This window comes from Neisseria wadsworthii 9715 (genome assembly GCF_000227765.1).
Taxonomy (GTDB): Bacteria; Pseudomonadota; Gammaproteobacteria; order Burkholderiales; family Neisseriaceae; genus Neisseria; species Neisseria wadsworthii.
On the sequence record NZ_JH165159.1, the window covers coordinates 2298478 to 2356148 of the forward strand.

Annotated in this window: 55 protein-coding genes, 5 tRNA genes and 1 riboswitch (1 of these 61 running past the window's edge); of the genes, 17 read left to right on the top strand and 43 right to left on the bottom strand. The window is 47.5% G+C overall.

Annotated features, from left to right (window positions below):
- Nucleotides 1-65 precede the first annotated feature (65 nt).
- The 9 genes from HMPREF9370_RS10660 to HMPREF9370_RS10700 all read right to left on the bottom strand — a co-directional run bounded on the left by HMPREF9370_RS10660 (nt 66) and on the right by HMPREF9370_RS10700 (nt 7116).
- A tRNA-Thr gene (locus tag HMPREF9370_RS10660) sits at nt 66-140 on the bottom strand.
- 10 nt (nt 141-150) lie between these two features.
- Nucleotides 151-224, bottom strand: a tRNA-Gly gene (locus tag HMPREF9370_RS10665).
- Nucleotides 225-263: 39 nt separating this feature from the next.
- A tRNA-Tyr gene (locus tag HMPREF9370_RS10670) sits at nt 264-347 on the bottom strand.
- Nucleotides 348-458: 111 nt separating this feature from the next.
- Nucleotides 459-710 carry a YfhL family 4Fe-4S dicluster ferredoxin gene (locus HMPREF9370_RS10675; RefSeq protein ID WP_009117524.1) on the bottom strand — a complete coding sequence of 84 codons (252 nt, stop codon included), beginning with the start codon at nt 708-710 and terminating at the stop codon, nt 459-461.
- A 180-nt stretch (nt 711-890) separates the two neighbouring features.
- Complete coding sequence (gene rsmD / locus HMPREF9370_RS10680) at nt 891-1463, bottom strand: 16S rRNA (guanine(966)-N(2))-methyltransferase RsmD (protein ID WP_009117525.1); 573 nt, start codon at nt 1461-1463, stop codon at nt 891-893.
- A gap of 163 nt (nt 1464-1626) precedes the next feature.
- Nucleotides 1627-3921 carry a type I DNA topoisomerase gene (topA, locus tag HMPREF9370_RS10685; RefSeq protein WP_009117526.1) on the bottom strand — a complete coding sequence of 765 codons (2295 nt, stop codon included), beginning with the start codon at nt 3919-3921 and terminating at the stop codon, nt 1627-1629.
- Nucleotides 3922-4040: 119 nt separating this feature from the next.
- Nucleotides 4041-4496, bottom strand: coding sequence for a DUF494 family protein (locus tag HMPREF9370_RS10690; protein WP_009117527.1), 456 nt, complete (start codon nt 4494-4496; stop codon nt 4041-4043).
- A gap of 21 nt (nt 4497-4517) precedes the next feature.
- Nucleotides 4518-5699, bottom strand: coding sequence for a DNA-processing protein DprA (dprA, locus tag HMPREF9370_RS10695; RefSeq protein WP_009117528.1), 1182 nt, complete (start codon nt 5697-5699; stop codon nt 4518-4520).
- A gap of 301 nt (nt 5700-6000) precedes the next feature.
- Nucleotides 6001-7116 carry a hypothetical protein gene (locus HMPREF9370_RS10700; RefSeq protein ID WP_009117529.1) on the bottom strand — a complete coding sequence of 372 codons (1116 nt, stop codon included), beginning with the start codon at nt 7114-7116 and terminating at the stop codon, nt 6001-6003.
- A 175-nt stretch (nt 7117-7291) separates the two neighbouring features.
- On the opposite strand from HMPREF9370_RS10700, the gene def reads away from it, so the two are divergent.
- From def to HMPREF9370_RS10730, 6 genes are read left to right on the top strand one after another with little or no spacing between them, the layout of a single operon-like run.
- A complete protein-coding gene (gene def, locus HMPREF9370_RS10705) occupies nt 7292-7795 on the top strand; it encodes a peptide deformylase (RefSeq protein ID WP_009117530.1) in 504 nt (167 codons plus the stop codon).
- Nucleotides 7796-7818: 23 nt separating this feature from the next.
- Nucleotides 7819-8742, top strand: a complete 924-nt coding sequence (gene fmt / locus HMPREF9370_RS10710) for a methionyl-tRNA formyltransferase (RefSeq protein WP_009117531.1) — start codon at nt 7819-7821, stop codon at nt 8740-8742.
- A complete protein-coding gene (gene rsmB / locus HMPREF9370_RS10715) occupies nt 8739-10001 on the top strand; it encodes a 16S rRNA (cytosine(967)-C(5))-methyltransferase RsmB (protein WP_009117532.1) in 1263 nt (420 codons plus the stop codon). Before fmt ends, rsmB begins: the two co-directional genes overlap by 4 nt.
- On the top strand, nt 9967-10566 hold the full coding sequence (locus HMPREF9370_RS10720) for a DUF4390 domain-containing protein (protein WP_040667200.1): 600 nt from the start codon (nt 9967-9969) through the stop codon (nt 10564-10566). The genes rsmB and HMPREF9370_RS10720 overlap by 35 nt, the downstream gene beginning before the upstream one ends.
- An 8-nt stretch (nt 10567-10574) precedes the next feature.
- Nucleotides 10575-12683, top strand: coding sequence for a sensor histidine kinase (locus tag HMPREF9370_RS10725; RefSeq protein ID WP_040667672.1), 2109 nt, complete (start codon nt 10575-10577; stop codon nt 12681-12683).
- Entirely contained in the window at nt 12683-13984 is a 1302-nt protein-coding gene (locus tag HMPREF9370_RS10730) for a sigma-54-dependent transcriptional regulator (protein ID WP_009117535.1), read from the top strand. The genes HMPREF9370_RS10725 and HMPREF9370_RS10730 overlap by 1 nt, the downstream gene beginning before the upstream one ends.
- A gap of 186 nt (nt 13985-14170) precedes the next feature.
- On the opposite strand, the gene HMPREF9370_RS10735 is transcribed toward HMPREF9370_RS10730, so the two are convergent.
- Nucleotides 14171-15571 carry a cryptochrome/photolyase family protein gene (locus HMPREF9370_RS10735; protein WP_040667202.1) on the bottom strand — a complete coding sequence of 467 codons (1401 nt, stop codon included), beginning with the start codon at nt 15569-15571 and terminating at the stop codon, nt 14171-14173.
- A 192-nt stretch (nt 15572-15763) separates the two neighbouring features.
- Here HMPREF9370_RS10735 and HMPREF9370_RS10740 point away from each other — a divergent pair.
- Together HMPREF9370_RS10740 and asd are read left to right on the top strand one after the other, a co-directional pair.
- A tRNA-Phe gene (locus tag HMPREF9370_RS10740) sits at nt 15764-15839 on the top strand.
- Nucleotides 15840-15996: 157 nt separating this feature from the next.
- Complete coding sequence (gene asd, locus HMPREF9370_RS10745) at nt 15997-17115, top strand: aspartate-semialdehyde dehydrogenase (protein ID WP_009117537.1); 1119 nt, start codon at nt 15997-15999, stop codon at nt 17113-17115.
- Nucleotides 17116-17209: 94 nt separating this feature from the next.
- Here asd and HMPREF9370_RS10750 read toward each other — a convergent pair whose 3' ends face one another.
- Nucleotides 17210-18091, bottom strand: coding sequence for a prephenate dehydrogenase (locus tag HMPREF9370_RS10750; RefSeq protein WP_009117538.1), 882 nt, complete (start codon nt 18089-18091; stop codon nt 17210-17212).
- A gap of 56 nt (nt 18092-18147) precedes the next feature.
- Entirely contained in the window at nt 18148-18939 is a 792-nt protein-coding gene (locus HMPREF9370_RS10755) for a 3'-5' exonuclease (protein ID WP_040667673.1), read from the bottom strand.
- 173 nt (nt 18940-19112) lie between these two features.
- Between HMPREF9370_RS10755 and HMPREF9370_RS10760 the strand changes: the two genes are divergently transcribed.
- A complete protein-coding gene (locus HMPREF9370_RS10760; protein WP_009117540.1) occupies nt 19113-19928 on the top strand; it encodes a DsbC family protein in 816 nt (271 codons plus the stop codon).
- 77 nt (nt 19929-20005) lie between these two features.
- On the opposite strand, the gene HMPREF9370_RS10765 is transcribed toward HMPREF9370_RS10760, so the two are convergent.
- From HMPREF9370_RS10765 to HMPREF9370_RS10830, 14 genes are all read right to left on the bottom strand, one after another.
- Nucleotides 20006-21391: a sensor histidine kinase gene (locus tag HMPREF9370_RS10765; RefSeq protein WP_009117541.1), complete on the bottom strand. Its 1386-nt coding sequence runs from the start codon at nt 21389-21391 to the stop codon at nt 20006-20008.
- Nucleotides 21392-21408: 17 nt separating this feature from the next.
- On the bottom strand, nt 21409-22086 hold the full coding sequence (locus tag HMPREF9370_RS10770) for a response regulator transcription factor (protein WP_009117542.1): 678 nt from the start codon (nt 22084-22086) through the stop codon (nt 21409-21411).
- Nucleotides 22087-22283: 197 nt separating this feature from the next.
- Nucleotides 22284-24083, bottom strand: a complete 1800-nt coding sequence (locus tag HMPREF9370_RS10775; RefSeq protein WP_009117543.1) for a PglL family O-oligosaccharyltransferase — start codon at nt 24081-24083, stop codon at nt 22284-22286.
- A complete protein-coding gene (locus HMPREF9370_RS10780) occupies nt 24080-24436 on the bottom strand; it encodes a DUF2069 domain-containing protein (RefSeq protein ID WP_009117544.1) in 357 nt (118 codons plus the stop codon). Before HMPREF9370_RS10780 ends, HMPREF9370_RS10775 begins: the two co-directional genes overlap by 4 nt.
- Before the next feature lie 155 nt (nt 24437-24591).
- Complete coding sequence (gene tatC, locus HMPREF9370_RS10785; RefSeq protein WP_009117546.1) at nt 24592-25335, bottom strand: twin-arginine translocase subunit TatC; 744 nt, start codon at nt 25333-25335, stop codon at nt 24592-24594.
- Nucleotides 25336-25460: 125 nt separating this feature from the next.
- Nucleotides 25461-25994, bottom strand: a complete 534-nt coding sequence (gene tatB / locus HMPREF9370_RS10790) for a Sec-independent protein translocase protein TatB (RefSeq protein WP_009117547.1) — start codon at nt 25992-25994, stop codon at nt 25461-25463.
- A gap of 2 nt (nt 25995-25996) precedes the next feature.
- Complete coding sequence (tatA, locus tag HMPREF9370_RS10795) at nt 25997-26206, bottom strand: Sec-independent protein translocase subunit TatA (RefSeq protein WP_009117548.1); 210 nt, start codon at nt 26204-26206, stop codon at nt 25997-25999.
- Nucleotides 26207-26273: 67 nt separating this feature from the next.
- Complete coding sequence (locus HMPREF9370_RS10800) at nt 26274-26597, bottom strand: histidine triad nucleotide-binding protein (protein ID WP_009117549.1); 324 nt, start codon at nt 26595-26597, stop codon at nt 26274-26276.
- 89 nt (nt 26598-26686) lie between these two features.
- Nucleotides 26687-27010 carry a phosphoribosyl-ATP diphosphatase gene (locus HMPREF9370_RS10805; RefSeq protein WP_009117550.1) on the bottom strand — a complete coding sequence of 108 codons (324 nt, stop codon included), beginning with the start codon at nt 27008-27010 and terminating at the stop codon, nt 26687-26689.
- Nucleotides 27011-27068: 58 nt separating this feature from the next.
- Nucleotides 27069-27467, bottom strand: coding sequence for a phosphoribosyl-AMP cyclohydrolase (hisI, locus tag HMPREF9370_RS10810; protein WP_009117551.1), 399 nt, complete (start codon nt 27465-27467; stop codon nt 27069-27071).
- 165 nt (nt 27468-27632) lie between these two features.
- Nucleotides 27633-28097 (bottom strand): copper resistance protein NlpE N-terminal domain-containing protein, encoded by a 465-nt coding sequence (locus tag HMPREF9370_RS10815; protein ID WP_009117552.1) that lies wholly within the window; start codon nt 28095-28097, stop codon nt 27633-27635.
- A 35-nt stretch (nt 28098-28132) separates the two neighbouring features.
- Nucleotides 28133-28891 carry a sulfite exporter TauE/SafE family protein gene (locus HMPREF9370_RS10820; protein ID WP_009117553.1) on the bottom strand — a complete coding sequence of 253 codons (759 nt, stop codon included), beginning with the start codon at nt 28889-28891 and terminating at the stop codon, nt 28133-28135.
- Between the two features lie 27 nt (nt 28892-28918).
- A complete protein-coding gene (locus HMPREF9370_RS10825) occupies nt 28919-29464 on the bottom strand; it encodes a CreA family protein (RefSeq protein WP_040667674.1) in 546 nt (181 codons plus the stop codon).
- 109 nt (nt 29465-29573) lie between these two features.
- On the bottom strand, nt 29574-30452 hold the full coding sequence (locus HMPREF9370_RS10830; RefSeq protein WP_009117555.1) for a LysR substrate-binding domain-containing protein: 879 nt from the start codon (nt 30450-30452) through the stop codon (nt 29574-29576).
- Nucleotides 30453-30565: 113 nt separating this feature from the next.
- Between HMPREF9370_RS10830 and HMPREF9370_RS10835 the strand changes: the two genes are divergently transcribed.
- Entirely contained in the window at nt 30566-31237 is a 672-nt protein-coding gene (locus HMPREF9370_RS10835) for an FMN-dependent NADH-azoreductase (RefSeq protein WP_009117556.1), read from the top strand.
- A 109-nt stretch (nt 31238-31346) separates the two neighbouring features.
- Nucleotides 31347-31802 (top strand): J domain-containing protein, encoded by a 456-nt coding sequence (locus HMPREF9370_RS10840; protein WP_009117557.1) that lies wholly within the window; start codon nt 31347-31349, stop codon nt 31800-31802.
- Between the two features lie 206 nt (nt 31803-32008).
- Here HMPREF9370_RS10840 and HMPREF9370_RS10845 read toward each other — a convergent pair whose 3' ends face one another.
- The 4 genes from HMPREF9370_RS10845 to pilC form a co-directional block, all read right to left on the bottom strand.
- Complete coding sequence (locus HMPREF9370_RS10845) at nt 32009-34003, bottom strand: transglutaminase TgpA family protein (protein WP_009117558.1); 1995 nt, start codon at nt 34001-34003, stop codon at nt 32009-32011.
- Between the two features lie 237 nt (nt 34004-34240).
- Nucleotides 34241-35188, bottom strand: coding sequence for a DUF58 domain-containing protein (locus HMPREF9370_RS10850; protein WP_009117559.1), 948 nt, complete (start codon nt 35186-35188; stop codon nt 34241-34243).
- Nucleotides 35172-36083, bottom strand: a complete 912-nt coding sequence (locus HMPREF9370_RS10855; protein WP_009117560.1) for an AAA family ATPase — start codon at nt 36081-36083, stop codon at nt 35172-35174. Before HMPREF9370_RS10855 ends, HMPREF9370_RS10850 begins: the two co-directional genes overlap by 17 nt.
- An 86-nt stretch (nt 36084-36169) precedes the next feature.
- On the bottom strand, nt 36170-39319 hold the full coding sequence (gene pilC / locus HMPREF9370_RS10860) for a PilC family type IV pilus tip adhesin (protein ID WP_009117561.1): 3150 nt from the start codon (nt 39317-39319) through the stop codon (nt 36170-36172).
- A gap of 535 nt (nt 39320-39854) precedes the next feature.
- Here pilC and HMPREF9370_RS10865 point away from each other — a divergent pair.
- The gene (locus HMPREF9370_RS10865; protein WP_009117562.1) at nt 39855-41387 is read left to right on the top strand and encodes an AmpG family muropeptide MFS transporter; all 1533 of its coding nucleotides are present in this window, start codon (nt 39855-39857) and stop codon (nt 41385-41387) included.
- A gap of 282 nt (nt 41388-41669) precedes the next feature.
- On the opposite strand, the gene HMPREF9370_RS10870 is transcribed toward HMPREF9370_RS10865, so the two are convergent.
- The 3 genes from HMPREF9370_RS10870 to HMPREF9370_RS10880 all read right to left on the bottom strand — a co-directional run bounded on the left by HMPREF9370_RS10870 (nt 41670) and on the right by HMPREF9370_RS10880 (nt 45013).
- On the bottom strand, nt 41670-42845 hold the full coding sequence (locus tag HMPREF9370_RS10870) for an HlyD family secretion protein (RefSeq protein ID WP_009117563.1): 1176 nt from the start codon (nt 42843-42845) through the stop codon (nt 41670-41672).
- A gap of 188 nt (nt 42846-43033) precedes the next feature.
- The gene (locus HMPREF9370_RS10875) at nt 43034-44437 is read right to left on the bottom strand and encodes an efflux transporter outer membrane subunit (RefSeq protein WP_009117564.1); all 1404 of its coding nucleotides are present in this window, start codon (nt 44435-44437) and stop codon (nt 43034-43036) included.
- A gap of 81 nt (nt 44438-44518) precedes the next feature.
- Complete coding sequence (locus tag HMPREF9370_RS10880) at nt 44519-45013, bottom strand: MarR family transcriptional regulator (RefSeq protein ID WP_009117565.1); 495 nt, start codon at nt 45011-45013, stop codon at nt 44519-44521.
- 317 nt (nt 45014-45330) lie between these two features.
- Nucleotides 45331-45374, top strand: a riboswitch (PreQ1 riboswitch).
- A 4-nt stretch (nt 45375-45378) separates the two neighbouring features.
- Between HMPREF9370_RS10880 and queF the strand changes: the two genes are divergently transcribed.
- Both queF and HMPREF9370_RS10890 read left to right on the top strand, forming a co-directional pair.
- Nucleotides 45379-45852, top strand: a complete 474-nt coding sequence (queF, locus tag HMPREF9370_RS10885; protein WP_009117566.1) for a preQ(1) synthase — start codon at nt 45379-45381, stop codon at nt 45850-45852.
- A 12-nt stretch (nt 45853-45864) separates the two neighbouring features.
- Nucleotides 45865-46554 carry a 7-cyano-7-deazaguanine/7-aminomethyl-7-deazaguanine transporter gene (locus tag HMPREF9370_RS10890; protein ID WP_009117567.1) on the top strand — a complete coding sequence of 230 codons (690 nt, stop codon included), beginning with the start codon at nt 45865-45867 and terminating at the stop codon, nt 46552-46554.
- 231 nt (nt 46555-46785) lie between these two features.
- Here HMPREF9370_RS10890 and rpmA read toward each other — a convergent pair whose 3' ends face one another.
- Nucleotides 46786-47058 (bottom strand): 50S ribosomal protein L27, encoded by a 273-nt coding sequence (rpmA, locus tag HMPREF9370_RS10895; protein WP_009117568.1) that lies wholly within the window; start codon nt 47056-47058, stop codon nt 46786-46788.
- 29 nt (nt 47059-47087) lie between these two features.
- Entirely contained in the window at nt 47088-47396 is a 309-nt protein-coding gene (gene rplU / locus HMPREF9370_RS10900; RefSeq protein ID WP_009117569.1) for a 50S ribosomal protein L21, read from the bottom strand.
- A gap of 216 nt (nt 47397-47612) precedes the next feature.
- On the opposite strand from rplU, the gene HMPREF9370_RS10905 reads away from it, so the two are divergent.
- The 3 genes from HMPREF9370_RS10905 (at nt 47613) to HMPREF9370_RS11685 (ending at nt 49145) form a co-directional block, all read left to right on the top strand.
- The gene (locus HMPREF9370_RS10905) at nt 47613-48587 is read left to right on the top strand and encodes a polyprenyl synthetase family protein (protein ID WP_009117570.1); all 975 of its coding nucleotides are present in this window, start codon (nt 47613-47615) and stop codon (nt 48585-48587) included.
- Nucleotides 48588-48600: 13 nt separating this feature from the next.
- Nucleotides 48601-48675: transfer RNA gene (locus HMPREF9370_RS10910), tRNA-Arg, on the top strand.
- A 71-nt stretch (nt 48676-48746) separates the two neighbouring features.
- A complete protein-coding gene (locus tag HMPREF9370_RS11685) occupies nt 48747-49145 on the top strand; it encodes a nuclear transport factor 2 family protein (RefSeq protein ID WP_009117571.1) in 399 nt (132 codons plus the stop codon).
- Between the two features lie 50 nt (nt 49146-49195).
- Here HMPREF9370_RS11685 and HMPREF9370_RS10920 read toward each other — a convergent pair whose 3' ends face one another.
- The 8 genes from HMPREF9370_RS10920 to parC all read right to left on the bottom strand — a co-directional run.
- Nucleotides 49196-50029: an NAD-dependent epimerase/dehydratase family protein gene (locus tag HMPREF9370_RS10920; protein ID WP_009117572.1), complete on the bottom strand. Its 834-nt coding sequence runs from the start codon at nt 50027-50029 to the stop codon at nt 49196-49198.
- 28 nt (nt 50030-50057) lie between these two features.
- On the bottom strand, nt 50058-50528 hold the full coding sequence (locus HMPREF9370_RS10925) for a DUF2269 family protein (protein ID WP_009117573.1): 471 nt from the start codon (nt 50526-50528) through the stop codon (nt 50058-50060).
- The gene (locus HMPREF9370_RS10930; protein WP_009117574.1) at nt 50525-50833 is read right to left on the bottom strand and encodes a DoxX-like family protein; all 309 of its coding nucleotides are present in this window, start codon (nt 50831-50833) and stop codon (nt 50525-50527) included. The genes HMPREF9370_RS10925 and HMPREF9370_RS10930 overlap by 4 nt, the downstream gene beginning before the upstream one ends.
- 567 nt (nt 50834-51400) lie before the next feature.
- Nucleotides 51401-51664: a glutaredoxin gene (locus tag HMPREF9370_RS10935; protein ID WP_009117576.1), complete on the bottom strand. Its 264-nt coding sequence runs from the start codon at nt 51662-51664 to the stop codon at nt 51401-51403.
- 11 nt (nt 51665-51675) lie between these two features.
- Complete coding sequence (locus tag HMPREF9370_RS10940) at nt 51676-52428, bottom strand: class I SAM-dependent methyltransferase (RefSeq protein WP_009117577.1); 753 nt, start codon at nt 52426-52428, stop codon at nt 51676-51678.
- Nucleotides 52429-52601: 173 nt separating this feature from the next.
- Nucleotides 52602-54377, bottom strand: coding sequence for a sigma-54-dependent transcriptional regulator (locus tag HMPREF9370_RS10945; RefSeq protein ID WP_009117578.1), 1776 nt, complete (start codon nt 54375-54377; stop codon nt 52602-52604).
- A complete protein-coding gene (locus HMPREF9370_RS10950; RefSeq protein WP_009117579.1) occupies nt 54364-55992 on the bottom strand; it encodes a two-component system sensor histidine kinase NtrB in 1629 nt (542 codons plus the stop codon). The genes HMPREF9370_RS10945 and HMPREF9370_RS10950 overlap by 14 nt, the downstream gene beginning before the upstream one ends.
- Nucleotides 55993-56061: 69 nt before the next feature.
- A protein-coding gene (gene parC / locus HMPREF9370_RS10955) for a DNA topoisomerase IV subunit A (RefSeq protein WP_009117580.1) crosses the window boundary here: on the bottom strand, nt 56062-57671 show its 3' portion. 691 nt of this gene lie beyond the right edge of the window; only the last 1610 of its 2301 coding nucleotides appear in the window; the start codon falls outside the window, past its right edge — the gene reads right to left on this strand; it ends in the stop codon at nt 56062-56064.

Sequence of the window (57671 nt, forward strand, 5' to 3'; positions counted from 1 at the left end):
CTTTTGCCATGGCAATTTCCTATACTCAATATCAAAAATGTTTAAGATTACGGATTTCAAGAATTTGGTGCCCATGGGCAGATTTGAACTGCCGACCTCTCCCTTACCAAGGGAGTGCTCTACCCCTGAGCTACATGGGCCAATATGAATTGGAGCGGGTGAAGGGAATCGAACCCTCACCGTAAGCTTGGAAGGCTTCTGCTCTACCATTGAGCTACACCCGCATACTTACTTATTCTTTTGCCCCATAAACTATGGATATTTGGTGGTGGGAGAAGGATTCGAACCTTCGAAGCTCTCGCAACAGATTTACAGTCTGCCCCCTTTGACCGCTCGGGAATCCCACCTCAAAGAGAAAACGAATAATACAAACTAGCTTAAAAACCGTCAAGTATTATTCGTTCATTTTTTCTAATTATTTCTTAAAATTCTAATTTATAAACGAATTATTTTTCAGACTATTTTGCTGAGATAATACGCTCATATTTAGCCTGTAATTCTTCCTGACTTTCCGGATGTTCCTCATCTATTAAGATGCAATCTACCGGACATACCTGCTGACATTGCGGTTCATCATAGTGACCCACACACTGTGTGCACAAACTTGGATTGATTTCATAGATTTCTTCGCCCTGATAGATTGCATCATTAGGGCATTCTGGTTCACATACGTCGCAATTGATGCACTCATCCGTAATAAAGAGTGACATTTCAAAATCCTTTTATATTTTAAAATATAGACCTAAATAGTTAACTACGAATTATAGCACAATATGTTTCTTGCGCTGACTGTTTAAGGTATTTTTAAATTTGAGAATAATTATTAAAATCAAATAAATATCAGCTAAAAACTACTATGCCAATACCAATATAACAAAGCAGTTTATTGCTTATTTCTCGATTTCCGGCTTATATATTCTTACTTCAAATAGGCTTTTTCCTGATTTACCCTCTCGAAACAGGTGCAACCATTCTGGAATTTGAGGCATACTTCCTGATTCTATATATACCATTGCGTTTTCAGACAGGCATTTTTCCACCTGCCCAAATAATGTTTTCCAATCTTCCCACGCATAAGGAGGGTCAAGAAATATGACATCAAATTTTTCGCTTGATGATTTCAAATAATCAAGAGCATCTTGAGCTGAAATGGTTATCTTATCTTCTAATCCCAATTCACGTATATTCTGCTGTAACAATTTACTAGTATCTCTATATTTTTCCACCATGACTACTTGTTTGGCATTACGCGAGGCTGCTTCAAACCCTAAAGCACCACTACCTGCAAATAAATCTAATACTTTTAAGCCAGTTAAATCCTGACCGAGCCAATTAAATAAACGCTCTCTTACCATATCCGCCGTAGGGCGCAGACCTTCTGCTGATAAAAATCGGATTTTCCGCCCTTTGCAATTACCGCCAATAATTCTGACTTGATTGACATGCTTAGAATGTTTTGACACCTTATCTCCTTTTCAGACAGGCATTAATGACTGTTTTGAATTGATTTCTGCTGGTTGCAGCATTGCATAGCAGTCATTTTTTCACTGCAATACTACCTTAGCTAAACATCAGTACAAACCAAACAGACAAAGAAAAACGGATATTAAATATCCGTTTGCAAATTTACTCCTTAGGTGCGGGAGGTTCAATTTGTTCGCTCCAACCACACTCTTTCTGTGGGCAAACTTTTTCAGTTCCTCTTCGTTTAGTTGTTTTAATCGTTAAAACGGGCCACTGGCATTTCGGGCAGGTTTCTGCGATTGGCGGATTCCATACGGCATAATCACAATCAGGATAAGTATTACAACTGTAAAAAAGCTTACCATACCGTGATTTTCGTTCAATCAATTGACCCTTGCCACACTTCGGACATGCCACACCGGTTTCTTTCGGTTTTTCCAACGGTTCAATATGTTTGCACTTCGGATAGTTGGCGCAACCGATAAACTTACCATAACGGCCTTTTTTATAAACCAACTGGCCGCCACATTTCGGACATTCGCGCCCTTCCACAATGGTTGGTTCGTCCAGCTCTTTCGCTGCATCCTCTGCGGTTTCATTTACATTTCGCGTGTAATCACAATCAGGGTAACCGGAACACGCAATAAAACGGCCCCGCTTGCCAAATTTGATTTGCAACTTGTGATTACCGCATTTCGGGCAAATTTCTTCCAACTCTTCAGTAGTGATTTTAGCCCGCTCAATACCCTCTTTTTCAACAACTTGCTTGTGAAATCCCTTCCAAAACTTATCCATAACCGGAATCCACTTGCGCTTGCCGCTGGCGATTTCATCTAGGCTGTCTTCCAGTTTGGCGGTAAAGTCGTAATCGACATATTGCTCAAAATGTTCTGTTAAGAATTTATTCACAATATCGCCGGTATCGGTAGGCATAAAACGGCGCTGATCAACTGTGACGTATTCACGATCCTTAAGTGTTTTAATAATGCTCGCATAGGTTGACGGGCGGCCAATACCAAAATCTTCCAATGCTTTTACTAATGTGGCCTCATTAAACCGGGGCGGTGGTTGCGTGAAATGTTGCTCACCGTAGAGCTTGTCAACCGGCAGTTCATCACCAAGTTTCAAATCAGGCAGTTTTTTATTGTTTTCGTCCTCATAGTCTTCATCTTGACCTTCCTGATAAACGTTCAAGAAGCCGGCAAACGCAAGCACCTGACCTGTAACCCTAAATACACCTTGGCCAACATGGATATCAACGGTAGTTGCATCAAACTTGGCATCAACCATCTGGCAGGCGACCGTACGTTGCCAAATCATTTGATAAAGCTTAAATTGATCATTGCTTAAAAATGGCTTCACGCTTTCAGGTGTTCGATAAACTGAGGTTGGCCGGATGGCTTCGTGCGCTTCTTGGGCATTTTTGGATTTGGTTTTATAAGCCCGAGCTTCTTTGGGCAGAAAATCCGCACCGATTTTATTTTCAATATAATGGCGCAGCTCGGTTATCGCATCTTCAGACAGGCTTACGCTATCGGTACGCATATAAGTAATCAAACCGACAGCACCCTGACCCACATCGATACCTTCGAAAAGCTGCTGCGCCGTACGCATGGTGCGGTCTGTGGTCATGCCAAGCTTGCGCACTGCATCCTGCTGCATCGTAGAAGTTGTGTAAGGTGCAACCGGTTTTCTGGTAGCCTTTTTCTTCACCACATCGGCAACGACAGCTTTCTCGCCTTCCAAACCTTTCAGGATTTCGGCTTGCGAAGCTTCATCCGGCAAAGAAAATTGTTCTAATTTATTACCCAACCAATGTGTCAATTTAGCACTGAATTTCTGGCGGCCTTTGTGGCTATCCATATGGACAGACCAATATTCCTGGCTCTCGAAAGCCCGAATTTCATTTTCTCGCTCACAAATCAACCTTAACGCCGGGCTTTGTACACGACCGGCGCTCAAGCCCCGACGTATTTTTTTCCACAGTAAAGGAGATAAGTTAAAACCCACCAAATAATCCAAGGCACGGCGCGCTTGCTGCGCATCAACCAAATTGAAATCCAATTCGCGTGGGTTCTGAATTGCTTCTTGAACAGCTTTTTTGGTTACTTCATGGAACACAATGCGCTGCGGATGGATATTTTTCAAACCCCGTTTACTTTTCAATATTTCCCATAAATGCCATGAAATTGCCTCACCTTCTCTATCTGGGTCGGTGGCCAGATAAATATTTTCAGCTTCTTTCGCGGCAGCCACAATAGCATCAACATGCTTGCTGTTTTTCGCAACGATCTGATATTTCATGGCAAAATCATTATCCGGGTCAACCGCTCCGTTTTTGGGAATCAAATCGCGCACATGCCCGTAAGATGCCAGCACCTGAAAATCCGATCCTAAATATTTCTGCATGGATTTAGCTTTGGTAACCGATTCGACAATCAATAAATTTTTTGTCATTTATACCGCTCTCTATAATTATTAAATTTATCTATAATTATTAAATTTATTATGTTTTCAGACAGGCATTCTTTAATCGGAATGCCTGTCTGAAAAGAAAAACAGATACTGCAAACGATTTAATGCATCGTTGCCGCACCGTGCAATGCAACCATTAAATCGTCACCAATCAAAACCGGCAACTCGGATTGGTGCGCCCACAATGCCAATAAAGCGAAGATTTTCGCCATATCAACCGTTACTTCTTCTTGTGGCATAAACAATAAAGCATTAATCACAAACTCATGTTGTCTTGCATCAATTGCTTTTTCCTGCTCTAGATAATGCAATAACCCCAACACTTCCTGCGGCAGAGCTTCCAATTCTTCCTGACAATAAACCCTCATGGCTGTACCAGCATTACAAGACATATTCATTTTAGGCTGGCTCTCCAAAGCTTCCAATAACATCAACAGGTTTCCGATTTCCACATCACCAAAACCCGCTTCTTCCAACAACACCCCCAAATCACTTGAGGGCGGGCACGCATCAAAGTCTCTAAAATGTTCGATTAAAAAAGCAATTACATCTGCCATGCTGTTCCTTAAATTCCTTACTTATTTTGCAATCCGCTGGTAACGTCCCCCTGGCATCGCTGCAACTATGCCATCCAGCTCCATTTCCAACAATAATGCGTATACATCCGCAGTAGCCAACGCCAGCTTTTCAGCCAAGCTATCGGGATGAATAGAATCATAACCCATAGCCTTAAGCAAATTATTGGTTTCTTTCTTATTATGTGTTTCAGACAGGCATTCGGCGCTACAATTTTCCTGTTTCTGCATAATTACCGAATCTGATTTCCGATTGGTTTCAGGCTGCCTATATATAGAATATGACGATACTTGCGGATTTTGCAACAGTTGAGGACATTCTTGTAAAATATCCTCCAAATTTTCCACCAGTTTCGCGCCTTCCTTGATTAATTTATGGCACCCTTTGCTGTGCGGATTATCAATAGAACCGGGCACCGCCATAACTTCCCGCCCCATGTCACCCGCCAGCTTGGCTGTGATCAACGAGCCTGATTCCAAAGCAGCCTCAACCACCAAAGAAGCCTGCCCCAGCGCTGCAATCAAACGGTTACGCCGAGGAAAATTTCCTGCCAGCGGTCTGGTTCCCAAAGGAAACTCCGACACAATCAGGCCTTTCTCCGCTATCTGATAAGCCAGCTCTTTATTAGATTGCGGATAAATCCTATCTATACCCGTTCCCCATATAGCAACTGTACCGGCATTGCCGGCTAATGCACCTTGGTGTGCAGCCGTATCAATGCCTGATGCCATACCTGAAATTACCCCGACTCCTTGCATCGACAGATCGCGAGCAAAATCATGCGCAATCCGCATCGCCTGAGGTGTTGCATGACGGCTGCCGACAATTGACACCGACGGTCGAGACAACAACTTTGTATTGCCACGCAAAAACAATAAAGGAGGAGGCGTCAAACCTTCCGCCAACATCAGAGGAAAATCTTCATCACCCAGCAGCATCAACCGGCAATTCTCACCTTCAGCCCATTTCAAAGCAGCGTCAGCCGAAGCTTTTGCAATGGAACGCACCGTATCCCATTCTTTCGCTGCCTGCTTATGATGCACTAAATGTATGATTTGTTCTGCCGGCGCAGCCAAAGCTTGTGCTGCAGATCCGAAAAAACGGAGTAGGTTTAAAAAACTTTCAGCACCAATGTAAGGCGTGAGCGCCAACTGCACCCAAGCATAATATTCGTGATGATTCATTTTTCCGCCTCGTAATGTGTTTTCAGACAGGCATATTTAGATAGTCTGTGCATTTAAAATTATTTTCTTAAATTATAGTTTTGCATGTTGCTTGTAGACTGTAAAGAACAATCTGAAAGTAAAGACAAACACTTTGACCTTTATCACTACAGAAAAATTAATAATGACAATATGTTACATGCTTTACAATTCTATTTATAAACAAGACCTTCAAATTCTCTTGTCACGCCAACAAATAATAAAGCACACAAATGATGTGTGCTTTATTTCAGACGAGCATTAATCTCTAATTTAAAGTGAATTAATAAGGATTAATGTTGCTTCTATAATTGTATTCATTATGTTCGGTATCATGTGGCTCTTGAGGTGCATTTCTCACATGCACTTTATCACTCTTCATGTTATCCAAATCTTGGCCCGGTTCTGAGGCCACATCACCGATGTTGATATTGGTCAGGCTTTCCAGAATAATGGCCGAAGATAAATTCTGGCTGGTTTTATATACCATGGCTAAGCCGACTTCCTCTGCAGGAATAGATACATATTTCATCATGCTGCGGCGGCCTTTTTTACCTTCATCAAAGTCCATTTTTACTTGCTGGCTCTTTTTGTACAGGCTAACCACACTGCCAACATCCAAGCCATCATTCTCGCCCTTGTTCAAAGTAATGGTTTGGAACTGACCTACTTCACCCACACCGTCAAAAATCGACACAACACGAGCATCAATATGCTGGCTGGGCGCATGCGGCTGGATATTGCGATTGAGTGTTTGCAGACTTTCATCCAATTTCAGCAAATAATCGCCTTTTTTGATTTCCGAAATTGCCTCTTCCACCACCATAGGTTGTGCTGTTTGAGTAGGTACTTTTTTCAACGGGTGCAGGCGGGTATAGTATTCGCCTTCTTGCAGATATTGTGCATCTTTTTCACTACGCGCATCTAAAGCACTATTGGTATAAGGTAAGGTACTGATGATGCCGCTGAATACCACCTCTTGACCCAGAAATTTATTGGTCTCCGGATCCACAACATCTTTTCGTGCACGATACACCAAATAACGACCGGGCTCTTTTACACCATAAGCATAAACACGATCGCCCCTGCTATACATTACACGGTTATCCGGGCCCTTAATCAAACGTGGTGCATCCTGAGTTTCTATTTGAGGAATAACTTGCGGATGGCGCATAAACATGCGGAAAAAATCCACATTTACAGCTTGGATACCATAGCCGGAAGACACTTCTCGCACACGAGGCGCCAACTTAACGGTAGGAATCTGTTCACTTTGAGTGTAAGTACGGCTGATTTTTGCTTTGGCTGTTTTTTTAGGCTTGACTTTCGATTTAGCCAAAGCCGGCGCAGAAATAGCCACGCCCAACGCGCAAAGCAAGGTTATAATATGTTTTTGCATGACGAACTCCCCTTGAAGTCACTTCAATACTGTCATCTATAAATTTCATTTAATTAAATAAGCGAGTCAATTAAATTTAACTCATCCCTAAATGCTTAGTGCGGTATTTTAACACCGTTTTCGGTTAATATCCTAGCATTGAAAGAAAACACACACTATTGTTACTGAGAAAATTATGGCTTTATTAAACATCTTAAAATATCCTGACGAGCGTCTGCATATAGTCGCAAAACCCGTTGCCGAAATCGACAACCGTATCAAAACTTTAGTTACCGACATGTTTGAAACCATGTATGAAGCAAAAGGCATTGGCTTAGCTGCCACACAAGTCAACGTACACGAGCGTGTGGTTGTGATGGATTTAAGCGAAGAGCGCAATGAACCCCGCGTATTTATCAACCCGCAGATTACCCATAAAGACGGGGAAACAACCTATGAAGAAGGCTGTCTTTCCGTTCCGGGCATTTACGATACTGTTACCCGTGCCGAGCGCGTAACAGTTGAGGCTCTTGATGAAAACGGCCAAAAATTCACATTAGAGGCCGACGGCCTGCTCGCCATCTGCATACAGCACGAACTGGATCACTTGATGGGTAAAGTATTTATCGAGCACTTATCCCAGTTGAAACAAAACCGCATCAAAACCAAACTGAAAAAGCGCGCCAAACACGATTTATAATTTTTCAGACAGGCCTATTTTCTATGAATGTTATCTTTGCCGGCACTCCTGAATTCGCCGCCACCGCACTCAAAGCTATTGTAGATGCCGGTTTTCATATTCCTTTGGTACTTACCCAACCCGACCGACCAAAAGGCCGCGGCATGCAATTGCAGGCCAGCCCGGTAAAACAAGCGGCTTTAGCGCTCGGTTTGAATATTGCCCAACCGCAAACTCTGCGTAATGAAGATGCGCAAACATTGTTACAGCAGCAAAATGCAGATGTGATGGTTGTTGCAGCTTATGGGCTGATTCTGCCTGAGGCCGTCTTAAACATCCCCAAACATGGCTGTCTGAATATTCATGCTTCACTACTTCCCCGCTGGCGCGGCGCGGCGCCCATACAGCGGGCTATCGAGGCCGGCGATTCCGAAACCGGTATCTGCATCATGCAAATGGACGCTGGTTTGGATACTGGCGGCATTATCAGCGAACACAAATACACCATTAAATCGACTGATACGACCAACGAAGTGCACGATGCTTTAGCTGAAATCGGCGCACAAGCAATCGTGGCAGATTTGCAACAACTCGCAAAGTCCGGCCACTTAAATGCCACGCCACAAGGCGAAAGCGGCGTCACTTATGCTCAAAAACTAAGCAAAGAAGAAGCCAAAGTTAATTGGCACGAACCGGCGGCTTCAATTGAACGAAAAATCCGTGCATTTAATCCTGTGCCTGCAGCATGGACAATGTGGCGGGATGCGCCTTTAAAAATCTGGCAGGCTGATGTGATAAACGAAGCCGGCAAGCCGGGCGAAGTGCTGCGTTGTGATGCTGAAGGTTTGGTCATAGCCTGTGGCGAGAAGGCCTTACGCATTACCTCCTTACAACCGGCAGGCAGCAAGCGCATGGATATAGCCGCATTTGCCTCGGGCAGAAGCATCGATAAAGGCACTTTATTATGAGCTTGGCACACATTCAAACTTTAGCCGCACAAAGCGTAATGGAAGTTGCAGAAGGCAGAAACTTACAAGATGTACTGACCAACATCCGCGCGGCCAACCCAGACTTAGGCCTGTCTGAAAAAGGCGCATTGCAAGATATTGCTTACGGCTGCCAGCGTTATGCGGGCAGTTTGCGTTTTATGCTTGCCAAAATGCTCAAAAAGCCGATTACCCATCCACAATTGGAAAGCCTGCTTTTAGTTGCACTCTACCAGCTTAACCATACCCGCAATCCACCTCACGCTGTCGTCAACGAAGCGGTCGAGGCAATTGCCCGCATCGACAAAGGCCAATACCGCTCATTTGCCAATGCCATTTTGCGTCGCTTTCTGCGTGAAAAAGACAAACTCAACGCCCAATGCAAAAGTAATATAGTTGCCAAATACAACCATCCCGAATGGTGGGTTAAATATCTGCAAAACCACTATCCAAAATATTGGAACAATATTCTTACCGCATCACAAAGCCACCCTCCGTTGACTCTCCGCATCAACTGCCGCCGCGGTAATGCAGAAAGTTATTTAAACGAATTGCAAGAAGCCGGTATTGAAGCCAAGTTATTGGATATACATGCAGTCAAACTTACAGAAGCACTGCCCGTAAACCAAATTCCCGGCTTCAGCGAAGGCAGGGTATCTATACAGGATTATGGTGCGCAACAAGCCGCGCTCATCTTAAAGCCGCAAAACGGCGAACGCATCTTGGATGCCTGTGCGGCCCCCGGAGGAAAAACCGGGCATATACTTGAATTAGCAGACTGCCACCTCACTGCATTAGATATCGACGAAACCCGTTTGGCGCGTGTACGCAACAATTTAGACCGTTTGGGCTTTCAGACAGGCATTGTTATCCGCTGCGCCGACGCACAAGACACAGCGTCATGGTATGATGGGCAAATATTCGATGCAATACTTGCCGATGTACCCTGCACCGCCTCCGGCGTAGTAAAACGCAACCCTGACATTAAATGGTTGCGGCGTCCTACCGATGCATTTAAAACAGCGCGCCAGCAAGAAACATTGCTCGATACCCTTTGGGATCTTCTCAAACCGGGCGGTCGTATGCTTTTAGCAACCTGCTCCATTTTTGAAGAAGAAAATAGCAGCCAACTACAAAAATTCCTAAACCGGCATGCTGACGCCCAATGCAAAGAAACACATGTTTTACTCCCAAATAACAACCAAGATGGCTTTTATTACGCGCTTATTCAAAAGCAGTAGCTCCCTCCTGCTGCTCATGGCACTTATCACACTCTTCCCTCTCTCATCTCGGGCGGAAGGTATTAGCTCACTTCGCGCTCAAGCTTACTTAACCGAAAACGGCCAACTGGCCATCAGCAGCCGTTTTCACAATGAATTACCCGACCAACTCAAGCAAGCTTTAAGGCAAGGCGTTCCATTACATTTCACGCTGCAATACCAATTATCCGCGCCAACTTGGGCCGCCTATAAATTCAAGTTCAACCAAATAGTGGGTAGCGACAACCAAGTTATCTACAAACTCTCATATCACCCGCTGACCAACCGCTATCGAATCAGCGTCGGCACTTTCTCCACAGAATACAACAATTTAGAAACCGCCCTGCGCGGCGTCGGTGCCATTTCCGATTGGCGCGTATTACCCTCTGGCGCTTTATCCGGAGAATCGGCCAACAATGTCCGTGCAGAAATCCGGTTGGCACTTAGCACATCCAAACTGCCCAAACCTTTCCAAATTAACGCCATCAACTCAAAAAGCTGGCAACTTGATTCCGGCTGGAAATCACTCAATATCAGCTCAGAATAAATGCCATGATTCAACGCCTGCTTCCCCTGATTATCATCGCCGCTATCGCTTTGCTGTATCTGTTGACCTTGTCAACCGGAAACAACAGCAATCTAACTGATTACTTTTGGTGGTTTATTGCGGCAGCTTCACTGCTGATCCTGATTTTGTTCGGCGCCGTCATCCGCTACATCTGGTTCCTAACCCAAGCACACCGCCGCAAAGTATTAGGTTCGCAAATTGCCCGCCGCTTGGCCATTATGTTTACCGTGGTAACCGTTTTACCCGGCTTATTTGTATTCGGCGTATCTGCCCAATTTATTTCCAACAGTATTAATTCGTGGTTTGGCGATGAAACCGATCAGGCTTTAGAACGCAGTCTGAGCTTAAGTAAATCGGCATTGAATCTAGCAGTAGATAACTCGTTTGGTAACGCCGTGAATATTCAAGTTGATTTATTCCGTGCTGTTTCACGCGGCCGCAATTTGATTAACTCGCTGGAAAACACACCTTTAGCCAATCAATTTCAGCAGCTTGCGCTTTATAACTTAAGTACCAATCAAACCATCACGGAACGTAACCCAAAAAAATTGCCAGGCGCATCTACCTCACCAGAAATATTGGATCAACTCGTCAAAAACGGGGCTTCACGCTCGATAGAAAATATTAACAGTACTTTATATGCTCAAGGCTGGCTGATTCTGCCTGAATATAACCAACAGCAATACGCCCTCTTCTTTCGCCAACCCATTCCAAACAAAGTAGCACAAGATGCCACGCTAATCGAAAGCGCACGTGCCAAATATGCCGAGCTGAGCTATGCCAAAAAAGGGTTACGCAACTTCTTCCTGATCACCCTATTGGTTGCCACTTTGATCGCCATCATGCTGGCACTAAGCATGGCGCTGTTTTTCTCCTACCGCTTTATCGAACCCATTCTTTCTTTGGCCGAAGGCGCACGCGCTATCGCACAAGGAGACTTTTCACAAAAGCGCCCCATATTTCGCAACGACGAATTGGGCAGGCTGACCCATTTGTTCAACCACATGACAGAGCAATTGAGCCTTGCTCAAGAATCAGCCGAACGCAACCGCTTACAAACCGAAGCTGCCCGCGATTACTTAGAAACCGTATTGGAAAGCCTTACTGCCGGCGTTATCACAGTTGACCATGCCGGCACGCTGAAAACCTTTAACCAAAGCGCAGAGAAAATTCTCGGCATCCCGCTTGGCGATATGCTGGGCAGCAATTGGCACGAATGGAACCAGCAATCTCCCCAGCAAGCCATGCTGGCCGAAGTGCTGGAAACCATTCTGACAACCCTGGACACCGATAAACCCATACAAATTCCTTACACCGCACCTGATGACGCAAGGATTCTATTGGGTAAAGCCACGCCCTTGCAGGAAGACGGCTTGGTAATTGTGTTTGACGATGTTACAGCGTTAGTACGCGCCCAAAAAGAAGCCGCATGGGGCGAAGTAGCCAAGCGCTTGGCACACGAAATCCGCAATCCGCTTACACCGATTCAGCTTTCTGCCGAGCGCATGGCGTGGAAACTACAAGATAAATTAGACGAAAAAGATGCCCAAATCCTCAATCGGTCAACCAACACAATTATCAAACAAGTCGAAGCCTTAAAAGAAATGGTGGAGGCTTTCCGCAATTACGCCCGCTCACCCTCCATGAAGTTCGAAACCATCAATTTAAACGAAATCTGTGAAGAAGTGCTTTTATTATATGAAGGCAGCCCGTGTACATTTACATCCAATTTGAGTAATATACCTATTTATATCCAAGCTGATCATGGCGCGATGCGTCAGGTTTTACACAATATCCTGAAGAATGCAGCAGAAGCCGCAGCTGAAAGTAGTGCACCTGAAGTTTCTTTAAGCATTTGCCGCGAAAAAGAATACGCCATAATAACCGTATGCAATAACGGTAAAAGCTTCAGCAGCGAAATGCTTCATCACGCCTTTGAGCCCTATATTACCGACAAGCCAACCGGCACGGGCTTGGGTTTGCCTCTGGTGAAAAAAATCATTGAAGAACACGGCGGCCGTATCAGCATAAACAATCAAACAACAGGTGGGGCATGTGTTAAGATAGCCCTGCCGGAATTGGTGGAAAATAAATAATGAGAAGTAGCGATATCTTAATCGTAGATGACGAAATCGGCATCCGCGACTTACTGTCAGACATTTTACAAGACGAAGGCCACACAGTAGCTTTGGCTGAAAATGCCGAAGAAGCCCGCCGCCTGCGCAATCAAATCCGCCCTGCAATGGTGCTGCTGGATATTTGGATGCCCGATTGTGACGGCATCACCTTACTGAAAGAATGGTCGAAAAACGGCCAACTCAACATGCCAGTAGTGATGATGAGCGGCCATGCCAGCATTGATACCGCTGTAGAAGCCACCAAAATCGGCGCCCTGGATTTTTTAGAAAAACCCATTGCATTAAAACGCCTTCTCGCCACCGTTGAACGTGCCTTAAAATACAGCGAAATGCAGGCTGCGTCAGGTTTATCGTTTGACAAACTCGGCAACAGCCCCGCCATCCAAGAACTCAATCAAACCTTAGAAGCCGCTGCCAAGCAGAATATCCCGATTTTATTAAACGGTGAAACCGGCTCTCCTTTCGAGCTGGTAGCACGCTATTTCCACAAAAATAACACGCCTTGGGTGGAACCCAGCAAAACCGAACATATTGTCGACACCCCTATGGAATTGCTGCAAAAAGCTGCTAACGGCGTATTGTATTTAGGCGATATTTCGCAATACAGCCGCAATATTCAGCAAGGCATCGCGTTTTTAATCAGTAAAACCGATCGTTACAACACCCGCATCATTTGCTCTTGCAGCACTCCGTTTGAAAACCTGCGGGAAAACAATCCTGATTGCAAGCTGGCTACCGCACTGGAAAAACATGTCATCAATATTCCGCCTTTACGCGCACAAGCCGATGACATTGCATTCTTGGTTGACACTATCATTACCGAATTAGCAGAAACGCAGAAAATTCCACCGGTTAAATTCAGCACAGCCGCTTTGAATGCTCTGCGCCAATACGAGTGGCCCGGCAATTACGACCAGCTGCGCAATATCGTGAAAAACCTTGCGTTGACTGCCGATCAGAATGAGGTGGACGAGCCTGCCGTAATGGAAATCTTAGGCCAATTTTCCAGCAACCAATCACCCGAAATCATTGGCGGCTTCAACTTCAATCTGCCGCTAAGGGAATTACGCGAAGAGGTCGAACGCCGCTATTTCGAATACCATATTGCCCAAGAAGGCCAAAATATGAGCCGTGTTGCCCAAAAAGTCGGTTTAGAGCGCACCCACCTCTACCGAAAACTGAAACAGCTGAAAATCAACTTCTCCCGCCGCCAAAACTCCGGTAAAGCAGAAGAAGCCGGAGAGAACGGCGAAGAATAAACCCTTGCACAATAAATGCCTGTCTGAAACTTTTTCAGACAGGCATTCGCTTTTCCATATTTAGAAAAACATATTTCTGATACGAAGTAGCAAATGGTTGCCATAATAAAAACGCCTGTCTGAAAAATATTTTTCAGACAGGCACATATTGTATCTCATTTCAAAAATCCGCTATGGCTGCGAAACTTAACCAGCCCCATATAACACAAGTGCCTTTTCCCTTTGACTCGCATATTCCACAATAGGATCAGGATAGTTATTCGTATTCATGTTACCCTTTGCCAACCATGGCATATGAATAAAATCTTTCGGCATATGGGCCAGTTCAGGAATATAGCGACGGATTATTTGACCGGCCGGATCCAGCTTCTGCGCCGCAAATACTGGATGCATCATCTGCTCAGGCCGAAACGCCTTAGTACCCACACCCGCCGCATCCTGCCAGCTACCATTATTCACAGCCAAATCAAAATCCAATAATTGGCCGGCAAAATAAGCTGCTCCCAAGCGCCAGTCACACAATAAAATCTGGGTCAGAAAAGCAGCAGTGTAGTTGCGCAACTCATCCGGCAAATAACCTGTTTGATTAAGGTATCGCATCGAAGCGTCCAACAAAGGGTAGCCCGTTTGCCCTTGCTGCCATGCGCTAAAATAGACAGGATTATTTTCCCAAACTATATTCCGATATTTCGGATTAAAGCTCTCTCGCAAGACATTCGGATAATGATAAATCAGCTGGTGGTAAAACTCACGCCGTATCAAAGCATCCAGCCGCTCACCAGCTCCTGAAGCGCTTTTATTTTTTATTAAATCAATTACATAACGCACAGACAACACGCCAAAACGCAAATATGGCCAAAGCTGTGATTCATTGCATTTCACAGATAAGCCTTGCTCAGGATGATAATCACCCATTCGGAGCAGAAACTCCGCCAAAAGCTCATCAGCCGCTTGTTCACCGCCGGCAACTGTAACCGATTGATCTGCCACACCCAGTTGCGCCAAAGACGGTATTTCAGGAGCTATTGTCAAATTTTCAGACAGGCCTGTCTGCAACCGAGCCAATGTCTGCCAATCATCAGATGCCTGCCAAACCATTCCGGCAGACGCCGCCAGCCAAGCTTTCCGATACACCTGAAATTCTGTATAAGGACGACCCTCCGAATCCGCCAGCGTAAATTTCGACAGCAACACATGATCGTTTACTGCCTTAAACCGGCACCCATCCTCAATCAACCGTGCAGCAATCATATTTTCCTGATTCACAGCTTCCGGCTCGTCTGCGCTCGCACACACCACATAAATAGCATCAATTTCCCGTGCAAAAGCCGGCACATCCTGCTCTGCCAAACCGACAGTCACAAACAGCGGCACACCTTTTTCAGCAAGCCTGCTTTGAAGTTCAGACAGGCATTGATGCACAAAAACCCGCCTGCGCCTACCACCCTCAGAATGCACGCTCTCTATTGGTTCAAACACATACAAACCCACCACAGGCAAACCGAACCGGACAGCTTCCTGCAAAGCAGTATGGTCAAACACCCGTAAATCGTTGCGGAACCAAACAAGAGTGGTTTGAAACATCATAAAACCTGCTTCCAGAGAATATTTTCGTAATAAACATTCTACCCGATTGCCCCTAAGATTTATCAAAAACTTCACCCAACGGGCCAGCGCGCTAACTTTTATCTCATATAAAATAATTATTTGTAAAAAAAGCACAACACAGATATTGAACAAATGCAGCAGGTATGGTTAAATACACCTTCTTCACACAGCGGCCAGATAGCTCAGTTGGTAGAGCAACGGACTGAAAATCCGTGTGTCGGCGGTTCGATCCCGCCTCTGGCCACCAAAAAAACCGCGTTATGCGGTTATTTTTTATTTCTCAATCTTTCCCCTTCAATCTTCTTTCTCAAATCTATTCCACTATTGAATCCCTCTTATATAAAGAGTATATTTGTCTGATTTTCGGAAATATTAACATCTGCATATTCTTGAGGAGCACATAAATGAAAGTAGGTTTTATCGGCTGGCGCGGCATGGTCGGTTCTGTTTTGATGCAGCGCATGCAGGAAGAAAACGATTTTGCCGATATCAAAGAAGCCTTTTTCTTCACCACTTCCAACGTAGGCGGCGCAGCACCTGATTTCGGCCAAGCAGCCAAAACGCTGTTGGACGCCAACAATATCGAAGAGCTGGCGCGCATGGATATCATCGTTACCTGCCAAGGTGGCGACTATACAAAATCCGTGTATCCTCCTCTGCGCGAAAGCGGTTGGAACGGCTATTGGATTGATGCCGCCTCTGCACTTCGCATGAATGATGATGCCATTATCGTACTCGACCCTGTGAACCGTAATGTAATTGATGCCGGCCTCAAAAACGGCGTGAAAAACTATATCGGCGGCAACTGCACCGTATCACTGATGCTGATGGCACTGGGCGGCCTGTTTCAAAACAATTTGGTTGAATGGGCTACCAGCATGACTTATCAAGCCGCTTCCGGTGCGGGAGCAAAAAACATGCGCGAACTTATCAGCGGCATGGGCGCCATCCATCACCAAGTGGCTGATGAATTGGCAGACCCTGCCAGCGCGATTTTGGATATCGACCGCAAAGTTTCCGATTTCCTGCGCAGCGAAGCCTATCCCAAAGCCAATTTCGGCGTACCGCTGGCCGGCAGCCTGATTCCGTGGATCGATGCCGATTTGGGCAACGGCCAGTCCAAAGAGGAATGGAAAGGCGATGTGGAAACCAACAAAATTTTGGGCAATTACGGCAATCCCACTATAATTGACGGCCTATGTATACGTGTCGGAGCGATGCGCTGCCACAGCCAAGCGATTACTTTGAAACTGAAAAAAGATTTATCGGTAACCGAAATCGAACAATTATTGGCCGGTGCAAATGATTGGGTAAAAGTAGTGCCGAATGAAAAAGAAGCTTCCGTTAAGGAGCTGACGCCCGCCGCCGTTACCGGCACTTTAACCGTACCGGTCGGCCGTATCCGCAAGCTGGCCATGGGCGGCGAATACATCAGCGCCTTTACCGTAGGCGACCAGTTATTGTGGGGCGCTGCGGAGCCTATCCGCCGTATCCTGAATATTGTGTTGGGCAAACAGCTGTAAACCGATACCGCAAAACCAATGCCTGTCTGAAAGCTGATTCGTAAAAAATGCTTTCAGACAGGCATTTTTAATAGCCTAAATCTTTCACCGTGTATCAGCCTTGTTTCTCCAACCAATCATCCCGTGTCGCCTTAGCTTCTTCAAAATAGCGATACAAGCTCTCAGAATCTCCCGCTTCCAATAAACGTTGAACCGTATCCAGCTGGGCGCGCTGCCCCGCAATCAAGTCAAGCAAACCCTGTCGGTTAGCGAGACAGATATCCGTCCAGATAGCAGGATGGCTGGATGCGATGCGGGTAAAATCGCGAAAGCCTGATGCGGCGAAATCCAAATAAAGCTGACCGTCGGCATGGTCTTTGATTTGATGCACATAAGAAAAAGCCAGCACATGAGGCATATGCGAAACCGCTGCAAAAATAGCATCATGCTCTTCTGCCGGCATGATAAAGGTGCGCGCACCCACCGCCTGCCATAAACTTTGCATCAAACTTAATGCAACAGGATTTTGTTGCTCATGCGGGCACAAAATCAGCTTTTTACCTTCATACAAGCCAAACTTAGCCGCCAAAGCACCATGCCTGTCTGAACCGGCAATCGGATGCGCCGCCACACAATTGGGCAAATGCTCGGGCAAATAGCGGGCAAATGCCTGAATGGCCGACTGTTTGGTGCTGCCCACATCGCTGACTATGGTTTGTTCACTTAACAGATACGCCAACTCGGTGCAAATCTCAGGCAAGGTCGCCACCGGCGTAGCAATCAGCACCAAATCCGAACCGGCAATGCTCTGTGATCGGATGCATTCCGCCATTTCATCAATCACTTTACGCTCAAGCGCGCGCTCAAGATTCTCCTGGTTTACATCCACACCAACCACGCGGCGCACCAAACCTTTGCGCTTGAGATCCAGCGCAAACGAGCCGCCAATCAAGCCGACGCCGATTAAGGTAATTTGATTAATGGGTTGGATAGACATAACAATCAGGTTTTAATTGAAAAACGGCACACGCCAAGTTCAGACAGGCATCATTTTTACCGCCATGCGCCCATAAATTCCCGCCAATGCTCCGCATCTTCTTGTGTTTTCAGATAATTGCGCAGAATACGGATTTCCTGTTCATACTCATCGCCATCCAATGCGCCGCTCATCAGCCGGAAACGCAGATACATTAAATAAGTGTTGGCTGCATCGGTTTCACAATAATCGCGGATGTCTTTAAGCATGCCTGTCTGAAAGGCTTCCCAAACCTTGCTACCATCCATGCCTAACTTACCCGGGAAGCCGCAAAGTTTGGCCATATCGTCTAGCGGCACATTGGCGCGTGGCTGGTAAAGCGCTAGCAAGTCCATTAAATCACAATGGCGGTTATGGTAGCGGTTGATGTAGTTATTCCACTTGAAATCACGACTGTCGCCGAAGTCACCCTCTCCCATGTCCCAATAGCGCGCAGCGGTAATGCCGTGAATCAACGCCCGGTAATGTAATACAGGCAAATCAAAGCCGCCGCCGTTCCAGCTTACCAATTGCGGCGTGCGCGTTTCAATCAGATCGAAAAATCTGGCAATTACCGTTTCTTCACTGTCATGCTCATCCCCTATGGTGCCAATATGGATCTTTTCCGCATCCCAGCGCATACAGCAGGAAATCGCCACCACTTGGTGCAGATGAAGCTGCATAAAATCATTGCCGGTTTGAGCGCGCCGCTTTTGTTGTGCAAACGCTACCACATCGTTATCAGGAATATCTTCCGGCAAATCGTAAAGCAACCGTATGCCGCGCACATCGGGTACGGTTTCGATATCAAAAGCGAGAATCGGGGTCATAATAGCGTTTCCGTAATCAATTACGGCATTGTGCATGAAGTTGCAGCCTTTGACAAACCTGCCTTGCCGGCAGCCGCCGTATGCTAAATTACATAAATTTTCTTGGTGTCTCCCAAGGGTTTAGGCATAATGTTGCACGTTTGAAATAAGATACGATTGAAAGCTTTAACAATATGAATTTATCGAAAACCCTTATCTCGCTGGCACTCCTGCCCCTTATGGCTTGCGGGCAGCCCACTGAAAACAGCTCCGCACAGCCTGCGCATAAAGCGGCCAGCAGCCCCCAAAAAAATACCAAAGTTGCCACCAAAGGCAATGTTCCCGAAGCAACGGCAAAAGCCATCAGCAGTAAACTGGAACAAACTTACGGCAACCAAAAGCTAAAAGTGCAAAGTATTCAAACCACGCCGATGGCGGGTTTGTTTGAAGTGGTGGTTTCCGGCAATCAGATTATTTATACCGATGCTAAAGCTGATTACATGTTTGTAGGTGATTTAATCGATCTTAAAAGCCGCAAAAGCCTCACTGAAGAGCGCATGGCCGACATCAGCCGCGTAGATTTCGCCAGCCTGCCCTTAGAGATGGCAATTAAAGAAGTACGCGGCAACGGCAAACTGAAAGTTGCGGTGTTCTCCGATCCGGATTGTCCATTCTGCAAACGCTTGGAAAGAGAGTTCGGCCAAATGACCGACATCACAATCTACAATTTCATGATGCCGATTGCTAGCCTTCATCCGCAGGCACATCAAAAATCAGTGCAAATCTGGTGCCAGAAAGACCGCACTGCCGCTTGGACCAACTGGATGCGCAAAGGTGTGATGCCTGATTCAGTCGCAGAATGTGATAATCCGATTACGGAAACCACCTCTCTCGGCGAACAACTGGGTTTCACCGGCACCCCGGCCGTGATTTTCCCAAACGGCAAAGTACAAGCTGGTTATTCGCCTAAAGCCCAATTGGAACAAGCTCTTAAAAATAATCAGAAATAAAATACCGATATATAAAACCAATGCCTGTCTGAACGCATTCAGACAGGCATTGTTCATCAATCCGGTTATCACTTTGTTTACTTCAATTCCTTCGCTTTCTTAGGCAGCACAAACCGGACCCGCAAGCCGTTAGGGCTGATGTTGTTGGCTATAATCTTACCGCAATGCTGCTCAATAATATGTTTGGCCAGCGCAAGACCCAAACCGGTGCCCTGTTTATTGGCGCTGCTGTCGGCGCGGTAAAATGCAGTGAAAATATGCGGCAACTGGTTCTCCGACACACCCGGGCCATTATCGGTTATATCGACCATCCAGTTTTTAGAATCCTGATAAACCTTTACCTGAATCGTGCTGCCTTCGGGGCTGTAATTCATAGCATTGCGGATAACATTATCGAATGCGCGGTAAAGATAGCTTTCATTCGCCATAAGTTTCGCATCTTCCGGCACTTTCTCCACCACCAATGCCACGGTTTGTTGATTTTTCTCTGCAACAGCCTGGCTGTCTTCCACTAAATGGCGTAAAAACGGCACCAGTGCAAGATTTTCTTTTTCCATGGGGATATTGTCGGTTTCAAGGCGGGAAAGGGTCAACAACTCACCCACCAACGCATCCATACGCACCAATTCACTTTCCAAACGCTGCAAATATTCATCCTGCTTTTTCGGCTGCGCCTGAATCAATCCGACAATCGCCTGCATACGCGCAAGCGGCGATCGCATTTCGTGTGACACATGGTGTAAGAGATGACGCTCTTTTTCCACCAGCTTCTGCAATTGCTGCGCCATTTTGTCAAACTGATCTGCCAATTGGGACAATTCGTCATCGCGGTCGGTCATTTGCTGCGAGATACGTGTTTCCAAATCACCCGATGCCAACCTGTTCATCCCCCGACCTAAAATCCGAATAGGCTTGGTAATGTTGTTGGCCAAAATATAAGCCAGCAACAACCCAACCACAAAAATGAAGCTCAAAATAATAATTTCATGCCATACCGGCTCGAGCGGCAAACCGGGAATAAACAGCGGGCTTGTCGGACGCTGAAGCTGGCGGGTTTTCCAGTCTCGCACAAAGAATAAATATTCTTCGCCCCATCTGTCGTATTCAATGCGCGCGTGCTCCAGATCCACCTGCTTGATAGCCGTGTTACGCATAGTTTCGACCACTTTAGGGTCTATCGACCTGCCGAGTACATCTTTGCGATTATCCCCGGTAATCATGTATACGTTTTTGGAAATCGGGTGCTCGCTCCACTCTTTTAATGTGTCTTTTGCACCTTGTGCACCGCGCGCGCGGAAAGCCGAAATCATGCTGTTAAGCAATGTGGTTTCCAACACACGCTGCTGCTTGAAATGGTTTTCCGCAATGGTATTTTGCACCACCCAGAAAGAAAAACTCGCCACGAATATGGCGCAGATAATCACGGCGCAAAACGTGGCGAATATACGTTGAAACAGTTTCATGAACAGTCTGTTTGCAATTAGTTTTTAACGAACAAATAACCCAAACCGCGCACGGTTTGAATCAAAGAAGCATCACCCAGCTTATGGCGGATGCTGGAAATATGCACATCAATACTGCGGTCAAATTTAGCCAATTTGCGGTCAAGAGCCTCAATCGACAGAGTTTCTTTGCTTACCACTTGGCCTGCATGGCGCATCAACACTTCTAAAAGATTAAATTCGGTACTGGTCAACTCCAAAGGCTCTTCGCCAATGGTCGCCTGACGCTTGGCCGGATACAAAGTAACATTGCTTACTGAAATGCTGTTAGGCGCCGTGCTTTGCTCGGCTGCGCTTTGTGCTCGGCGCAGAATGGCGTTGATGCGTGCCAAAAGTTCGCGCGGGGTGCATGGTTTAGGTACATAATCATCCGCACCCATTTCCAAACCGATAATACGGTCAATGTCGTCACCCTTAGCGGTGAGCATGATCACCGGAATCGTACTTTGCGCACGCACGGTTTTCAACACTTCCAAACCGTTCATTTTCGGCATCATAGAATCCAATACAACCACATCATAGTTGCCGGATAAAATTTCTTGTACACCTGCTTCACCATCCGGCACGCTATTTACCGACAAACCTTCGGCTGTGAGATACTCAGTCAGCAACTCGGTTAATAAAGCGTCGTCATCTACCAATAACACATGGCTCATTGCATATTTCCTTATCTGGTTGTCTTTAAAATTTTAAGGATGCCTTCCGTATGAAGGAGCATAACTATCTTAACATGCAAGCCTGTATTTTTGGTAGCATGTCTGTTTGCGCCTTTGCTCTTTTTTGCACGGAATGTCAAGGGCTTTACATAGAAATAAAATCTTAGCCGCCCGTTTTTTCAGACAGGCATCATTCTTTATTTCTTACAAGGCTTTGCGTTTGGATTTATTTTGGCATACTCCGCACAACCCTGCTCCCATTCCTGCCGTAACCCTGCCAGATATGATGATTTGTCTATCTGGGAAATGTAAAAAGGCATCTGCATCGGGTAATACTCATACATCATGCGCATCCACCGGCGCCCTGCCGCCTGATGGCCTGTCCGGTAAAGATACATACCCACCACATGCGCATTGGCATAAGGGCGGAAGACCATCGTCTCCAACGCAGCGCCAACCGCCCACGGCTGAAGCTCGGCATCAGCAGGCGAAGCCCGGCGCATCAAAGAAAGCTGGGCATAATAACGTAACATGGGTTCGGTTCTGGCAATTTTCAACATACCGTTGATTTTTTCCTGCTTTTGTTCAGCAGTTTCCGTTTTCTCGATGGTATTGAATTTTACCAACTCGGTATACACAAAACCCAAACGCACGATACCGACGATAATAAATATCGACAAAACGGCCACACCCCAATTCAACCATTTAATCTGAGGCCTGTCTGAATCGGCAATTTGCTCAGTATCCTGCATTCCCAGCATCAACCCTACAGGTACTAAAAAATAAACGTACCACAAGGGATATTCCAACAACGAATGACAAAACGATACGGAAAGCAGAGCCAGCGGCAGAAAATTCTCATTACTTACCGGTTTTTTGAAATAAGGCCACACCACCCAAAGCAAACCGCCGAATACCAATAACGCACCAACCAGCCCCATATCCGCCAAAATCTGCAAAACGATATTGTGTGAATGCGTATAAAGCACGCTGGTTTCATCATTACGCCAGCCGGTAGGAAACACATTGGTTAAAAAACTTTGCAGCGAATACGATTCCCAGCCATGCCCCCATATCGGCGCTGCCAGAAAAATATGCCACGCGCGCGCCCACTCAACTTCGCGCGGGGAAGACGCAAAATCCTTGCTGCCCATCCTATCTAGCGCACTAAAATAATCAATGCCCATCAGCGCCATCAGCTTATCAAAAGAAAGCTGCACCACCACCACCATCAACAAGGCAAACAAGAATACCTTCAGTGCATGATTACCTTCCTTGCCCCTGCGCCAACGCCAAAACACTGCCAGTAAAGCAATCGCCGCCACATAAGCAAACAGGCTGCGCGAATTCACCATGCCCATAATCAGCGCCAGATATACTGTCATAAAGCAGCCGAACCAATTGGACACCCGTCGCTGCGACCATAGAAACGCAGCCGCAATCACACCCCACATTAAATAATGCCCCAGATGATTACGCTGCGCCAACTGCCCCATGATATTGTTGATATCGCTGTACAGCACATAACCCTTCAAATGGGAAGCCCAACCGGTAAACTGCAAAATACAAACCAACGATTGCAGCAGCGCTCCAGTAACCAACACTGATGCAAACACCGTGACTACCCGCTTCTGCCCGACTTCCCGTACCCAGCCCCTGCATGCCCAAAGCATCAGCGCAATGATCGCAAACGACCACGCCGCCATATCGCTCATTCCCGGGTAAGGTAGCTCCATAACCCTTGCTTGCACCGCCCAATAAACTGCCAGAGCAAAAAAGTACACACCACCCCGCGGTATCCGCGCACTTAATTTTCCCGAAAGCGCACTACCCAACACAAACAGCAAAGCAAGCAGCAATGACGCACTTTCCAGATAAAAGCTCGAGAGCGGACCGGTTCGCCAGATTGACATAAACGGCACGATACAGACAAACGCCAATCCGAACACCAGCACAGTCGTATCGGTTTTACGGCTTTCCACATAATCCAAAATCACAAAGCGGCCTTTCTTTTATTTTTTACAAAAGCCAAACAAGCAATAAAAAACACCACGCTCAGCAGCAACATTACCACAGCACATGCCCTGCTGAGCGGCTGCACATCAAACAGGCGCATTACCGCTTCGGCAAAATAAATCAAAATCATCATACAAGACCATTGAAAAGTATAGACCTTTCCTTTCAACACCCCGGCCAGCGGCAAGCACAAAGGCAAAGCTTTTAAAGCCATCCAAGAGCCGCCCTCGCGCAAAGGCGCCAACCACAACTCCCAAGCAACACTCAGGATAATCATGCCGATCAGGCTGATTGCGGCAGCCGCTTGCGGCCATTGCTTTTCATGATGATTCATTTTGAAATATTAAATAAAGTTATCAAACACATTATAAACAAAAGCTCGCCTGAAACCCCTTCCGACTTCAGACGATTCTTTTTCAATTTAATTCCGAGGTTTGAATGCCTGTCTGAAAACAAATCCACCGCTCCAAACACACCATACCGGCCAGCCTAATCTTCAAATTCCTCGGCTGCACGCTCTATCGGCTTAACCATCCGCGCCAACACCAAACCCAGCTCGTAAAGCACAATCAACGGCACTGCCAGCATAAATTGCGAAATCACATCCGGCGGCGTAATCACAGCCGCCACCACAAACGCGCCCACAATCACATAAGGCCTTGCCGCCTTCATCTTTTCCATCGAAACCACACCCATGCGGTGCAGCAGAACCACCACCACCGGCGTTTCAAAAGTCGCACCGAATGCCACAAACATGCCCAATACAAACGACAGATATTTATCAATATCCGTCGCCATATTCACGCCCTCCGGGGTTACACCGGCCAGAAACTTGAAGATCACCGGAAAAACCAAAAAATAGGCAAACGCCATACCGCAGGCAAACAAAATCAAGCTGGAGAGCACCAACGGAAAAATCAGCTTTTTCTCATGTTTATAAAGCGCGGGCGCCACAAACGCCCACACTTGGTAAAGCGTGTGCGGCAACGTCGCCAGAAATGCGGCCATCAGTGCCACTTTAACCGGCACAAAAAAAGGCGCAATCACTTCCGTAGCAATCATGCTCGTGCCTTTCGGCAGATTCGCCATCAAAGGTTGTGCCACAAATGTGTAGAGTTGTTGCGCAAAAGGCATGGCCGCAAAAAATGCCACCAACATTACCACAACAATCCACACCAAACGGCGGCGCAGCTCAATAAGATGTTCGACCAGAGTCTGAGTTTGCTCAGTCACTTTTTATCCATATAATTTAACAGCCGGATTTCACCGCTGCTACTGCTTTTATAAACCGAATGACGCGTTAAACAGTTTTCATTAAGCTATGCCTGTCTGAAACACCAACGCAAAGCAAGCACAAATTACCGCCCCTGCCCTTTTCTCACGCTCAAACGGGGGGGCGCCCGGTATTTCGGGCGCATATCGCGCCGCTGCATCATAGCGCGCCGCTTAAGCGACACAGGCGGCGGCGCATGGCGCAGGCCATAATCGGAACCGTAATCGTCTGCATCAAAGTCATGCAGATCCACCAACGGCTTGCCCGCTTCGTCCAAACCGAAATCGGCAGGCGTGCGCTGCTGCGGCAAACGCTCCCAAGCGGGGCGCAAATCCAGCCCGTCGCGTATGGCTTGCGAGCTTTCTTTTACCGAATCGCCTACACTTTGAAAGCTTTCTTTAAAATCCTTTGCCGCGTCTTCCACATCTTTTTTTACGCTGCTCAATTCAGAAGCATCAATCTGGCGCCCCAGCTCGGATTTGACATTGTTCACAAAATACTGGATTCTGCCGGCCCACTGCCCCGCAGCGCGCGCCACTTTGGGCAGGCGCTCCGGCCCCAGTACAATCAGGGCCACCACACCGATCAGCAATAATTCGCTGAAACCGAAATCAAACATAATCAGGCTTGTTTGTCTGGATTGCTCTCATCGGCTTTGTGTTCGATCACATCGCCTTTTTTCGCCTCTTCCGAGCCTTCATTCAAACCTTTTTTAAAATCGTGCACCGCACCACCCAAATCTTTACCGACATTGCGCAGTTTTTTCGTGCCGAACACCAGCACCACAATCACCAATACAATGATCCAGTGCCAAATTGAAAAGCTGCCCATAAGTTTTCCTTTTTAAAGCTTTAATAATCAAAATTAATGAAATGCGCCAAGCATTTTCAGACAGGCATCAAGCAGGCCGCCCCATAATATGGATATGCAGATGAAACACTTCCTGCCCGCCGCCCTTACCTGTGTTGATTTGGGTTTTGAAACCGTTTGCCAAGCCGTTAGCCTCTGCAATTTGCGGCACTTTCATCATCATTCGGCCCAACAGCGCCTCATGCTCGGGCTTGGCATGCGCCAGCGAATCGAAATGCTCTTTGGGAATCAGCAGCAAATGCACCGGCGCGGCAGGGTTGATGTCTTTAAAACACAGCATCTCATCGTCTTCATACACCACGCTCGCAGGGATTTGCTTATCCACAATTTTGCAGAAAATACAGTCAGTCATCAAAAATACTCCGAAACCGTAGGCCGATTGCGCTATTTTATCAGCACACAGCGCCTGCCCATTGAATAAATACAGATTTTAATACAAATTCAGCTTTCCTGCCGCACCGCTTTTTCCGCCAGCCCCGACAAACCCTGCCTGCGCGCCAGCTCGTTCAACACCTCTTCAACGCGCAAGCCGTGATGCGCCAGCAGCACCTGCGTGTGAAACCATAAATCCGCCACTTCATAAACCAGATGTTCTCTGCCGCCGTCTTTGGAAGCCATCAGCACTTCGCCCGCTTCTTCAATCACTTTTTTCAGGATTTTGTCTTCGCCTTTGTGCAGAAGCTGAGCCACATAAGACGTTTCCGGGTCTTGGCCTTTGCGGGAATCAATCACGTTTTGGATTTGGGTTAAAACTTGGTCGGTCATAGTTATATTCTCTTGATTCAATTAAGCCGCTCGGCGGCGTACTGATTTCAGACAGGCATCAACCGTGCGTATGCCCGTAAATCTCCTGCTCGTCTTTCAATACCGCATCCACAATCTGCCATTCGCCATCGCGCCACACGCGGTAGAAGCAGCTTTCACGGCCGGTATGGCAGGCAATGCCGCCGGCTTGGTCTATCAGCATAATCACCGCATCGCCGTCGCAATCCAAACGCAGCTCGTGCACTTTTTGCGTGTGCCCCGACTCTTCGCCTTTCATCCATTGCTTTTGGCGCGAACGGCTGTAATAGTGGGCGTAGCCGGTTTCGGCGGTTTTTTGCAGCGCTTCTGCGTTCATCCAAGCCACCATCAACACGCGCAGGGTTTTGGCGTCTTGTGCGATGGCACAGACCAGGCCTTTTTCATCGAATTTAACGGCATCCAGCAGCGGATTAGGCATGTTTGTTTACTCCTTTTTCAGACAGCCTTGTTGTTGCAGGCTTTCTTGTACAGTATTTTTTAAAGTGGATGATTTTATCTTAATAATTTAATGGCTGTTTAGCGGATTTTTCGTCTTTCAAAACCAAACCGCCGAACGGATGCCTGTCTGAAAAAACCAAACCGATCACTGCCCGGGCACAAGACTGCCGGTTTTCGCCAAACCGCAGATTTTTCCCCGGCTGTTCGGATAGGCTTTGCCGTCGTTGCCGCGCATCTGCAAGCCTTTTTCGTGGACGAAAAACACCATATTGTCGCCCGCCGCATCCAATTGCAGCAGGCCGTCGTCGCGCCAATGGAAAGTGCCTCGGTTTTCGGTGGGCAACTCTCCAGCTATCCTGCCGATATTCCGCGTAATCAGGCTGTAACGCCGGTTATTGCGCAAAATAATGGTGGCTTCCGTGTAATCGCAGTTGGCACACGGCAGTTGCCCTTGATAAACACCCGCCCAAGATGCCTGGTTTTCAGGAGCTACCGCTGTTAACACTTCTTGTTCGATTGGGGGTTGGCTACTGCTATCAGGTGCACAGGCAGCCTGCAACATCGCCGCTAAAAGCACCATAAGCCGATAATAAGGTTTTAAAACTTGCATTTTTTATTTGAACACAGGGTTTCAGACAGGCATTGCTACTTCAAAAACGCCGCGGCCACAGCCACCACCGTCATCACAAACAAAATCGTGCGCAAGGTGTTAGGCGAGAGTTTCAACGCAATTTTCACACCAATCATCGAGCCGAGTATATTGCCGGCCGCCAGCACGAGGCCGACATCCCACCAAATCTGCCCTTGCACGATAAACACGGCTAAAGCCACAATGGTAAACGCCAGCGTGCACACCAGTTTCAAGGCGTTGGCGCGCAGCAGGTTGTAGTGCAGCACGCCTGCCAATACGGGCAGCAGGATAAACGCGGTGCTTGCCTGTACAAAACCGCCGTAGATGCCGACGGCAAACAGTAAAACCGCCGCCCCGCGCGTGTCGGACACTTTGCGTTCCTGCACGTTTTGCGGCGGCAACAAAAGCTGCGGTTTGAGAAAAGTGAGCGTAGCCACGCTGAGAATGCAGACGAGCAAGGCGGGTTTCAGAATTTGATTGTGCAGCACCGAAGCCAATACCGAACCGACCAAACCGCCCGCCACCATCGGCAGCAAAATGCTGCGTAAATCGTGCGTGGGCAACGCGCCGGCGTTTCTAAACCCGCGGATACCGGTAAGCGACTGGAAAAAAATGCCGACGCGGTTGCTGGCGTTGGCAATATCGGGCGGCACGCCGAAGGCCATCAACAGTGGCAGAATCAGATTGGAACCGCCGCCTGCTAAAATATTGATGATGCTGGCCAAAATGCCCAACGTTGCAATCGCCAGATAGTGCCAGAGGGTAAGATCCATTTATGTTCCAAGCTTTTCAGACAGGCATCAGCGCTGTGCTGCCGCAGTAACGATGCACGAGCCGTGAATCTGCTGGTTCGGCTGCACGCTCACTTTGGCAGCGTCCAGCGGTGCGCCTGTGTAGCAGGAAAAAGCGTCCATCGAATTTTTCGGCGAACCTTGAATCACTTTGTCGCTGTACACCATGTATGAAAACACTTTGCGCGCGGGGTCATAATAGCGCATCACTTGCAGGGTTTTGAAAATAAAGCTGGAGCCTTTTTTGAAAATCTTCTGCGGCTTGGCCACTTCTCCTTCGTTATAGCTGATTTGCGGCGCGGTCTGCACGCAGGAAACAGAAGCGTCGGACGCGTCTTCTTCCAAGTTTACCGCTTCTTTCAAGCCGCCTTTTTTGGCGTAGGAAATATAGCAGGTAACGCCTTTAATCTGCGGATCATCAAACGCATGAATCTCAATGCGGTCGTTTTTGCCGAGCATGTTGAACACGGTGCTGGCTTCGCCTATTTTTTCGGTATTGCCGCCGCATCCGGCCAAGAACGAAGACAACATCAACACCCCAATTGCTTTTTTCATTTTGATTTCCATTTCGTTATTCCATCGTTTTCAGACAGGCATTCAAGCTCAACCGCGCTAATTATACAGAGTTCGCAGACAAGCATATCAATAAACATTTGCTGCCTCCTCAACCCGCCTGCGCCAACAGCCACACCTTCACTTGCTGAACCGCCGGCGTATCCGCATGCCGCCACGGCTCGCACAACCAGTAAAATTTATCATGCAAACAAGGCTCTGCCGCCACACTTAAAAGCTGTAAATCCAATTCTTCCCGCACCAGCTTCACACTCAGCAAAGCCACGCCTTGCCCCGCAACGGCTGCCTGTATGGCATGGCTGCCGTCTGAATAACGGATGCCGCTTTGAACATCCGCCTGCGGCACACCCGCTGCATCCGCCCACTTATTCCAGTCCGCCGCATCTTCTGTATCACGGTGCCAATCAAGATGGATCAGCGACCAATCCCGCACTTCTTTCGGCAATCCCGCCAATAAGGCCGGGCTGGCTACGGGCGCAAAACATTCTTGAAACAAAGGCGTTGATTGCACATCGGGATAATGCCCGTTACCGTAGCGCACCGCCAAATCGGCTGCACCCGATTTTAAATCGGCAGGCTCGTAAGATGCATGGATATGGAGGTCGATATCGGGAAAGGCCGTCTGAAAAGCGGCCAACTTAGGCACCAGCCATTTCCCTGCAAATTCAGGCGTTACCGAAATGCTGACTATTTGGCGTGCGGGTTCGCAAATACGCTCCAGCGCGGTCATGATGACCGCAAAGCCTTGTGCCGCCGCATCAAACAGGATGCGGCCTTCGGCGGTGAGCGACACAGCGCGCACTTTTCTCACAAACAAAGGTTTGCCCAGCTGCGTTTCCAGCAAGCGGATGCGGTGGCTGATGGCAGTAGCGGTTACATTCAACTCAGCCGCTGCCGATTTAAAACTGCCGGTACGCGCCGCCGCTTCAAACGCATAAAGCGCGTCGAGGGAACAATTCGGCTTTCGCATGATATAGATGAATTAAATTGATTTATATATTGAGAATATATCGTTTGTAGCAAGAGCAAACAAGCAAGACAATCAATACACATTGATTTTGTTCATCTGAAAGGAATCCGATTATGACCACCCTCCTCCACATAGACGCCAGTGCCCGCAGCGGCTTATCCGGCCGCGATCCGCACGGTTCGCACACCCGCCGTTTGAGCGCGCGCTTTGTCGAACAATGGCGCCAACGCCTACCGAACACCGAAATAATCTACCGCGACGTCGGGCAGCATCCGCCTGAGCCGGTAAGCGGCGCATGGATTCATGCCGCTTTCACGCCCGAGCAGCAGCGCGAACCGTGGATGCACAATGTTTTGCGCCAAAGCGACGAATTGGTTGACGAGCTGATTAAGGCGGACATCATCGTAGCCGGCGTGCCGATGTATAACTTCGGCCCGCCCGCCCAGTTCAAAGCCTATATCGACAATATCGTGCGCGTAGGCCGCACATTCGGTTTCGACCGCAGCCGCGCATGCGAGCCTTATTGGCCGCTGCTGGCCGATATGGGCAAGCACCTGATTATTCTTTCTTCACGCGGCGATTACGGCTACGACGAAAGCGGCAGAATCAGCGCGCGCAACCATGTCGAGCCGGCCGTTCAAACCGCTTTCGGATATATCGGCATCACACAAAACTACAACATCGCAGTGGAATACGATGAATTTGCCGACGAGCGTTTGGCCGCGTCCATCCGACAAGCGGAAAACGAAGTGGATGATTTGGTGAATAAGCTGGCAAAAAATTAAACGCTTTGAATCACACACAAACATGCCTGTCTGAAAGCAATATTCTCACTCTTCTCAGACAGGCATTGATATAATAAAGCTATTTAAATAAAGAATTTGCCGCAGCGCAATGCCGAAAAAACCGCATACCCACTACGACAACCTCAAAGTTCCCCGCGATGCCGATTTAAAAACCATACGCGCGGCCTATCGTGCGCTCTGCAAACAATATCACCCCGACCGCTGCCCCGACAATCCGGATGCACACCGCGTGATGAGCATCATCAACCGCTCTTATAAAGTGCTGACCACGCCGGAGAAGCGGCGCAAGCATGATGAATGGATTGCCCGCCAATCTGCCTCCAGTATTCAGGAGCCCTCTTCCCAACGCATTTCCAGCTCGATGCCCAAAGGCTTCCGCCAACCCGAGCAACAGGTTCCCCGTGCTAAATATCTGCTGTGGCTGCTCAGTGTTGCCCTGCTGATTGCCGCACTATTTTTCTACACCCAGCACCAACGCTCCGCCGCCGCCAACGACGGGCGCGATTTGCCGGTTAAAACACAGCCGCAAACCGCGGGCGAATAATTCGCAATATAGGCCAAGAGCCTGTTCAACCCGCTTCAAACCACAATGCCTGTCTGAAAAAAGTTTCAGACAGGCATTGTGGTCATTACATTCACCGTTATAGCAAATCAACTTATTTTTTATCATGGTTTCGTCATACTCGGGTCAAGCCCGAGTATGACTGACGTGCTGTTTATTAAATTTATTTGCTATATATTCAGGCTTTTCTAATGCCTGTCTGAAACCGATTTTTCCGCCTGTTTCTGATAAACAGCCGCCATTTTTCTTACCTGTTTCAACCAAGCATGCTGCTGCGCTTGTGTCGGCGGTCGGTCTGCCGCATATTGCCAATCCTCATACTGCATCAGCGCCTGCTCCAGCTGCGTATCCTGCAAACCGTTTTCCCGCATCAAGGCGCGCAATTCGGATGCGGTTACGCCGTAACGCGTTTCGTCTTCCACACCCAATAATGCGTTTTTCAGCAATGCAAAACCTTCTTCCAGCGGGTTTTGATCGTTTCTGCGGCCTTTTCGCCACCAGAAAAACACGGGAATCAGCGCGAGCGCACCGCCAACGCCCAGCACCAGCGCAAAAGCGGCAAAGCCGAATCCGCCTAAACCGAGTTTGGCAAACAGATTGTTTTGGCGGCTTTGGTCGTAGTTCACCACCCATTGCTGCCAGTAATACTGGCCGGTTTCACGCCATTTGGCAAACGCACCGCCGCCGTTTTGCACCAAACCCTGCTCGTTTTGCGGCAAAGACTGCTGCAAGCCGCCCGCCGCCCGGTTTGACGATACCGCCGCAGTCGGATCCACCCGCAGCCACACTTTTTCCTCCGGCAGCCACACTTCCGCCCACGCATGCGCATCTTTGGAACGAATCTGCCAAAAATCACCTTCGGCAATGTAGTCCGCGCCCAAATAACCGGTTACCACCCGCGCAGGCAAACCGGCTGCGCGCATCATCACCACAAAACTTTGCGCATAATGCTCGCAAAACCCTTGTTTGGTCTGAAACATAAACGCATCCACGCCGTTCGCGCCTTCCGTGAGCGGCGGCTGCAAAGTGTAGCTGAACGCATTTTTGCGGTAATAAGCCAATACCTTTTGAATAAACGCCTGCGAATCGGCCGATTGCTGCGCCAAGCTTTGCGCCAGCACACGCGAACGCGTGTTGCCCGGCGGCAGGTAGAGATAATGCTGCAAAACAGCCGGATTGGGCTGATCGGGCAGCCTGCCGCCCAACCGGGCTTGCAGATCAAGGCGGCGCAAACTTTCGTAGCTGCGCTGCGCCCGCAGCACATTGCCCAAACGGCGCGCAATGCTTTTCGGAAAACTGCCGACCGGCTGGTCAAGCGCGGGAATCACGCCGTTTTGGTCGCGCAAAATGATTTGGTAGGAAACAGTCTGCCCCGGCATATCGTCTGCACGCGCTTCGTCAACCGTGTTATCGGGCTGCGCCTGCCAGCTCGTGCCGTTGAAATCGGTCATGATAATCGCGCGCCAATACAGTTCCTCAGGCGCGGGCACGGCGCCTCTAAACGTTACATTGGCAACCCATTCGTTGCTCTGCACCAGGTTGCTGATGCTGCCCGGCTGCATGGTGTTGGAAAGCCCGGTTTTGGCCTGATTGCTTTTTTGCGGTATGCCCCACAAAGGCTCGCTTTTACGCGGCACCGCCACAAACAGCACCACCATCAGCGGCAGCGTCAACACCAAAGTCAGCGCACCAGTTTGGGCCGCGTCTTTCAGATACAGGCCGCCCAGCATACCGAAACACACGCTGGCGGCAAACAGACACAGCACGGCCCATACGCCGGTGAGCGGGCTTTGATCGAACAGCACCCCGCCACCCATCAAAAACAGCATGGCCAGCAGCAACACCTGCCAGTCGCGCCGCGTGCTGCTTTCAAATGCTTTGAGTGCCACCATCAAAAGCAACAGCGAAATACCGCCTTCCCTGCCGATAACCGAACCCACCTGCAACCACACCAGCAATCCCGCGCCCACGGCAAGCAGCAACAAAACCAAAGGCGGTGTTTTGTACCACCCGATTTGCATCTGTACAAACCGCACCAACAACAATGCAGCAAAAGTAAGCATCACGCCGCCCGGCAGGTTTGCCATCAAAGGCAAAGCCGACATTAGCAGCACGCACAAAATCGCAGCCTGCACAGCAGGGCGCGGCTGCCCGGATAAGAAAGGAGGATTTTGGATAAACATAATGAATTAAGTCGCAATGTGTGGCGCCGTGTTTTCAGACAGGCATAGTGTATAAAGAATGCCTGTCTGAAAGCCTGATTGAGAGCAGCCCAGTTAAATTATTGTGTAAAGATATAGCGCAACCGCCTGCATCGTAGCAGTGCCGTCATATCCGAGCTTGCCGCGTGCTGCCGGATTTAACAATACTCGGCCCAAGCCAGAATATTGGTGTGTATGGCTATTGTTTGGCTTAACCCGCTACAACAAAGCCAAAGCCGCCAATGCCATTTCCCGCTGGCCTTTCTGCGGCGGAATCGTACGCTGCGGCAACTCAAGAATATAAGGCAGCTTGGTTTTTTCCGCTTCCAGCACGCGGTAGCACAGCATGCCCGCCAGCCGGTCTTTATCGGCCTGAGCCGGATAATCCCGATAGGAAATCACCATATTACGCACGGCCGCCTGCGGCTCTTCAAAACGCTTGTCCAACATTTCGCCGGTTTTGGCATAAGTTTTCCAAGCCACATGCTGCAACGACATTCCCGACCGGTGCTCCTGCAAATAAGCCAATTCGTCACCACCCTGAACGCGCGGGCGTGCAGGATCTTCCTCTCCGTCCGGCAAAGCCGCTTGCGGTATTGGATGCTCGATAGGTGCGGGATAAACCAACGATTCGGTCTGCCAATGCCATGCCGTTTGCAACATGCTCAACCCGAAAGGCGCAATACTCGCTACTTGCAGCTCCGGCACATGCAGATAACCCCGCCGCCGCATTACCACCTGCCAAACAAACGGTTCAGGTTTTTTCGCATCAATCCGCCAATCAAGCCAACACGGCAGTGCATTTTCGGCAGCCTGATTATCCACCCTCAGCCACAGCCACAGCCAACGGCTGCGCCCACGGTGTTCTACCACGTCAAGCACCAATTGCGCTTCCGTGCCGGCAAACACCTCCTGCGGCACCCTCAGCCCTACTTTCAAAGCGGAAAACTGACGCATGTTTAACAACACCGCCACACACAAAAAACCCAGCAGCCAAAACGATATGGCATAAGCCAAATTCACTTGATACTGCAAACCCACCAGCCAAAGCAACACCACCGCTGCCAACACACCCGCACCAAAGCGCGTGGGCCGCAATCGAAAACGTCCGACAGCCACCGGTTCAGGCTGCTTTTCGGGCTGGGTCGGTTTACGAAACGGCAACATGATTGAGCAAACCTTCCAAAATCTGACGGCTGCTGTGTTGCTGCTGCACAGATTGCAAACGGTGCGCCGCCACAGGCACCCAAACCGCTTTCACATCGTCCGGTAAAATATGCGCCCTACCCTGCATAAACGCCCAGGCCTTAGCCGCAGCAATCACCGCCAAGCCCGCCCGCGGGCTCAATCCAGTTACAAAACGCCCCGGCTGGCGGGTAGCCTGCACCAACCTGAACACATATTCTGCCACCGCAGGAGAACATTTCACTTCAGCCGCCTGCTGCTGCCACTGCACCAAAGTTTCCGCATTACATACCGCTTTAACTGCCGCCAGAGTTTGCCGTTTATCCCCCTCCATATAGAGCCTTTTTTCAGCTTCTTCAGACGGATAACCCATGCTCAGACGCATCATAAAACGGTCGAGCTGGGATTCCGGCAAAGGAAACGTACCGAGCTGCTCAACCGGATTTTGCGTAGCCACCACCAAAAACGGACGAGGCAAACGATAGGTTTTGCCATCCACCGACACCTGTTTTTCTTCCATCGCTTCCAGCAAAGCCGACTGCAGCTTAGGCGAAGCACGGTTGATTTCATCCGCCAGTAAAAACGAATGAAACACCGGCCCGGGATGAAACTCGAATTTACCCTCATCCGGCCGGTAAATATTGATGCCGAGCAAATCCGAAGGCAGCATATCGTTGGTAAACTGCACGCGCCGGTAATTCAAACCCAACACCGCCGCCACCCCATGTGCCAAAGTGGTTTTCCCCACGCCGGGCACATCTTCCAACAGCACATGCCCGCCCGCCAACACGCAGGCCAGCAACTGCTGCATTACCGTTTCTTTCCCTAAAATCAGCGTATTAAGCTGCTGTAATGCGTTTTGTATTGAAGGATTCATTGTTTTCCTTTTTATCTTTATTAAGTTATTGATGATACGAAATGCCTGTCTGAAAACTTTCAGACAGGCATTGTTTTGAATGATGCTTAAATCAGCTCACGCCAGCTGATACGACGGATATTTTGGCTACATCTAGGGCCTTCCACATCCAACCCTTCAGGAGCTTTATTAGTAGAGCCAAGCACAATACCTTGGTTTGTGGTAGAACGGAAACAGTTATTAGGAGTCCGTTTTACCTTGTTGGGCGCAAGAATCTGATTATCTTCACCACTGGCTCCGCCTTCACCATCAAGCGTTAAAGGGCTGCCGCTAATCGCTGCAGCAACAGAAGAAGTGCTTACCAAGCCATCAAAATATTTTCCACTGGCAAAATATTTCTCAGCATTAACTTCGACATCTTTATAAACCACATAAGCATCCCTACCTTTTTTCACACCGCCGCCATTCTCACTTCTAATCTGAAGCTGGCGGCTCTGTGCGGTAATAGTGTCTTGGGTTTTCTCTACTGCACACACATCCCCTGCAATTTGATTTTTATTCGTCTCCGTTCTTCGATTATAAGCTCGGGTCTCCAGTAGAGCTGTACGCAAAAGCATTCTGCCCTGCGTAACGATACGCTCGCCTTTCAAATCGGTCAGGTCAATTTTCCAACCTTTATGCACAGCCTGAATGGGTTCGTCGCTCAAGTAATACAAGCCATTTTTTTCTGTAAATGTTTGTACCAATAAATTTCCTTCCACTGCGGCCGAAGGCTCCAGATTGTTCACATCATCAAAAATACCGTAAATAGACTGCGTATCGGTATTTTCAACATCATCGGTGTATACCTCGCTACCTGTACCGACAATAATGATGTATTTGCCATTAGGACGGTAAGAAATTGTGGGCGCCGCAACAATAGGCTTGCTTCCGCTGCCTTTAAAAATTCGCGTTACTTTCCAAGCATCTTGACCGCCACGCAGATCGAAACGATACAGGTTGCCCCCATAATCACCGGCATACGCCAAATCGTAAATGCCGTCTGACTCTATATCCAGCAAAGTAGGTGTAGAAAGACCACCGATACCGTTTTGTACGGTCATTTTTTTAATGAGTGTGCCCGGATAAGCATTGTCAATATTACTACCGTCAACCGCATTCTTACCCAGCATATCGTAAATGTATAAAGCCGTTTCATTTACAGTATCTTGAGTTGCGTCTTTAGCGGGTTTGTCTTTATAACCGCTGGCAAGAAAGCCGCCATAGCGAATATCGCCACGATTTGCCGCCACCGCAATACGTCCTATTTTCGGTGTACCGATAGTGAAACCTAAAGAATTGTTTTTACCTTTTTCCGTTTCAAATAAAGGCACTTGTCTTGCCCAGCTATTGGAATCCGCATGAATACCCACCGGCGTATTTTCATTCGCAATATCATAACCGCCCACATTCAAAGCATAAGCACCTCTTCCGCCCTGACCCATGGCACCAAACATGAAATAATGTCTTTTACCTGTTTTGGTTTTAGGTGTACCCAATACAGTAAAGCCACCGTTTAGTAAATACCGGTGCGGATTGGTTTCGCTTTTACCATATTCTTGATGTGCCACTTCTTTTAAGACCTTAGCCAACGTATGATTGGCAGCCGTATTCGTACTCCGCTCCATTCCTGCCGGAATGTAGCTGACCTTCAAATCATAAGGGTGGTTTGGGTTGTCATTATTTCGAAAAATATGCACCATACCATCATTAGCCGACGTCACTAAAAACTCATGACGTCCCGTAGTCTTATCACCGATAGCAGTAATAGGGCTGTCGATAATGTCGCCCAAATCACGCGTTCCCGCCTCTCTCACACGATAAGGTTGAGAATAATTTCTGGTTTTCGCCAAATTTTTAATTTCATTATCATCCTCAGACCGTGCCGTCCACGGCAACAGGGCATCTCTCCATTCCTTACCGTCGGAATTCTTCCGGATATCAAAAAATCCGTTTCCGTTATCTAATCTTAAGCTATCAAAAAAATGGGTACCTGAAGCATGTGAACTGGTGCCGGGCTTGCCTGTGCCGACACTCACCAAAGTTTTACGATTGCCAAACGAAGGCTGTTTATAATCACTATGGAATGACAAACCAGCTTTATCATCTTTATTTACATTATAAAAACGAATCTGGCTGCTCCATGTTTCACTGTCAACATGCACCGCCATCGCAGCATTGGGAGCCTTATTGTCTCCTGTAATAGCTGGCGCAATCGTGCCGCCTGTTTCGGTACCCACAGCTGCATTTGACTGCTCAGCTTCCTCAACAGCCCTTTTAAAAGCAGCCTCAAGCTCTGCATATTTCTTTGCTTCGAAATAGTTTTTCTCTCCGTTACGACGCCTGCTAGCCCCGTTCCAAAGATATATTTCCCCGTGCCCTGAAATATCATTACTCAAAGCAATCGTGTATGTAGAAATCGTTTGTTGTGCATATTTACTTTTTCCGGTTGCCTTATCTATCGGATCGACTGATGGGTCGCCATCCCAGCTTACACCTGCCTCATCATTACCGTCTTTTTGTTTTGTTTTGAAGTCTCCTTCCGCCAACTTCTTGCTAAAAAACTCCAATCCATCATCTCTGTCCCAACCAAAATCAACAGGCCCCGATCCTTTTACAGATACACATTTCCCCGGCTCACGCGGGCCGAAAAAGGGATCAGGATTTTTACTGTACTCAAATGTCGGTGTTTTTAGCCAATTCTTTAGCCAGCAGCTGGTATTGGCATCACCATCCGTCAACACCACGATATAGTTTTTTTGGCAACGATATTTGGTGTTTTCCCTCATGTCTTTTGTGACTTCGTAATAACGGCGCGTAGTAGGCGTACCACCCTCGGGTGAAATACTGTCTATTCTTCTTTTTAATTTTTCGATATCTTTTGTATATCCTCTCAAATTGGCTTTATTATTATTGTAAGTCTGCAAACCCCAATTGAATTTTGTACCGTACGAATCCAATATCCGATGGAGTACATTTTGAGTTGTCCTTAATCGGGATGTATTGTCTCCTGCACCCATTGGTTTATCCATACTGGCTGAATCGTCAATCAGCAGCATAAAGTTTGGCTCAACGTAGTTTGCCAAAGTTGTGACTTTATTTTGCAGCATGAAAGGGGTTTCTGACATTTCAGCAGCAGAGGCCGTAGTAGGAAAAGACATTAATGCCAGAGCGCTTAATACACTTTGACAAATAGGCTTCATGATTTTTCGAGACATTTTATTATTCCCCTAGAGTTTAGTTTATCTATTTGCTCTCGGTTAGATATTGAAAGAATTTGCTTGTCATAACAAACAAATAAGTAAATTTTTTAAATTTTATCATAGAGCATTTGGTAAGCTGCAATATAAATTATGCCTTTACTCTTTCAAAACGTGCACATGCGGCAATATCTCCACACAAGCACATCAAACGGTACTTTTTTCAAACCAAACGGTTAACAAATCAAAGTAAGCAAGCGACTACCCTTTATGCCATATGAACTTAATATATTATTTATTAAGGATATTTTTACACAATAAAATTGTTAATATTTACTTTCCACAACCGATCTTTTTTGATTAATTTTTCCCTCATATTATCTTTATATTACTCATACATTAAAACACAACAATAAACCAGACCGTATTTCCCTGCCGCCGATACCGCCCATGTTGTGCTTTTATTAATTTAATATACAATTTAGCGTTTTATTTCGGGCCTGCCTGAACACATTCAGAATAATGCTTTCAGACAGGCCTTTAGGATGGTTACATGTCACCATATCAAAACAGCTGGGGCAAGGCTTTTGCCAGCTATCTGGACAGCCGCTCGATTACTTTATTTTTTCTCGGTTTTTCTGCGGGCATCCCCATTTTGCTTATCTTTTCCAGCCTCTCTTTGTGGCTGCGCGAAGCAGGTGTGGATCGAAGCACGGTAACGATGTTCAGTTGGGCGGCGTTGGCTTATTCGTTCAAATTCGTATGGGCGCCTTTAATTGATTCGCTTCACATTCCATTTTTAGGCAGGCTGTTTGGCAAGCGCCGCTCTTGGTTACTGCTGGCGCAACTGCTTATTGTGGCGGCAATCTGCTTTATGGCGCTGATTAACCCTTTAGACCAACATGCGCTCACGGTAATGGCGGCAGCAGCTGTATTGCTGGGTTTTTCTTCGGCAACACAAGATGTGGTGATTGACGCTTACCGTATCGAAGTGGCTAAAGGTGATGATGCGATGCAGTCTGTAACTGCGGCGACTTACAACGCCGGCTATCGAATCGGCATGATCGTAGCGGGCGCGGGCGCTTTGTTTTTGGCTTCTTGGCTCGGTTCTAAAGAAGGAGCTTATCTGTATGAGGCTTGGCGCAACACTTACCTGATTATGGCTTTAACGATGGGTATAGGCATCCTGACAACTCTGCTCTGCCGCGAACCTGATGTTTCAGACAGGCATTCGGAAGCACCGCGCCGCTCGGGCGATAACTTCCGCTTGCTGCTTTTATTTGTGTTTATGGCTGCGGCGTTTGTGGCAGCATTTGCCTTTTCGGGAACAATATTGCCAGCAACGGAAAGTGTGTTGGGTGCATTTCTAATCGAAGCCGTCCGGCTGATTATGGGTGCTTGCTCCGCGGCCATTACCTGCTTACTGATTGTTAAAAGCGGCTTGGTGCCTGCCCGCCTGGCAAAAACAACATGGCTCGATCCTGTGATGGATTTTTTCCACCGCTACGGTAAATCTGCCGTGCTGTTGCTTGCTTTAATCGGGGTATACCGTATTTCAGACATCGTGGCCGGGGTGATTTCCAATGTGTTTTATCAGGATTTGGGTTTCTCAAAAGAAGACATTGCTGCTGCGGTTAAAACTTTCGGCTTGATTATGACAATCGCAGGCGGTTTTTTGGGTGGCCTGCTGGCGCAGCGTTTTTCCCTGATGAAGATGATGATGCTGGGCGGCATTCTGGCATCGGCAACGAATTTGATGTTTATTGTTTTGGCTAACCGCGGCCATGATATGGCGCTGATGTACACCGCTGTGGCGTTCGATAACCTGGCTGCCGGCTTGGCAGGAGCGGTATTCATTGCGTTTCTCTCTGCTTTAACGAATATCCGCTTTACTGCCGTGCAATATGCGATTTTCAGCTCTTTGATGACTTTATTGCCGAAAGTTTTAGGCGGTTATTCGGGCATGATTGTGGACAAGGTTGGTTATCAAAACTTCTTCCTCTTCACTGCTGTATTGGGGTTGCCTGTTTTACTTTTGGTTCATTTGGTTGACAAGAAAATTTTCCGCAAGCAAATGCAGGATTAATGTTTGAATTGAACTATTGTTTAATCAAATAGGCAATGCCTGTCTGAAAAATGGTTTCAGACAGGCATTGCATTTTGTAGCAATTTTTGGGAAATGCCGCTATATAACGACAAAATCAGTCCGTACTACCTGTACTGTCTGCGGCTTGCAGCCTTGTATCAATGTGTTGATTGACTGCACAATTCACCCTCATCTGCCGACTATCAAAAATGCCCGGTCCGATTCCGGGCATAAGAATGTATCAACACAAACAGTTTGATTAACCAATGCCTGTCTGAAAACTTATTTTGAGTATTTTTCAAAAACTTGCTCAATAAGCATTTCCACCTGCGTCCAATCCACTGCGTTACTTTCCGGCTCCTCTGCTTTTTTACGTGCCGCCGACGCTATCATCGGGCCGCTACTGTCTATCGTGCTTACTTTAACTGTCATCGACAATCCCACGCGGAGCGGATTTTCGGCAAGTTCTTTCGGATCCAAGCTGATGCGCACAGGCATCCGCTGAGTAACTTTAATCTGAGCATCCTTTGCTTGTTCCTCCACAACATGCTGCTTCCCCAATCCTGCAGAAAGGCCCAGTACTTTACCGTTGTAAACCACTTTTTTACCATACATTTCAGATGTCATGGTTACCGGTTGGCCGATGCGCATTTTACTCAACTGAGATTCTTTAAAATTAGCTTCCACCCATAAATCATTGAGCGGCACCACCGACATCAAAGGCATACCAGCTGCGACCTGCTGGCCTATTTGAACATGGCGCTCTGCCACCTGCCCGTCAACCGGCGCGCGTATTTGTGTGCGTTGAAGGTTCAGCCAAGCATCTTTAATGTGGCTTACTGCATTTTGTACAGCCGGTTGCTTACGCAAAGGAATATTTTTTCCTAATGAGGCCTGCACGGCTTCTTGCTCGGCTTCCACCGCCCTCAATGCGGCCTGCGCCTGCACCACTGCTGCCCGTGCATGGCTGAGTTCCTCTCCCGAAATTGCGTCGCTGCCTGCTAAAGATTCGCGGCGGCGCAAATCTACTTGTGCTTTTGCCAAGTCGGCCTTACGCGCCAAAACTGCAGCTTTGCTTTGCGCGCCAACTGCCACTTGCTGCTTGTTTTGCCGAATCGCTTGAATCAATTCATTTTGTGCGCGCTCATAAGCCAACTGGTAATCGCTGTCATCCAAGATAACCAATACAAAGCCTTTTTTGACAATTTCAGTATCTTCTGCCGAAACTTTGCGCACAGTTCCGGCAATTTGCGGGGCAATCTGCACGGAATGACCAGCCACATGGGCATTATCGGTTGTTTGTTCGTATTGCCAAATTAAAAAATACATCATGGCAAACCCCAAACCGATCGCTATCAGCAGCAAAATCAGTAGTGTGATATTGCGCTTTCTGTGGCGGTTTGTTGTTTGAACTGACTCGTTTTCCGCTGGTAAAGATTGGTTTTCTGTATTATTCATTGTTTATCTAACCGTTATCCTCTTTAGATATTCAGACAGGCATTAAGTAAAGTATGCCTGTCTGAAATAAGGTTTTATCCCGAATTGAAACTAAGGTTTATGGCTTCTCCTGCACCAACAGAAATTTAGAAAGCTGTCTATTATATTTTCGTTTTAACAAAATGCAGAATAGAATTTTATAAATCGTATTACAAATGCTGCTCTTCCCTAAAGCCCCCTCCCAGCTGCGCGTGCAGATTGCTCCATGCCGAAAGTGCTTCCGAATGTTTTACAAAAACCAATGCTTGCTGCTGCAACACATCGTCTTGCTTACGGTAATAATCGGCTTTGTTTTCCAACCCTGCATTTACCCGCCGCAACATACTCGCAGAAATTTTGCGCGCAGTTGCTGCTGTCTGCTCGGATTGTGTGTGTTGTGCCTTATGATTTTGATAGTCGGCAATCGCATCCGCTGCCATCCTCATTGCATTCAAAACCGTTTGATCGTAGATTGCCACCTGTTCATCATATTCAGCATTGCGTTTTGCCAATTTCGAGCGTAAAGCACCTGATGTGAAAATCGGCAGATGAAGCGCAGGCACCACGCCCAGCATGGCTGAATTGCCGCGCACCAAATCAAATGCATCAAGATGCGACAAACCTGCCAGTAATTTCAATTCTACATTCGGATAAAAATCCGCTTTGGCCTCACGAATATTCTGGCTGCGCATATTCAACAACTCACGTTGCACCGCAATATCCGGGCGACGGCCTAATATATCGGCCTTTAAACCGCTCACTTTTACATTTGGCACGTCAACCATCGCAGCTGGTTTTTGTTTGTCTAAACTATCGGGCCGTTTTCCGGCCAACACTGCTAAAGCATGGCGGGCATGTGCGATTTGTTTATCCAACTGCAATTTTTGCTGCATCAATTGCTGCTGCACTTGCTGAGGCTCATACACGGCAGACGGCGCAGCAATATCCGCCCTTACCCGTTCTTGTATCAATTTTTCGATTTGTTTGGCATTTTCAACGCGCTGGTTCAAAATATCCTGCTGTGCCACCAAATTTTGCCATGTAAAATATTGCACGGCCACTGAATGCGCCAACAAAACTTCCGCTTGCCTGATTTCATAATAAGCGGCATTCCGCCTCCCCAACGCAGAGGCGATACGCGCTTTATTCTTCCCCCAAAAATCAAACGACCATTTAGCTTGTGCCGAAATGTGTGCCAACCTGAAATTTCGGTCGGTTTCGGCAAATGAAGCGGACGGTCGTCGATTCAACAACACACCTTTTCCTTCTGAAACAATGCCTGTCTGAACTTTACTTTCTTGATCTACAATACCCAGTTCTGCTTGAAGCTGCTCAAAACGCGCTTGCGCGATTTTCAAAGAAGGGGCGTTTTTTAATGCCGCATCAATATATTTGTTTAATTGCGGGTCTTTTAACGACAACCACCATTTTTCGCTCGCTGCAAAAGTTTGCCCTGACGCAAGAGAATGTTCGGAAGGCATTGCCAATGCCGTTTCCTTAGGCAGTTGCGCACAAGCGCCCAACAAACATAAAGCTGCAAAGCCTACACTATGCTTAATATATCTAATACCCATCTCAAACCTGATTAAATAAAGGCTGCTGCTACGATACTATCATAACAACAGCCCTATCCAAAGCATCTCAGGATACAGCAATCAAGCACCCAAGCTGGTTAAAACTTTACCTAACAGTGCTTGCAGCTGATCAAACTCTTCTTTGCTGAAATCTTTCCATAAAGGTGCATAGCCTTTGCTCATATGCGGTTGCACTTCTTTGATAAAATCTTCACCCGTTTTGGTCAGCTTCAGCACGATTTGACGACGGTCTTTTTCGTTCATGCTGCGTTCAATCCAGCCGCGGCCAACCATTTCATCCGACAAACGTGTCGCGCTTGTTCGGGTCAAATCCATCAGATCACTCAAACGTGAAGGCAGAATTTCATGGTTGGGACTGATATATACGGATAAAATGGCGAACCACAGATTCTCATTAATACCATATTCTTTCAAAAGTTCATTCTGGCGGCTGCTCAATCGATCCGATGTGATACGCAGCAAACGCATGGTATGCGCTTCACGCTCTGAAAAGTCAGGCAATTGTTCGGACAATTGTTTTAGGGCATGTTCCAGCCCGGCTTGTGTAAAACTCATGATGATGTTCTCGTATTGTATCGGTATTATTGGTAATGTATTAAGCGATTTACAAATTTCACGCTCGGCGTTATTGATGTAGCGATACTAACTACTGTATATTATTTTTACCAACAATCGCGACATACGGTTTCTGTTTTCCTACAAACGGTTTTACTGTTTTTTAACAAAACCATTCATCATTTTTATATATCCGTTTATCATCAAAACAGTTATCTTATTCTCATACCAAAGCGATTTTCAGACAGACATTCCGTCTTCATCAAACAGAAAAAAATTTCTTGCAAAATCCAGTATTTAATCTAAAATACCGCCCTTTCCCTGTGGTTCGCAAACTCCCACATTAAAAAACTAAGGAATCGAAAATGACCCGAGAAATCGAAGAATTGGGCGGTATTACCCTTTTAGGCAGCCAGAAAACTCAATATCCGTCCACTTATACGCCTGCCATTTTAGAAGCGTTCGACAACAAACATCAAAACAATGATTATTTTGTAAAATTCATCTGTCCAGAATTTACTAGCCTCTGCCCTATGACCGGCCAGCCGGACTTCGCCACCATTCACATCCGCTACATTCCCGATATTAAAATGGTAGAGAGCAAATCATTGAAACTCTATCTTTTCAGCTTCCGCAACCATGGCGATTTTCATGAAGATTGTGTAAATATCATTATGAAAGACCTGATTGCACTCATGCAGCCGAAATACATTGAGGTATTCGGCGAATTCACACCGCGCGGCGGCATCGCCATTCACCCTTTTGCCAATTACGGCCGTCCCAACACACCGTTTGAAAAATTGGCGCAAGAGCGTTTGTTCAAGCATGACATGCAATAAGGAAAACAAATCATGTATGAATTTTCCCCTGCGCAACAGCGCAAAGCCTTGCTGCGTCTTTCCCTTCTGCATATAGCCATTATTGCCATTAGTAATTATCTTGTGCAGTTTCCTTTTACCGTAACCCTGCCAAACGGTTACGAAGTCCATTCGACTTGGGGCGCACTTACTTTTCCGTTTATTTTTCTGACCACAGATTTAACCGTACGCATCTTCGGCCAACACCTGGCGCGCCGGATTATTTTTTGGGTAATGTTGCCCGCTTTATTGCTCTCTTATGTCTTATCAGTCGTTTTCCAAAACGGCAGCTGGACAGGCTGGGGCGCATTGGCTGCATTTAATTTATTTGTATTCCGCATCGCTCTGGCAAGCTTTTCCGCTTATGTAGTCGGCCAATTGTTAGACATTTTTGTATTTAACAAACTGCGCCGTTTAAAATCGTGGTGGATTGCGCCGACAGCTTCCACTTTTGTCGGCAATGCAGTTGATACCTTGCTGTTTTTTGCTATCGCTTTTTACGCCAGCAGCGATGAATTTATGGCTGCTAATTGGCCGCACATTGCTTTTGTAGACTATTTGTTCAAACTGGTAATCTGTATGCTGTTTTTCCTGCCGGCTTATGGCTTTATCTTAAATGGCTTAACCAAAAAACTCACTGAGTTACGCTTTACCGAACGACCTGTTTCCATCCAGCCTGAATAAGCTAATGCCTGTCTGAAACCTATGTTTTCAGACAGGCATTATTGATCTGGCAACTCAACGGCACATTTAAGTTACAATGCCATCGATAACAAATAAACTTATATTGCTATATAGCTCGCCGCTTTGTATGAAAATTTGAGTTTCACAGCTATAACATTCAACTTTCCTATAAAAATACAGAAAACCCTGCTTAATATCTAAGCAGGGTTTGTCGCAGAAATAATTCTGAAATTACTCGTCAGCGCCGGTATAAGGGCGAACGCTTACAGTTTTACGGTTCAAGCGGCCTTTCACGGCGAATTCCACATAACCGTCTACTTTTGCAAACAGAGTGTGGTCTTTGCCCATGCCCACGTTTTCGCCGGCATGGAACTTGGTGCCGCGTTGGCGAACAATGATAGAACCCGCAGGAATCAGTTCTTCACCAAAGGCTTTCACGCCCAAGCGTTTGGCTTCTGAATCGCGACCGTTTTTAGAGCTACCGCCAGCTTTTTTAGTTGCCATTTGTGTTTACTCCTAAAATGTTAAAAAAATTAAGCGATTGCCACGATTTCGATTTGGGTGAAATTTTGGCGGTGGCCTTGGCGTTTTTGGTAGTGTTTGCGGCGGCGCATTTTGAAAATGCGGATTTTCTCGCCACGACCATGAGCTACCACTTTAGCCGTTACTTTCGCACCTTCGATAAAAGGCGCACCTACTTTTACAGACTCACCGTCAGCAATCATCAAAACTTCAGTCAGTTCGATTTGGCTGTCGAGTTCGGCAGGTATCTGTTCTACTTTCAATTTTTCGCCAACGGCAACTTTATATTGTTTGCCGCCGGTTTTTACGACCGCGTACATACTCAACTCCATGAGAATTTGGTTAACAAATGCTGCGCTCACACGCAGAATCGGTAATTCTATTATCTTTATCGGTTTTTGTCAAAGACTTATCTAAAAACAATCCACCCTTTTCGATTGCTGCATTTCAAGGTAGTTACTGATATAATTGCGCGCTGTATTTTTTATTGGCGAACCGCCCTGCAAGGGTCAAACTGCCTGAACCGAAAGTTCATCATGCTCGAAAACCTGCCTTATTTTCAAAAAAACCTCGAAAGCGATTTAGGCCGCGTCAATGTTGTGATAAACCGCGCCGTGCAATCGGAAGTGGCGCTGATTTCACAAATCGGCACCTATATCATCAGCGCCGGCGGCAAACGCCTGCGTCCGATCATCACCATTCTGGCAGGAAAATCTTTAGGTTATGACGACGACAAGCTCTATTCTTTAGCCGCAATGGTGGAATTTATCCACACTTCGACGTTGCTGCATGATGATGTGGTAGATGAAAGCGAACTGCGCCGCGGCCGCAAAACGGCCAACAACATGTTTGGTAATGCAGCTGCCGTATTGGTGGGAGACTTTCTCTACACGCGGGCATTCCAGCTGATGGTCGGTTCGGGCAGCATGAAAATTCTGGAAGTGATGGCGGATGCCACCAATATTATTGCCGAAGGCGAGGTGATGCAGCTGATGAACATCGGCAACACCGACATTACCGAAGCGGAATATGTTCAGGTTATCCAATATAAAACCGCCAAACTCTTTGAAGCCGCCGCGCAAGTGGGTGCTATTTTGGCAGGCGCCTCAGCCGAACAGGAGCAAGCGCTGAAAGACTACGGCATGTATGTGGGCACGGCATTTCAGATAATCGACGATATTCTTGATTATTCGGGCGATACGGCGGAAATCGGTAAAAATGTGGGTGATGATTTGGCTGAAGGCAAGCCGACTTTACCTTTGATTTACCTGATGCGCCAGGGCAGCGCCGAAGCGGCGGAAGACGTGCGCACAGCTCTGCATAATGCCGACCGCAGTTACTTTGAAAAAATCCACCATCACGTTATCAACTCGGACGCGTTGGCTTATTCCACCGAACAGGCGCGGATTGCAGTGCAACGCGCGCTGGCTTCTTTGGATAAATTGCCCGATAATGAAGTTACCTTGGCCATGCGCTCTTTAGCCGAGCAATCATTGGCCCGCATCTCTTAAAAGTTTGCATAACCTCGCCGTAGTTCAACGGATAGAACGTATGCCTCCTAAGCGTAAAATACAGGTTCGATTCCTGTCGGCGAGGCCACTGAATTTTTTAGTTTAAAGGCTGTCTGAATGATTTTCAGACAGCCTTTAAACTTATCCAAGGATGATACTTTGCAAGATTTATTAGCCCACCTTACCGCTTTGGAATCCGAACTTCACCACGACGGCATTTTATGTGCCACCGAGCGCCTGCACACATTACTGCATCCGCAGTTTCACGAAGTCGGCCGCTCAGGCATGCCCTACACGAGAGACACGGTCATCGGTTATCTAGCAAACTGTACCGAAGCGCCCCAAACCCGTTCGTTTCACCACCGCCTACAGAGCCTCGGCCCGCAGCAGGCGCTGCTTACTTATCTTTCCGTTTCCACCGATTCCCACATACCCTTCTACACTTGGCGCTCATCCGTGTGGATACTCGAAGGCGGGCAATGGCAGCTGCTTTACCATCAAGGCACGCCCGCCTCATCCGAATCCATACGCGCACTCTCGATAAACCAAACCTTATGATGCCTGTCTGAAAGCCATTGGCTGCTTTTCAGACAGGCATTCATTCAGGCCTACTGAAAAGAATCTACCGGCAAAGGCTTACGCCCCAACAATGCTTCAAATCCAGCGGATTCCGCCACAGAACCTGCACGCAAAAGCTTCATGCTGTCCGGGCTTACCATACCGTTACTGAAGCGCTTGGCAGCATAGGCGGCCAAATCAGCCACCCAAGCCGGTATGGGAATGATTTTCCTGGTATTTTTTCCATGAATATTCCGGCGCATCACAGCCAGATATTCGGCCAAGCTGCATTCGCGGCTGCCCGTCATTTCCACCACCGCCGGCGAGGCTGTCGGCTGTTCCGCCATCTTGCACAAACCCTCCGCCACATCATCCACATGCACCGGCTGCAAACGGTACGCTCCTCCCTCTGGCAACGGCAGCAGCAGCAACTTAGCCAGCTTGATAAACAACTCACAGCTCGCCCCACCGCGCCCAAAAACTACCGAAGGCCGCGCAATCCCCACATCCAAACCACTTTGCAACAACGCCGCGTCACCACGACCTTTGCTGCCCAAAAAAGCCGTTTCATGATCCTTATGCGCCCCCAAAGCGGAAAGCTGAACAAACCGCCTCACTCCCGCTTCACATGCAAAACGCGCAATCTCAAGCAGCGCAATATGATGCACGGTTTCCAACACATCCGCCCGATACGACATCACACCAACGGCGTTAACCACGCAATCTGCCCCTTGCAGCAAAGGCATGAGCCGATCCTTCTGCGGTTGTAGATAATCAAAATCCACCCGCTGCACGGCCTTTACCCGATGCCCGCGCTCACTCAGCATCTGCCCCACGCGTTTACCGATAAACCCGCTCCCGCCAAACAACACGATATTCATCATCAATCCTTTCAGACAGGCATCACAATAATCAATAAGGCTTCAAAACCATCAAGAAATACACCACCAGCATCGCAGCAAACGCAGGATAACCCAGCAGCTCCCAATACCTTGCCGCCCGCCAATATTCCGGCGGCAGCTCGTCTTTATTTTCCGCCGCAGCCTGCGCCGCCATTTTCGCCATGCGGATTTGCAACACTACCACCGGCAACCAGCAAATTCCGGCCAGCGCATACAGCGCCAACGTGCCCCAAATCCAAGTAACACTCCACGGCACACCCAGCTCGTGCATCATCCACAAACCCGACAAAGGCTGAAAAATTACCGCCGGCGTAGTAAACCACCAATCGGCCCGACACACCCATTTAGCCACCACCGCCTGCGCCGGAACACAGCCGCTGCGGTTGGCAAAAAACAGATAAAACGCCGTACCGAAACCCGTACCTACCATCAACGTGGCCGACAAAATATGCAAAGTCTTTACGATCAAATAAGTGTTCATTTCCCACTCCTTTTCATCAAATAAAACATCAATGCCGCAATCGGCAGGTTTTTCAATAAAGGCGCAAACGGATGCAGCCAATGTTCAGGCAGGCACAGCCCCACAATCAGGCTGTACACAACCACCACAACCAGCTGCACTGCCCAAAGCGCCACCCTCCTGCGCAACGGGCTAAAACATGCCAAGCCCAACACAACATCCAGCGCCGAAGCCGCCCACAACACCGGCATCTGCCAAACCTGCCCGATACCCACCTGCCGCAACAAATCCAACGACACCTCCTGCGCAGTCAGCAGAGGCTGCACGCCGCTCCAAATTCATAAAATCCCGAGAGATGCCGCCAGATAACCCGGCGTAGCACCCGAATGTTTCTTATACTTCATAACACTTCCAAAATTTCTTTAATTTCTGTTTTAACAGAAATTAAAAGTTAAAAATAGAACGATTTTTATTTCAAAAACGCTTACTTATTGTGAAAATGACATTAACGCAAGGTTGCGAGCCTCAGACAGTACGGATAATGAACCAGCACAGTATGAACATTCAGCTTCATAATCATAAAGACAAACTATGTTTCTACCCTACAGGCCGAGCTTTGCTAAAACAATCACGGCAAAGCAAAATAAAAATGCCTTTGAAATATTTGTCGATTATTTAATACAAGCCATAATTAAATGCCTGTCTGAAAATCATGCTTCATATAATTAGTCTAATAGCTGTTGATTACATTTTAACCTTTTATTAATTTCTGTCAATACAGAAATTAATAAAATACTTTCAAACACAGCCCGAAAACAATGCCAAGAAGTGAGAATGATAAAAATGCCTGTCTGAAAATTTTTCAGACAGGCATTTTACATACTGCACATAATCTACTGACTAAAACAAGCTTTCAGCTCATCGGGCATAAACACATAATCGCCATCATCCGTAATCAGCACCGGCACCCCTACCGACAAAGTTCCCCGACGCGATGCATAAGCATCCGCTGTGTCGCGCACTTGCAAAAAGCGTTTCAAGTTGGCCATGCTTTCCGTAATATCAATCGCTTCATATTCCACCCCTAATTCTTGTAAAGCGGCATCAAACGGCGGTGTATCGGGGCATAAGCTGCTATAAAAATAAAGGTTCGGCATACTTATTATTCCTATTGGTTAACGGGCTGAAAAGGCAAATATACATCAAAGCGCGTACTCTTTCCTGAATATTGGTAGGCCGGTTTTTCATGACTTAAAAAATTACCCAAACGCGGCCGCTTGACTACCACACGTTTTTTAGCCACTTCCCGCGCAACTCGAAGCAAAGCCACTTCATCATCTGCCATCCCGACCAAATCATGAAAATAAGCCATTTCTTTTTTCACGGCAGCAGATTTATGACGCTCCGGATACATCGGGTCAAGATAAACCACGTCCGGCCTGCCTTGATGCTTGGCCAATCCGGGCATTAACGCAATGGCATTACCGAAACATAAGGTAATCCGCCTGACAATCGCTGCCGTTTCTTGCGATTCGGCAGCTCTTGCCAAGCCGTCGGCCAATAGGCAGGCAACCGCCGGATTCTGTTCAAATACACTAACCTGCAGGCCCAACACCGCCAATACAAATGCATCCCGCCCCAAACCACCTGTACCGTCCCACACAATCGGTTTAGCCGTGTGATTAACTGCTTTTGCAATCAACTCCCCACCACCTTTAGTACGCCTGTATTGGGCTACACCATTGACGAAATCAACTTTAACCCGCCCTTTTTCACCAATCTTGCACAAAGCAATGCCATCTGCATCACCCAATAAATATTGACCTGCCTGCGGCGGCTCAATGCTGCTTGGCAATCCAAAATCTGCAACCCGCAATCTCAATGATTCACTCGCATCATCCCGAAACACCACCGGTATCATTCATTTATTTCCTTCTTCAATAGCAAAGCTTTTCAGACAGGCATCGATTGATGCCTGTCTGAAAAATATGATCAAACCATTTGATCGCAGCATAACCGCGAAACTTAATCATGCCGCAGCCTTACATAAATCAAACGGCTATGCTTTACAGCATAGCCGCTCACAATCTTATTTCATTCAATAGCCAATCGCTCCATACGGTAGCGCATCGAACGGAAGCTGATACCTAAAAGTTTAGCAGCTTGGGTTCGGTTGAAACGCGTTTCCTGCAAGGCTTGCAATATGATACTGCGCTCCACTTCGTCGAGGTAATCCTGAATTTGTGTTTGCCCGGTAACAAAAAGAGGGATTTCCGGTCGTATTTCGTGCGCCGAAGCACCCGCCATACCGCCTGCTTGCGAACTCAGACTACCCGATGACACATCTCCGCCGGAAAAAGATTTAAAAATCGCAGCCTCTTCACTATTGTCCTCTTGCACGGGCAATTCCTGCCTCACGCCGGGAGCATGAATCTGCAAATCATCCACCTGAATGATGTTGCCCACAGTCAGCGCAACTGCTCTTTCCAAAATATTTTCCAACTCGCGGAAATTACCCGGATAGCTGTATGAAAGCAAGGCATCCTGCGCTTTAGGGCTGAGTTTATAAGCGGTTTCCCCTACCCGGTATTTATTAAGCAATCGGAAAATCAGTGGGCCTAAGTCTTCACGCATTTCGCGCAAAGGCGGCATATGCAGAGTAACCACATTCAAGCGGTAATATAAGTCCTGTCTGAAAGCCCCTGTTTCAACTAAGGTTTCCAGATTTTTGTGGGTAGCGCATATGATGCGTACATCCACTTTTGTTTCTTGCGCATCGCCAATCCGGCGAACGGCTTTTTCCTGAATCGCACGCAGAAGCTTCACTTGCATACCCAGCGGCAAATCGGCTACTTCATCCAAGAAAAGCGTACCTCCGTTTGCATGCTGGAAAAAACCCATACGGTCGGAGTCTGCTCCGGTAAAGCTGCCTTTTTTATAGCCGAAGAATTCACTCTCCATCAGATTCTCAGGAATCGCACCGCAGTTAACTGCAATAAACGGCTGATCCCTACGCGCCGACAATTCATGAATACTCCGTGCAGCCTGCTCTTTACCGCTACCGGACTCACCTGAAATATAAACCGGTACAACGCTGCCGGCCAATCTGCGGATTAAATGGCGAACTTCCACCATTTGCGGAGAGGCGCCCAACAAGCGGGGCATATCCGGATCGCCGCTTAGCTCACAGATTTGCTGCATTTCACGTTCACGCTGAACGGCTCGGGTTTCCGTGGTGCTGAATAAGCGCTGACGCAACGATTTCATGCCCTGCGTTACCTCGGAAGGCTTATCTATCCCACCGGAAACGCCTTTTCGGCTGGCAGAAGAAGAGGCGGATGTACGTGGCAGACTGACGGGTAAATCCGTATTGCGTGACACAGGCCGTGCAGCCGCCGGAGCTGGTTTTGGCGCATGCGGCGCGGTAGGTTGGGGAACAGGCTGAGTGGGGGCGGCGGTAGGAGCCGGTGCTGCAACAGCGGCAACCGGCTCATTTACCTTTACCGCTGATTTTACCAGTGAGCGGAGTTGCGATAATGTGATCGGTTTCTGCAGATAATCAAACGCACCTGCTTTTAAAGCCTCAACAGCTTGATCGGCATTACCAAAAGCAGTGATGACCGCTACCGGGGTATCCAACATCAATTCATTGATATGTTGTACCACTTCCAAACCTGAGCCGTCCGGCATACGCATATCGGTCAACACCAGCGAATAATCTTTATCGTCCAGTTTCGATTTAGCATCGACCACGCCGACTGCCGTATCGACAGACAAACCCATTTTCATTAAGGTCATTTCCATCAAATCACGGATGTCGGCTTCATCATCTACAACCAATACAGGTTGTTGCAAATTATGCTTCGTCATTGCTCTCGTCCCTCGGTAAAATCAGTTCAAAACCGTTCATTTCCGGATGGTAATGCAATTGCCCCAAATTAGCATGGGCCAACTCGCGCGCTACATAAAGGCCTAAACCGGTACCTGTTTTCTCTGTGGTAAAGAAAGGTTCAAACAAACGGTTGCGCACTTCAGGCGCCACACCCGAACCATTATCAGCCACCACAATTGAAATGTGCATCTTGCCGCTAGGGCGCATCAATACTGTAATCGCCTGATTGTCTTTCCTACTGTGGCGCCATGCGTTGTTACACAAATTCCACATAATCTGCTGCAAATGCATTGAATCGGCCACCACAGCCAGATTATTGCCTTCCATCGTCATGCGTACGCTACCAATGGCATCAGGATTATTCAATGTGAATTCCTGTTTGAAAGCCAGCCAGAATTTCATCAAATTGATTTTTTCCCTGCTGATATTGTCTTTCTTATTCAATGAAGTAACGTCTTCCAACATCTTATCGATGCGGCGAATATTACTGTCTATAATATCATGCAACTTAGCATTAGTAGGATCCTGCATGCTTTCTTGCAGCAAATCGTTGGCATGACGGATGGCCGACATCGGGTTGCGAATCTCATGCGCCAGATTGGCAGTAAGCTGCCCCAAAGACGCAAGCTTTGTTGCCATTGCTTCTGCCGCCACTTCCCTCAATGAACGGATAAACAACATCAACAATTCGGTTTTTTCATCACTTTGCACCAAAGGAACTGCACGCACACGCATAGAGTGCTGATGCAAGTGGATATCGGTTTCAAAACTTTTTTCGGGAGCGTGATGCCATTGGCGAATCAGGTCGCTGAAAATGGTTTCTTGGTTATCGATTGCCAAGCTTGGAAAGTAAGTTTTTGCTTGTGCATTGAACAGCCAGATGCGTTGATCCATGTCCAGCACCACAACAGCTTCCTGCACTCGGTTTAACACTAATTTATTCAGTCCGCTTACGCGGTTAAACGCCTGTTTGTGTTTATCTGCGGAATCGGTTGCCGCTTTAAGCCGGTTAACCGAAAGAGAAGTTAATCCGGCTACCAGATAACTTGCACCTATCAAAAACAAACCTATGATAAACGGGCGAAAATCTGTTCCGTTCCATTTTTTGTCTATGATGTTGAAAATCATATGATCGCTCAGAAGCAGGCAGAAAATAATCAGCAGCGTGGCATAAGAGGCGTAAAGCATCGGATAGCGGCCATAGCTGAGCAAACAGGATGTTGCCACAAACGGGAGCACTAAAGCGCCAAAGCCCATTCCAATACCGCCGGTCATATACACCAGCAGCATAATCATGGAAATATCTGCGACTGCCGCCGCATTCGGCAGGGTCATATTCTGGCGCTGCCACTCCGGCTTGAACAAGGTGAGAATCACAATACCGCCGTAAATGGCCGCCCATGTATAAAACTCGACCGGCTTGAACAAACTGCCCATTTTACCGGTATCCATATAAAGGTAATCTGAGCCTATCTGGAAAACCAGCAAAGAAATAATGATGGTTACTCTTGCCAGATTGATCAACACCGGCAAACGTCCCATCTGTTGCTCCCAGTCTCTTCGGGAATATAGCTGCGCTTTTGCGTAACTCATGTTTAGTATTCTCTTATTAATTTATTATCACGGTTGCTCAACCGTGTTGTTTTTCCACATTTGTCAACATTATTCCGTGATGCCGGTTATATTGCCCGACACATCTAAAACTTTGCCTTTGCGCCCGCGCTTGTTTTGAATATCTAAAATACGCAAACGCTCGTTTTTATCGCCGCCCCTTCTACCTTTAATCCGAACAATAAATTCAGGCTGATTGACAACAGCAATCAAGTTGAGCTTCATATTTTCAGACAGGCTTATCAATTGCAGCCCTCTGCCTTTGGCCATAACTTTCAATTCGCCTAATTCGAATGCCAGCAAACGGTTATCCTCGGATACAAGCACTACTTTACAATCCGGACTAATCAACGATACTGCAAAAATAGGTATAGGTTGCAGGGGGGTTTCACCCGGCTCCAGCGCCATCACCACTTTACCGGCTTTAATCCGGCTAACCATATCCGCCAACTTGGTAATGAAACCGTATCCGCCGCTGTTGCTTAACAAGTAATGCTGTTCAGGCAGGCCTGTGAGCATGGCTACGACTTTGGCTCCGTTTTGTAATTCAATCAATGAGCTGACCGGAATACCGTCCCCCCGTCCGCCGGGAATCTCTGCCGCATCCAACGTATAGGATCGGCCTTGCGAATCAAGCACCACCACCGGCCAAACTGTTCTACCTTCCAACACTTGCTTTAAGCCGTCGCCTTCTTTGAATACGGTCTGGCTTAAATCCAGATTATGGCCTGCGCGGCTTCTGATCCAACCTTTTTCCGACAAAATCAGCGTAATCGGCTCATCCGCAGTGGTTTGCGTTGAAGAGGCGCGCTCGGCTTCCTCTATCAGCGTTCTGCGTTCATCACCGAATTGCTTCATATCGGCACGCATTTCCTGAATGATGTGTTTGCGCTTCGCAGATTCATCACCCAGCAAATGATTCAGTTTGTCTTGCTCTTCTTTCAATTCGGCCAGCTCTTTTTCAAGCTTGAAGCCTTCCAACCGGGCCAATTGGCGCAGGCGGATTTCCAGGATATCTTCCGCCTGAATTTCAGACAGGCCGAAGGCAGCCATCAAATCTGTTTTCGGTTCGTCTGATTCGCGGATAACGCGAATGACTTCATCAATATGCAGAAACGCAATCATGCGCCCTTCAAGAATGTGGATGCGTTTTTCCACCTGACCCAAACGGTGCTGCAAACGACGCGTAACTGTTTTCACACGGAAATCAAGCCACTCTTGAAGAATGGTTTTCAGATTCTTCTGGGCAGGGCGGTTATCCATGCCCATCATTACCAAATTCATCGGCGCGTTGCTTTCCAAGCCGGTACGCGCCATCAGCGTGTTCATAAAGCTTTCAGGGTTGATTTTGCCTGACTTAGGCTCAAACACCAGCCGAACGGGATTTTCGCCGTCGCTTTCGTCACGCACTTTTTCCAGCAAATCCAGCATCAGCTTTTTCGTATTGAGCTGATCCTGATTAAGCTGCTTCTTGCCGGTTTTGGGTTTGGGATTGGTTTGTTCTTCGATTTCGGCCAGAATTTTTTGGGCGCTCGTTCCTGGCGGCAGTTGGGTAACGATGGCGCGCCATTGGCCGCGCGCCAGTTTTTCGATTTCATAACGCGCACGCACGCGCACACTGCCTTTACCGGTTTCATAAATATGCAGCAAATCGCTTTGCG

Coding starts and splice junctions, on each gene's coding strand:
- HMPREF9370_RS10765 (WP_009117541.1), bottom strand. CDS start 21,391: ATGAAACTGTTTCAACGTATATTCGCCACGTTTTGCGCCGTGATTATC.
- HMPREF9370_RS10905 (WP_009117570.1), top strand. CDS start 47,613: ATGCTCGAAAACCTGCCTTATTTTCAAAAAAACCTCGAAAGCGATTTA.
- HMPREF9370_RS10780 (WP_009117544.1), bottom strand. CDS start 24,436: ATGAATCATCATGAAAAGCAATGGCCGCAAGCGGCTGCCGCAATCAGC.
- HMPREF9370_RS10840 (WP_009117557.1), top strand. CDS start 31,347: ATGCCGAAAAAACCGCATACCCACTACGACAACCTCAAAGTTCCCCGC.
- HMPREF9370_RS10880 (WP_009117565.1), bottom strand. CDS start 45,013: ATGAGTTTTACACAAGCCGGGCTGGAACATGCCCTAAAACAATTGTCC.
- HMPREF9370_RS10945 (WP_009117578.1), bottom strand. CDS start 54,377: ATGACGAAGCATAATTTGCAACAACCTGTATTGGTTGTAGATGATGAA.
- HMPREF9370_RS10925 (WP_009117573.1), bottom strand. CDS start 50,528: ATGAACACTTATTTGATCGTAAAGACTTTGCATATTTTGTCGGCCACG.
- HMPREF9370_RS10825 (WP_040667674.1), bottom strand. CDS start 29,464: ATGAAAAAAGCAATTGGGGTGTTGATGTTGTCTTCGTTCTTGGCCGGA.
- HMPREF9370_RS10675 (WP_009117524.1), bottom strand. CDS start 710: ATGTCACTCTTTATTACGGATGAGTGCATCAATTGCGACGTATGTGAA.
- HMPREF9370_RS10750 (WP_009117538.1), bottom strand. CDS start 18,091: ATGTCTATCCAACCCATTAATCAAATTACCTTAATCGGCGTCGGCTTG.
- asd (WP_009117537.1), top strand. CDS start 15,997: ATGAAAGTAGGTTTTATCGGCTGGCGCGGCATGGTCGGTTCTGTTTTG.
- def (WP_009117530.1), top strand. CDS start 7,292: ATGGCTTTATTAAACATCTTAAAATATCCTGACGAGCGTCTGCATATA.
- rpmA (WP_009117568.1), bottom strand. CDS start 47,058: ATGGCAACTAAAAAAGCTGGCGGTAGCTCTAAAAACGGTCGCGATTCA.
- HMPREF9370_RS10700 (WP_009117529.1), bottom strand. CDS start 7,116: ATGCAAAAACATATTATAACCTTGCTTTGCGCGTTGGGCGTGGCTATT.
- HMPREF9370_RS10800 (WP_009117549.1), bottom strand. CDS start 26,597: ATGACTGACTGTATTTTCTGCAAAATTGTGGATAAGCAAATCCCTGCG.
- HMPREF9370_RS10940 (WP_009117577.1), bottom strand. CDS start 52,428: ATGATACCGGTGGTGTTTCGGGATGATGCGAGTGAATCATTGAGATTG.
- tatA (WP_009117548.1), bottom strand. CDS start 26,206: ATGGGCAGCTTTTCAATTTGGCACTGGATCATTGTATTGGTGATTGTG.
- topA (WP_009117526.1), bottom strand. CDS start 3,921: ATGACAAAAAATTTATTGATTGTCGAATCGGTTACCAAAGCTAAATCC.
- HMPREF9370_RS10890 (WP_009117567.1), top strand. CDS start 45,865: ATGTATGAATTTTCCCCTGCGCAACAGCGCAAAGCCTTGCTGCGTCTT.
- HMPREF9370_RS10870 (WP_009117563.1), bottom strand. CDS start 42,845: ATGAATAATACAGAAAACCAATCTTTACCAGCGGAAAACGAGTCAGTT.
- HMPREF9370_RS10770 (WP_009117542.1), bottom strand. CDS start 22,086: ATGAGCCATGTGTTATTGGTAGATGACGACGCTTTATTAACCGAGTTG.
- pilC (WP_009117561.1), bottom strand. CDS start 39,319: ATGTCTCGAAAAATCATGAAGCCTATTTGTCAAAGTGTATTAAGCGCT.
- HMPREF9370_RS10760 (WP_009117540.1), top strand. CDS start 19,113: ATGAATTTATCGAAAACCCTTATCTCGCTGGCACTCCTGCCCCTTATG.
- HMPREF9370_RS10850 (WP_009117559.1), bottom strand. CDS start 35,188: ATGTTGCCGTTTCGTAAACCGACCCAGCCCGAAAAGCAGCCTGAACCG.
- HMPREF9370_RS10820 (WP_009117553.1), bottom strand. CDS start 28,891: ATGGATCTTACCCTCTGGCACTATCTGGCGATTGCAACGTTGGGCATT.
- HMPREF9370_RS10720 (WP_040667200.1), top strand. CDS start 9,967: ATGGCTTTTATTACGCGCTTATTCAAAAGCAGTAGCTCCCTCCTGCTG.
- HMPREF9370_RS10935 (WP_009117576.1), bottom strand. CDS start 51,664: ATGCCGAACCTTTATTTTTATAGCAGCTTATGCCCCGATACACCGCCG.
- HMPREF9370_RS10730 (WP_009117535.1), top strand. CDS start 12,683: ATGAGAAGTAGCGATATCTTAATCGTAGATGACGAAATCGGCATCCGC.
- queF (WP_009117566.1), top strand. CDS start 45,379: ATGACCCGAGAAATCGAAGAATTGGGCGGTATTACCCTTTTAGGCAGC.
- HMPREF9370_RS10755 (WP_040667673.1), bottom strand. CDS start 18,939: ATGACCCCGATTCTCGCTTTTGATATCGAAACCGTACCCGATGTGCGC.
- HMPREF9370_RS10845 (WP_009117558.1), bottom strand. CDS start 34,003: ATGTTTATCCAAAATCCTCCTTTCTTATCCGGGCAGCCGCGCCCTGCT.
- HMPREF9370_RS10920 (WP_009117572.1), bottom strand. CDS start 50,029: ATGATGAATATCGTGTTGTTTGGCGGGAGCGGGTTTATCGGTAAACGC.
- HMPREF9370_RS10835 (WP_009117556.1), top strand. CDS start 30,566: ATGACCACCCTCCTCCACATAGACGCCAGTGCCCGCAGCGGCTTATCC.
- rsmB (WP_009117532.1), top strand. CDS start 8,739: ATGAGCTTGGCACACATTCAAACTTTAGCCGCACAAAGCGTAATGGAA.
- tatB (WP_009117547.1), bottom strand. CDS start 25,994: ATGTTTGATTTCGGTTTCAGCGAATTATTGCTGATCGGTGTGGTGGCC.
- fmt (WP_009117531.1), top strand. CDS start 7,819: ATGAATGTTATCTTTGCCGGCACTCCTGAATTCGCCGCCACCGCACTC.
- HMPREF9370_RS10805 (WP_009117550.1), bottom strand. CDS start 27,010: ATGACCGACCAAGTTTTAACCCAAATCCAAAACGTGATTGATTCCCGC.
- rplU (WP_009117569.1), bottom strand. CDS start 47,396: ATGTACGCGGTCGTAAAAACCGGCGGCAAACAATATAAAGTTGCCGTT.
- HMPREF9370_RS10830 (WP_009117555.1), bottom strand. CDS start 30,452: ATGCGAAAGCCGAATTGTTCCCTCGACGCGCTTTATGCGTTTGAAGCG.
- HMPREF9370_RS10875 (WP_009117564.1), bottom strand. CDS start 44,437: ATGGGTATTAGATATATTAAGCATAGTGTAGGCTTTGCAGCTTTATGT.
- HMPREF9370_RS10865 (WP_009117562.1), top strand. CDS start 39,855: ATGTCACCATATCAAAACAGCTGGGGCAAGGCTTTTGCCAGCTATCTG.
- HMPREF9370_RS10950 (WP_009117579.1), bottom strand. CDS start 55,992: ATGAGTTACGCAAAAGCGCAGCTATATTCCCGAAGAGACTGGGAGCAA.
- HMPREF9370_RS10735 (WP_040667202.1), bottom strand. CDS start 15,571: ATGATGTTTCAAACCACTCTTGTTTGGTTCCGCAACGATTTACGGGTG.
- HMPREF9370_RS10855 (WP_009117560.1), bottom strand. CDS start 36,083: ATGAATCCTTCAATACAAAACGCATTACAGCAGCTTAATACGCTGATT.
- dprA (WP_009117528.1), bottom strand. CDS start 5,699: ATGAATCATCACGAATATTATGCTTGGGTGCAGTTGGCGCTCACGCCT.
- hisI (WP_009117551.1), bottom strand. CDS start 27,467: ATGCCTAATCCGCTGCTGGATGCCGTTAAATTCGATGAAAAAGGCCTG.
- HMPREF9370_RS10815 (WP_009117552.1), bottom strand. CDS start 28,097: ATGCAAGTTTTAAAACCTTATTATCGGCTTATGGTGCTTTTAGCGGCG.
- HMPREF9370_RS10690 (WP_009117527.1), bottom strand. CDS start 4,496: ATGGCAGATGTAATTGCTTTTTTAATCGAACATTTTAGAGACTTTGAT.